The sequence below is a fragment of the Myxosarcina sp. GI1 genome (assembly GCF_000756305.1).
In the GTDB taxonomy this organism is placed as follows: Bacteria; Cyanobacteriota; Cyanobacteriia; order Cyanobacteriales; family Xenococcaceae; genus Myxosarcina.
Map to the genome: position 1 here is coordinate 115,343 of NZ_JRFE01000015.1, position 57,671 is coordinate 173,013.

Annotated in this window: 51 protein-coding genes and 2 pseudogenes (2 of these 53 running past the window's edge); 31 read left to right on the plus strand and 22 right to left on the minus strand. The window is 40.7% G+C overall.

Annotated features, from left to right (window positions below):
* Together KV40_RS11115 and murD are read left to right on the plus strand one after the other, a co-directional pair.
* Positions 1–111 carry the final stretch of a hypothetical protein gene (locus KV40_RS11115; protein ID WP_052055549.1) on the plus strand. 1,632 nt of this gene lie to the left of the window's left edge, so only the last 111 of its 1,743 coding nucleotides appear in the window; the start codon falls outside the window, past its left edge; its stop codon occupies positions 109–111.
* Between the two features lie 86 nt (positions 112–197).
* Positions 198–1,589 (plus strand): UDP-N-acetylmuramoyl-L-alanine--D-glutamate ligase, encoded by a 1,392-nt coding sequence (gene murD, locus KV40_RS11120; RefSeq protein WP_036481074.1) that lies wholly within the window; start codon positions 198–200, stop codon positions 1,587–1,589.
* 261 nt (positions 1,590–1,850) lie between these two features.
* On the opposite strand, the gene msrA is transcribed toward murD, so the two are convergent.
* Entirely contained in the window at positions 1,851–2,516 is a 666-nt protein-coding gene (gene msrA / locus KV40_RS11125; RefSeq protein ID WP_036481076.1) for a peptide-methionine (S)-S-oxide reductase MsrA, read from the minus strand.
* Between the two features lie 178 nt (positions 2,517–2,694).
* Between msrA and KV40_RS11130 the strand changes: the two genes are divergently transcribed.
* Complete coding sequence (locus KV40_RS11130; protein WP_036481078.1) at positions 2,695–3,375, plus strand: response regulator transcription factor; 681 nt, start codon at positions 2,695–2,697, stop codon at positions 3,373–3,375.
* Positions 3,376–3,400: 25 nt separating this feature from the next.
* Positions 3,401–4,750 (plus strand): cell wall metabolism sensor histidine kinase WalK, encoded by a 1,350-nt coding sequence (locus tag KV40_RS11135; RefSeq protein ID WP_036481082.1) that lies wholly within the window; start codon positions 3,401–3,403, stop codon positions 4,748–4,750.
* Between the two features lie 277 nt (positions 4,751–5,027).
* Here KV40_RS11135 and KV40_RS11140 read toward each other — a convergent pair whose 3' ends face one another.
* Together KV40_RS11140 and KV40_RS11145 are read right to left on the minus strand one after the other, a co-directional pair.
* Positions 5,028–5,747, minus strand: coding sequence for a hypothetical protein (locus KV40_RS11140; protein ID WP_036481084.1), 720 nt, complete (start codon positions 5,745–5,747; stop codon positions 5,028–5,030).
* Between the two features lie 117 nt (positions 5,748–5,864).
* Positions 5,865–6,641, minus strand: a complete 777-nt coding sequence (locus KV40_RS11145; protein WP_036481295.1) for an RNA polymerase sigma factor SigF — start codon at positions 6,639–6,641, stop codon at positions 5,865–5,867.
* A 243-nt stretch (positions 6,642–6,884) separates the two neighbouring features.
* Here KV40_RS11145 and folP point away from each other — a divergent pair, with 243 nt between their 5' ends.
* The 5 genes from folP to KV40_RS11170 all read left to right on the plus strand — a co-directional run bounded on the left by folP (position 6,885) and on the right by KV40_RS11170 (position 11,264).
* Positions 6,885–7,718, plus strand: a complete 834-nt coding sequence (gene folP / locus KV40_RS11150) for a dihydropteroate synthase (RefSeq protein ID WP_036481086.1) — start codon at positions 6,885–6,887, stop codon at positions 7,716–7,718.
* A 105-nt stretch (positions 7,719–7,823) separates the two neighbouring features.
* Positions 7,824–8,276, plus strand: a complete 453-nt coding sequence (locus KV40_RS11155; protein WP_072013812.1) for a cupin domain-containing protein — start codon at positions 7,824–7,826, stop codon at positions 8,274–8,276.
* Between the two features lie 235 nt (positions 8,277–8,511).
* Positions 8,512–10,110: a 2,3-bisphosphoglycerate-independent phosphoglycerate mutase gene (gene gpmI / locus KV40_RS11160; RefSeq protein WP_036481090.1), complete on the plus strand. Its 1,599-nt coding sequence runs from the start codon at positions 8,512–8,514 to the stop codon at positions 10,108–10,110.
* Positions 10,111–10,250: 140 nt separating this feature from the next.
* Positions 10,251–10,481, plus strand: a complete 231-nt coding sequence (secG, locus tag KV40_RS11165) for a preprotein translocase subunit SecG (protein ID WP_036481092.1) — start codon at positions 10,251–10,253, stop codon at positions 10,479–10,481.
* A 15-nt stretch (positions 10,482–10,496) separates the two neighbouring features.
* Positions 10,497–11,264: a peptidase gene (locus tag KV40_RS11170; protein ID WP_036481094.1), complete on the plus strand. Its 768-nt coding sequence runs from the start codon at positions 10,497–10,499 to the stop codon at positions 11,262–11,264.
* 104 nt (positions 11,265–11,368) lie between these two features.
* On the opposite strand, the gene mnmE is transcribed toward KV40_RS11170, so the two are convergent.
* Positions 11,369–12,745: a tRNA uridine-5-carboxymethylaminomethyl(34) synthesis GTPase MnmE gene (gene mnmE, locus KV40_RS11175; RefSeq protein ID WP_036481096.1), complete on the minus strand. Its 1,377-nt coding sequence runs from the start codon at positions 12,743–12,745 to the stop codon at positions 11,369–11,371.
* 106 nt (positions 12,746–12,851) lie between these two features.
* Here mnmE and KV40_RS11180 point away from each other — a divergent pair, with 106 nt between their 5' ends.
* A complete protein-coding gene (locus KV40_RS11180) occupies positions 12,852–13,430 on the plus strand; it encodes a DUF2062 domain-containing protein (RefSeq protein WP_036481098.1) in 579 nt (192 codons plus the stop codon).
* A gap of 64 nt (positions 13,431–13,494) precedes the next feature.
* Here KV40_RS11180 and KV40_RS11185 read toward each other — a convergent pair whose 3' ends face one another.
* The 6 genes and pseudogenes from KV40_RS11185 to KV40_RS11210 form a co-directional block, all read right to left on the minus strand.
* Positions 13,495–13,860, minus strand: coding sequence for a hypothetical protein (locus tag KV40_RS11185; protein WP_036481100.1), 366 nt, complete (start codon positions 13,858–13,860; stop codon positions 13,495–13,497).
* Between the two features lie 164 nt (positions 13,861–14,024).
* Positions 14,025–14,399 (minus strand): hypothetical protein, encoded by a 375-nt coding sequence (locus KV40_RS11190; protein WP_036481102.1) that lies wholly within the window; start codon positions 14,397–14,399, stop codon positions 14,025–14,027.
* Between the two features lie 193 nt (positions 14,400–14,592).
* A complete protein-coding gene (locus KV40_RS11195) occupies positions 14,593–16,284 on the minus strand; it encodes an AarF/ABC1/UbiB kinase family protein (protein ID WP_036481104.1) in 1,692 nt (563 codons plus the stop codon).
* Between the two features lie 263 nt (positions 16,285–16,547).
* Positions 16,548–17,639 carry a phosphotransferase enzyme family protein gene (locus KV40_RS11200; RefSeq protein ID WP_156114015.1) on the minus strand — a complete coding sequence of 364 codons (1,092 nt, stop codon included), beginning with the start codon at positions 17,637–17,639 and terminating at the stop codon, positions 16,548–16,550.
* 36 nt (positions 17,640–17,675) lie between these two features.
* Positions 17,676–17,984 (minus strand): annotated as a pseudogene (locus tag KV40_RS11205) (hypothetical protein); the annotation flags it as partial.
* Between the two features lie 176 nt (positions 17,985–18,160).
* The gene (locus tag KV40_RS11210) at positions 18,161–19,708 is read right to left on the minus strand and encodes a sensor histidine kinase KdpD (RefSeq protein WP_253274227.1); all 1,548 of its coding nucleotides are present in this window, start codon (positions 19,706–19,708) and stop codon (positions 18,161–18,163) included.
* A gap of 270 nt (positions 19,709–19,978) precedes the next feature.
* Here KV40_RS11210 and KV40_RS11215 point away from each other — a divergent pair, with 270 nt between their 5' ends.
* The 4 genes from KV40_RS11215 to KV40_RS11230 all read left to right on the plus strand — a co-directional run bounded on the left by KV40_RS11215 (position 19,979) and on the right by KV40_RS11230 (position 23,264).
* The gene (locus KV40_RS11215) at positions 19,979–21,256 is read left to right on the plus strand and encodes an ABC transporter substrate-binding protein (RefSeq protein WP_036481110.1); all 1,278 of its coding nucleotides are present in this window, start codon (positions 19,979–19,981) and stop codon (positions 21,254–21,256) included.
* Between the two features lie 130 nt (positions 21,257–21,386).
* Positions 21,387–22,295, plus strand: a complete 909-nt coding sequence (locus tag KV40_RS11220) for an LD-carboxypeptidase (RefSeq protein ID WP_036481112.1) — start codon at positions 21,387–21,389, stop codon at positions 22,293–22,295.
* 53 nt (positions 22,296–22,348) lie between these two features.
* Positions 22,349–22,576, plus strand: coding sequence for a ferredoxin family protein (locus KV40_RS11225; protein WP_036481114.1), 228 nt, complete (start codon positions 22,349–22,351; stop codon positions 22,574–22,576).
* A gap of 211 nt (positions 22,577–22,787) precedes the next feature.
* Positions 22,788–23,264, plus strand: coding sequence for a hypothetical protein (locus KV40_RS11230; protein WP_036481116.1), 477 nt, complete (start codon positions 22,788–22,790; stop codon positions 23,262–23,264).
* 176 nt (positions 23,265–23,440) lie between these two features.
* Here KV40_RS11230 and KV40_RS11235 read toward each other — a convergent pair.
* Positions 23,441–24,079, minus strand: a pseudogene (locus tag KV40_RS11235) (Uma2 family endonuclease).
* A gap of 224 nt (positions 24,080–24,303) precedes the next feature.
* Between KV40_RS11235 and KV40_RS11240 the strand changes: the two are divergent.
* Entirely contained in the window at positions 24,304–25,359 is a 1,056-nt protein-coding gene (locus KV40_RS11240) for a glycerate kinase (protein WP_052055550.1), read from the plus strand.
* 124 nt (positions 25,360–25,483) lie between these two features.
* On the opposite strand, the gene KV40_RS11245 is transcribed toward KV40_RS11240, so the two are convergent.
* A complete protein-coding gene (locus KV40_RS11245) occupies positions 25,484–26,065 on the minus strand; it encodes a DUF4178 domain-containing protein (RefSeq protein ID WP_036481118.1) in 582 nt (193 codons plus the stop codon).
* A 90-nt stretch (positions 26,066–26,155) separates the two neighbouring features.
* Positions 26,156–27,718, minus strand: a complete 1,563-nt coding sequence (locus tag KV40_RS11250) for a polyamine aminopropyltransferase (RefSeq protein WP_036481120.1) — start codon at positions 27,716–27,718, stop codon at positions 26,156–26,158.
* A 97-nt stretch (positions 27,719–27,815) separates the two neighbouring features.
* Here KV40_RS11250 and KV40_RS11255 point away from each other — a divergent pair, with 97 nt between their 5' ends.
* The 3 genes from KV40_RS11255 to KV40_RS11265 all read left to right on the plus strand — a co-directional run bounded on the left by KV40_RS11255 (position 27,816) and on the right by KV40_RS11265 (position 31,643).
* Positions 27,816–28,073 carry a hypothetical protein gene (locus KV40_RS11255; RefSeq protein WP_052055551.1) on the plus strand — a complete coding sequence of 86 codons (258 nt, stop codon included), beginning with the start codon at positions 27,816–27,818 and terminating at the stop codon, positions 28,071–28,073.
* Between the two features lie 528 nt (positions 28,074–28,601).
* Complete coding sequence (gene solA / locus KV40_RS11260; protein ID WP_036481122.1) at positions 28,602–29,756, plus strand: N-methyl-L-tryptophan oxidase; 1,155 nt, start codon at positions 28,602–28,604, stop codon at positions 29,754–29,756.
* Positions 29,757–29,813: 57 nt separating this feature from the next.
* The gene (locus KV40_RS11265) at positions 29,814–31,643 is read left to right on the plus strand and encodes an FAD-dependent oxidoreductase (RefSeq protein WP_036481124.1); all 1,830 of its coding nucleotides are present in this window, start codon (positions 29,814–29,816) and stop codon (positions 31,641–31,643) included.
* A 338-nt stretch (positions 31,644–31,981) separates the two neighbouring features.
* Here KV40_RS11265 and KV40_RS11270 read toward each other — a convergent pair whose 3' ends face one another.
* Positions 31,982–33,535 (minus strand): iron uptake porin, encoded by a 1,554-nt coding sequence (locus KV40_RS11270; RefSeq protein ID WP_253274229.1) that lies wholly within the window; start codon positions 33,533–33,535, stop codon positions 31,982–31,984.
* A gap of 49 nt (positions 33,536–33,584) precedes the next feature.
* Entirely contained in the window at positions 33,585–35,135 is a 1,551-nt protein-coding gene (locus tag KV40_RS11275; RefSeq protein WP_052055552.1) for an ABC transporter permease subunit, read from the minus strand.
* Between the two features lie 377 nt (positions 35,136–35,512).
* Here KV40_RS11275 and KV40_RS11280 point away from each other — a divergent pair, with 377 nt between their 5' ends.
* On the plus strand, positions 35,513–36,265 hold the full coding sequence (locus KV40_RS11280; RefSeq protein ID WP_036481305.1) for an amino acid ABC transporter ATP-binding protein: 753 nt from the start codon (positions 35,513–35,515) through the stop codon (positions 36,263–36,265).
* An 8-nt stretch (positions 36,266–36,273) separates the two neighbouring features.
* Here KV40_RS11280 and KV40_RS11285 read toward each other — a convergent pair whose 3' ends face one another.
* Both KV40_RS11285 and KV40_RS11290 read right to left on the minus strand, forming a co-directional pair.
* A complete protein-coding gene (locus KV40_RS11285) occupies positions 36,274–38,691 on the minus strand; it encodes an FAD-dependent oxidoreductase (RefSeq protein WP_036481129.1) in 2,418 nt (805 codons plus the stop codon).
* A 50-nt stretch (positions 38,692–38,741) separates the two neighbouring features.
* Positions 38,742–39,926, minus strand: coding sequence for an aromatic ring-hydroxylating dioxygenase subunit alpha (locus tag KV40_RS11290; RefSeq protein WP_052055553.1), 1,185 nt, complete (start codon positions 39,924–39,926; stop codon positions 38,742–38,744).
* A gap of 606 nt (positions 39,927–40,532) precedes the next feature.
* Here KV40_RS11290 and KV40_RS11295 point away from each other — a divergent pair.
* Positions 40,533–42,149: a BCCT family transporter gene (locus KV40_RS11295; protein ID WP_052055565.1), complete on the plus strand. Its 1,617-nt coding sequence runs from the start codon at positions 40,533–40,535 to the stop codon at positions 42,147–42,149.
* A gap of 182 nt (positions 42,150–42,331) precedes the next feature.
* Here the strand turns inward: KV40_RS11295 and KV40_RS11300 are convergent, their stop codons facing one another.
* The 4 genes from KV40_RS11300 to KV40_RS11310 are packed head-to-tail and all read right to left on the minus strand — an operon-like array spanning position 42,332 to position 44,593.
* Entirely contained in the window at positions 42,332–43,072 is a 741-nt protein-coding gene (locus KV40_RS11300; protein WP_072013813.1) for a GntR family transcriptional regulator, read from the minus strand.
* A gap of 28 nt (positions 43,073–43,100) precedes the next feature.
* A complete protein-coding gene (locus tag KV40_RS34880; protein WP_156114017.1) occupies positions 43,101–43,313 on the minus strand; it encodes a hypothetical protein in 213 nt (70 codons plus the stop codon).
* Positions 43,314–43,325: 12 nt separating this feature from the next.
* Positions 43,326–43,556 carry a hypothetical protein gene (locus KV40_RS11305; RefSeq protein WP_036481132.1) on the minus strand — a complete coding sequence of 77 codons (231 nt, stop codon included), beginning with the start codon at positions 43,554–43,556 and terminating at the stop codon, positions 43,326–43,328.
* 17 nt (positions 43,557–43,573) lie between these two features.
* Positions 43,574–44,593 (minus strand): hypothetical protein, encoded by a 1,020-nt coding sequence (locus tag KV40_RS11310; RefSeq protein WP_036481134.1) that lies wholly within the window; start codon positions 44,591–44,593, stop codon positions 43,574–43,576.
* A 102-nt stretch (positions 44,594–44,695) separates the two neighbouring features.
* Here KV40_RS11310 and proA point away from each other — a divergent pair, with 102 nt between their 5' ends.
* From proA to KV40_RS11345, 7 genes are all read left to right on the plus strand, one after another.
* Positions 44,696–45,997, plus strand: a complete 1,302-nt coding sequence (gene proA, locus KV40_RS11315; protein WP_036481137.1) for a glutamate-5-semialdehyde dehydrogenase — start codon at positions 44,696–44,698, stop codon at positions 45,995–45,997.
* 33 nt (positions 45,998–46,030) lie between these two features.
* A complete protein-coding gene (gene folB, locus KV40_RS11320; protein ID WP_036481139.1) occupies positions 46,031–46,390 on the plus strand; it encodes a dihydroneopterin aldolase in 360 nt (119 codons plus the stop codon).
* Positions 46,391–47,152: 762 nt separating this feature from the next.
* A complete protein-coding gene (locus tag KV40_RS11325; RefSeq protein WP_036481142.1) occupies positions 47,153–47,653 on the plus strand; it encodes an ureidoglycolate lyase in 501 nt (166 codons plus the stop codon).
* Between the two features lie 223 nt (positions 47,654–47,876).
* On the plus strand, positions 47,877–48,362 hold the full coding sequence (locus KV40_RS11330) for a phycocyanin (protein WP_036481144.1): 486 nt from the start codon (positions 47,877–47,879) through the stop codon (positions 48,360–48,362).
* Positions 48,362–48,820, plus strand: a complete 459-nt coding sequence (locus tag KV40_RS11335; RefSeq protein ID WP_036481146.1) for a hypothetical protein — start codon at positions 48,362–48,364, stop codon at positions 48,818–48,820. The genes KV40_RS11330 and KV40_RS11335 overlap by 1 nt, the downstream gene beginning before the upstream one ends.
* A gap of 112 nt (positions 48,821–48,932) precedes the next feature.
* On the plus strand, positions 48,933–49,883 hold the full coding sequence (locus tag KV40_RS11340) for an ABC transporter ATP-binding protein (RefSeq protein ID WP_036481147.1): 951 nt from the start codon (positions 48,933–48,935) through the stop codon (positions 49,881–49,883).
* Between the two features lie 86 nt (positions 49,884–49,969).
* Entirely contained in the window at positions 49,970–51,664 is a 1,695-nt protein-coding gene (locus KV40_RS11345; RefSeq protein ID WP_052055555.1) for a hypothetical protein, read from the plus strand.
* A 124-nt stretch (positions 51,665–51,788) separates the two neighbouring features.
* On the opposite strand, the gene KV40_RS11350 is transcribed toward KV40_RS11345, so the two are convergent.
* Complete coding sequence (locus KV40_RS11350) at positions 51,789–52,877, minus strand: metal ABC transporter solute-binding protein, Zn/Mn family (RefSeq protein ID WP_036481150.1); 1,089 nt, start codon at positions 52,875–52,877, stop codon at positions 51,789–51,791.
* A gap of 92 nt (positions 52,878–52,969) precedes the next feature.
* On the opposite strand from KV40_RS11350, the gene KV40_RS11355 reads away from it, so the two are divergent.
* From KV40_RS11355 to KV40_RS11370, 4 genes are all read left to right on the plus strand, one after another.
* Positions 52,970–53,704 carry a metal ABC transporter ATP-binding protein gene (locus KV40_RS11355; protein WP_036481315.1) on the plus strand — a complete coding sequence of 245 codons (735 nt, stop codon included), beginning with the start codon at positions 52,970–52,972 and terminating at the stop codon, positions 53,702–53,704.
* A 368-nt stretch (positions 53,705–54,072) separates the two neighbouring features.
* Positions 54,073–54,912, plus strand: coding sequence for a metal ABC transporter permease (locus KV40_RS11360; protein WP_052055567.1), 840 nt, complete (start codon positions 54,073–54,075; stop codon positions 54,910–54,912).
* Between the two features lie 104 nt (positions 54,913–55,016).
* Positions 55,017–56,495 (plus strand): glycosyl hydrolase family 57, encoded by a 1,479-nt coding sequence (locus KV40_RS11365; protein WP_036481157.1) that lies wholly within the window; start codon positions 55,017–55,019, stop codon positions 56,493–56,495.
* A gap of 120 nt (positions 56,496–56,615) precedes the next feature.
* Positions 56,616–57,671, plus strand: partial view of a WecB/TagA/CpsF family glycosyltransferase gene (locus KV40_RS11370; protein WP_036481161.1) — the 5' portion only. It continues 135 nt past the right edge of the window; the window shows 1,056 of its 1,191 coding nt (coding positions 1–1,056); the start codon lies at positions 56,616–56,618; its stop codon lies beyond the right edge, outside the window.

Here is a 57,671-nt window from a genome sequence, read left to right on the forward strand (position 1 = left end):
GTTAATTTCTCGGCAGCAGTCAAATTAGAATCGCAAAATTGTGCTGTGGATGAAAAATTCAATCGGCTTAAAGCCTCTGGGTATCGCTATCGACTGTATCATTGCTATTAATCCTTTTCCGAGCAAAACAAGTTAAAACATATTAAATTGTATAAGCAAGTTATTTGCTAAATACCGCTCGTAGATTACTTTGATTCATGCCCAAAGCTGAGATTATTGGATTAGGAAGATCGGGAATTGCTGCTGCCAATCTTTTAATTGGTGATGGTTGGCAGGTAGCTATAATCGATTCTGCTACCGAAACCCAGCTATCATCTCGTTTTAATGCCGATGAATTCCAGCTTTTAAAACAAAGGCTGGTTCGAGATGGAATTGAAGTCAAGTTTGGCTCGACTATAACTTTAGAGGCGATCGCTTTACCAGATTTAGTAGTAGTCAGCCCTGGCGTTCCCTGGGATATACCCGCACTAATCGAAGTTAGAAAATTAGGTGCTGAAACTATCGGCGAAATCGAACTGGCTTGGCGTTATTTAAAAGCAGTTCCCTGGGTCGGTATTACGGGAACCAATGGTAAAACCACGACTACCGCTATGGTTGCCGCGATCTTTCAAGCCGCCAATCTCCACGCTCCCGCCTGTGGTAATATCGGACATGCTGCCTGCGAACTGGCACTATCGAGACAAGACTCTAATAATTACAATTGGATAGTTGCCGAACTAAGTAGCTATCAAATAGAATCTTCTAGCCAACTTGCTCCCAAAATCGGTATTTGGACGACCCTAACTCCAGATCATCTCAATCGCCATAAAACTCTGGAAAATTATGCTCGCATCAAAGCTTCTTTGTTGCAACGCAGTCGTCAACAAATTCTTAACGGAGACGATCGCTATTTGTTAACAGAGGCAGCAGAACAGTTTCCCGATGCTTATTGGACGAGTATTGCAGGCAAAGACAAACTTCCCTGCGATCGCGCCAAAGCAGTATATATAGAAGACAGTTGGATAGTAGCTTTTGGCGAACTGATTTGTCCGATTTCTCTGTTTAAAATGTCTGGACAGCACAATCAGCAAAATCTCTTAATGGCGGTAGCAGCAGCTAAATTGGCAGGAATCGATAAAGCGGCGATCGCTAGAGCAATTACCAGCTTTCCTGGTGTAGCGCATCGCCTCGAATCTGTAGGTACTCATCGAGGAATTGAGTTTATTAACGACAGTAAGGCAACTAACTATGATGCGGCAGAAGTAGGTTTAGCTGCTGTAGATGCACCTGCAATTTTGATTGCTGGGGGAGAAGCGAAAGCAGGTGAAGATTGCGCTTGGTTAGAAACTATTAAAGCCAAGGCTTCATTTGTCTTATTGATTGGTGCTGCTGCACCGCTTTTTGCTCAAAGATTGAGCGATCGCGGCTACGATAATTATGAAATTGTAGAGACGATGGAAAATGCCGTAACCAAAAGTTTGGAACTGGCTCTAGCCTATAAAGCTAAAGTAGTTTTATTGTCTCCTGCCTGTGCAAGTTTTGACCGCTATCAAAGTTTCGAGCATCGAGGGGAACACTTCCGCCAGCTTTGCCAACAGCTATTTACCTAGATTGTAAATTTTCGTTTGCTGCTGCTCAAACAATTCGATTTCCATCTTTTGCTAAAACTTTATAAGATACTTTAAAAGTTTTAGAATTTTAAGCGATCGCAGCTTTTCAATATCCATCTGGCTATTAGATTCTTAAAATGAGTTGGATGAAATATTATTTAATGACTAATTATTCTATCAAAGCAAAAAATGGCGCGATCGCTCCTAGCATTACTTAAAGAGCGATCGCGCCACAAAATAAATTTAATCTAATAAATGTTACTAACTAACTGCCGTGTTTTCAGTTTGAGGATAGCAGACATTAGTACCGCCCAAACCGCAGTATCCGTTAGGATTTTTAGCTAAATACTGTTGATGATACTCTTCAGCATAATAAAATTCTGGAGCGTCGATAATTTCGGTGGTAATTTCACCGTAGCCAGATTTATTTAGTTCTTGCTGATAGGCTTGTTTTGAAGCTTGCGCTAACTGCTTCTGTTCTTCTGAATAAGTGTAGATACCAGAACGATATTGAGTGCCAGCATCATTACCCTGGCGCATTCCTTGAGTGGGATTGTGACTTTCCCAAAAGACTTTTAGCAACTCTTCATAACTAATTTTTTCGGGATCGTATACTACGAAAACAACCTCGTTATGTCCAGTCATGCCCGTACATACTTCGCGATAAGTAGGGTTGGGAGTATAGCCAGCAGCATAACCTACTGCGGTAGAATAAACACCTTCAAGCTGCCAGAATTTTCTCTCTGCACCCCAAAAGCAGCCCATACCAAACATAGCTTGCTGCATATTTTCGGGAAAAGGAGCCTGTAGGATATTACCATTAACATAATGTTGGTCGGGGACTGACATTTTAGCATCGCGCCCTGGTAAAGCATCTTCACGTGCGGGCATGGCACTTTTTTTGCCCAATAAATCGAATAATCCCATAAAAATTGGTTTCCAAATAAATATTAATTTTGTTTGCGCTTAATAATAATGATATAAACAATCTTCAAAACTGGTAATTCGGCTAACACTACAATTATTGTAGTAACGAATGGGTAGTAAGCTTGCTTGTTGGCAATGATTTGCTTACGATGTCTCTAAAAAGAATGGGAAATAGAAAATGAAAATTTTGGTAGTAGAAGATGACGAACGCATTAGCGATGCAGTAGTCGAATATCTTACGGATTTACATTATGCAGTAGAAGCCGTTTATGACGGAGTTGAAGCTTGGGATTTACTGGATGTATTCACCTACGATCTAATTTTGTTAGACGTAATGCTACCCAAAATGGACGGTGTTACTCTGTGCAAAAAATTACGCGCTAAGGGATGTGATATTCCAATTTTGATGTTGACCGCTAAAGATACTTTAGACAACAAAATAGAAGGTTTAGATGCTGGTGCAGATGACTATTTAATCAAACCCTTTGAGCTGCCAGAGCTTTCGGCTCGAATTCGTGCTTTGCTACGTCGGGGAACGAATAATTTACCGCCAGTACTTTCCTGGGGTGATTTGCGTTTAGATCCTAGTAGTTGTGAAGTCTTTTACAAAGACGAACTTTTTCTTTTAAGTCCCAAAGAATACAAGTTACTGGAATTTTTCTTGCGTAATGGCAGAAGGGTGTTTAGTCGCGCTCAAATTTTGGAACATCTCTGGTCTTTCGAGCAGGTTCCTGAAGAAGCAACGGTAAAAGCTCATATCAGAGGTTTGAGACAAAAATTAGAAGCTGCAGGTGCTCCCCACGATCTAATCGAAACTGTCTATGGTTTGGGTTATCGTTTGAAAGAAGAACCAAAATAAATTTGTAATTGTTGAGAACTGATTGATGTTTCAAGGACTGCGATCGCGCCTGCTGCTGTACTATCTGCTAGTTATGGCGGCTATTTTGAGTGTTTTTGGTACGGGAGTTTACGTTTTTTTTAGCCGTAATCTCTATCGTCAGCTAGATAAACGTATCGTTACCTTGGCTCAATCGGCAACTCTTTCTTTTTCGAGGGTAGAAGAAGGAGGACAGCAGTATCTCAATCGTGTAGAAGAAGTACCCTGGCGAGACATATTCAATCGCGATCGACAGAGTTTGGAATGGTTTGACGCTCGGGGCAATTTACTTGGAAGCAAAGGTTTTATTAAGCTAGATGACTCTCCCAAAACAGGTACGACTAATTTACGCCAAGAAGAAACTGGTGAAATGTTTCGCACTCATACAGTTTCGGTGTTTATCAGAGACAATAGCGAACTCGATCCACCGTCTTTAGTTGGTTTTATCCGAGCCAGTCAGTCATTAAGAGAAATTGAAACAATTCAAAATCAATTGCTGTGGGTATTAATTGTTGGTGGGATGATGACCTTGATTTTGATCGGACTGGGTGGATTTTGGCTGACTCAAAAGGCGATCGAACCTATTGAAGCTAGTTTTCAAAGACTAAAACAGTTTACTGCCGATGCCTCTCACGAACTCCGCAGTCCCCTTACAGCAATCAAAGCTTCGGTAGATTTAATGCGCAATCATCCCGAAAGGGTTCATCCTAAAGATGCTAAAAAACTTGCGGCGATTGCGGGAGCGACTCTACAAATGAGCGAGATGTTAGGGAATCTATTGTTTCTCGCTCGTAATGATGCTAAAGCGACTATGGCACCAGTCGATCGCCAGCTTACTAAGATTTTTCTCGATGGAATTCTACAAAACTGTACGATTTTATTAGAACCGCTAGCTAATGAAAAACAAATTGCCTTAAATTCTCATATAGCAACTAATATTGCCATAATGGGCGATTCAGCCCAGCTATCGCGTTTATTTTCTAATTTAATAGAAAATGCCTTACAGTATACCCCAGAAGGTGGCTCAGTTACTGTAGATTTGCAGGCGCACGGTCGTTATGCTCTGGTTAAGGTTAGAGATACTGGTATTGGTATTGCTCCCGAACAAATAGAACGTGTTTTCGACCGCTTTTGGCGAGCCGATAAAGCTCGCTCTCGTCGGCAGGGAGGAACGGGGTTAGGATTGGCTATTGCTGCGGCGATCGCCAAACATCACGGAGGCAAAATTACCGTTACCAGTGAACTTGATGTCGGTAGCTGTTTTTTAGTTCGTTTGCCCCTGGCTACAGTCGAAAAAACCAAATTAACCGATAAATATTCATCTCTAAAAAGCTTAAGTAAAAATAAAAACAAATAACATAGAGCTAGTAAGTTCTAAAAGGTTTAGTCATTCCAATTAATTTCCTTATGGTAAATATGTATTAATAACGGGTTTACTTGCTACTTGCTACTCTGATTCGAGCATTCCCTTGCGCCTTACGTCGAACAGGGCTTACGCCCAAGCGTCGCGTTTGCGAAGCAAGTCGGAGACTCAGCGACTTTGACGCGATAGCGTCTGTGGATCTCGAATCTACTCGCTACTCGCTACTTATTTTTTTTGGAAATCGTATGGTTTTTATTCGGAATGACTATATTTAGCTACCAAATAATTTATCAGAGAGCGATCGCGAAAGATAATCCTCTTCAGAAGTTACTGATTCGCCTACTTCTTTAGTAACTTCAGTGCCAAACTCTTCTAAAATAACTACGGGAGTAGGATTATTAAAATCGATATCTTTGACTAAAATTTGACCATTAGAAAGATACTGTCCGACTTCGACATAGCGGCTTGAAGTTTCTTCGGGAGCGTTCACAATTATTTTATCTTTGCCATCAACTTTAACAACTCCCGTAACTACAACCTCTCTAGCCAATGTGGGTTCGAGAAACTCTTCTTCTGGCGGCTCAAAAAAATCATCATCTGAAGAGTCAGCAAGCATATCTTCTGGAGGGTCGAACACGGGGACTTCTGAAGGCTGTCCTACATCTGAAGCAACTACCTCCTCTTCCTCAAATTCTACTTTTGGTTGTAAATTGAGAGCAGAAAACGGATCTTGTCTTCCTCTAACAACGCTTTTAACTCTGACGTTGGCATTAGTTGCTGGAATTAATCCTGCAATGTTATCGTTGGGTTCGGTGACTTCGTCTTCTTCAGCTACCATCAAATCTTCATCAGGAGCGATTGTAATACTAGCAGGATCGATTTCATTATCTTCAGTTTCTTTTCTCAGAGCGGCAAAATCCGATAAATACGAGCAACTTTCTGTAAATAGAGCTAAAGTACCTGCCAATATAAATAATGCAATTTTGTTCATATTAATTAATTTTAAAGTTAGAAAAGATTATTTTTAATTAATGATGCATTGAGAATTTATTCAAACTCCAAGTATAAAGAGTAGCAGCTAAATTAACTGTAATCTGAATGGTAAAACTCAAGATACTTCTGTGACCATATTCTTTTTCAAAATATTCAAACCTTTTTTGATCTGACGAGATACAGTTACCACACTGATACCCAATAATTTGGCGGTTTCTTTCTGAGTCAAATCGTGTAAAAAGACAAATTCGAGAACGTTTCTAGTACGTTCTTCTAGTTCGCCTAAAGCTTGCTGAAGACGTACTGTATCTTCATAAACTAACTGAAAACTACGATGTTTGGGATCGGCAACCAAATCGCCCAAACTGGTTTGACTATCGCGATCGTGGTTGACAGAGACATCTAAGCTGATCGGTCTTCTATTTTGATATGCCAGTCTAATATCCTGCCATTCTTTAAGAGATACTTCTAAATACTGTGCTATTTCTGAGTTTGTAGGTTGGCGATGATAAGTTTCGCGAAACTGATTGACAAAAGCAACTGACTGTCTTCTTAATTCTAACCAGCGGCGAGGAATACGGAGAGTGCAACTTTTATCTCTTAGATAGTGTTGAATTTCGCCTCTAATATAAGGAATTGCAAAAGAGCTAAAGGCATTGCCTCGTTCGATACTAAAGCGTTCGATCGCACGAATTAAACCGATTGAGCCTACCTGTAATAAGTCTTCGTAGCTTTCGTGGCACTGGTTCATCCAATGGTGTGCTTCTTTTTTTACCAAACCAAAGTTTAACTCTACAATTTGATTGCGGATATCAGTATCTTGAGTATTGTGGTATTTTTGAAGCAAATATAAACTATCTATTTTGATACTTTTATTTATGCAGGCTGTCATTTTAAAAAATTGAGTTTCCAGATAAACGTTAATGTTTGGTAAGTTGGTTTGATTTGACTCAGAAACAAGCAATGTCTTATCAATTCAAATTCAGCTTAATTCTTTCCTTTTTATCTGGACAACAGCATTTCTACTATTTATTATTAGTAAACTTGCAGTTTTTTCCCAAATTCTACTGAGATTTAAGTAAAATTACGTAAGATTTAAGCTGTTTTCAACGAGCGCGATTAGTTTTATACTGCGATGATAAAAGTTAGAGAGCATTTGTTTGAATGGGGTCGTAAAACCTATTTAATGGCAATTGTTAATGTAACTCCCGACAGCTTTAGTGATGGTGGTAAATTCGATAATCTCGAATCTGCGATGCGGCACGCTGTGAGTGCCATAGAAAACAGTGCTGACATTATCGATATTGGCGGCGAATCTACTCGTCCTTATGCTGCAAAAATATCTCTGGAAACAGAATTACACAGAGTTATTCCTGTAATTGAAAAGCTACGCCAAGTAAGCTCGATTCCTATTTCTATCGATACGACAAAAGCTAAGGTGGCTGAAGCGGCAATCGCTGCTGGTGCCGATATTATCAATGATATTTCTGGTGGAACCTTCGATAAACAAATGCTGCCTACCGCAGGTAAACTTAACGTACCAATTGTCTTAATGCACATTCGCGGTACTCCAGCAACAATGACAAAAATGACCGATTACCAAGATTTATTGGCGCAAATAAAGCAATTTTTAGCAACTCAAACCGAACTCGCTCTTAACTGTGGTGTCAAACAATCCAATTTGATTATCGATCCTGGTATTGGGTTTGCCAAAGATAGCCAGCAAAATATAGAGCTTTTGCGGCGTTTGTCAGAACTTAAAAGTTTAAAGCTACCGATATTAATTGGAGTATCTCGTAAAAGCTTTATCGGTCATCTCCTCAATCGAGACAATCCTCAAGATAGACTCTGGGGAACGGCAGCTGCTTGCTGTGGCGCGATCGCTGCTGGTGCCGATATTGTCAGAGTTCATGACGTAGCCGAAATGCGAGATGTTTGTTTGATGGCAGATGCAATTTGGCGTAAATAAACCGCATCTAGGTTGAAACCAGGAGTTTTAAGATATCTGTTCGTAAGTTCGAGATACTATAAAGATCGAAGTATTAAAATATGCGATTTTGAACGGGGGTTAATAATGAACCAACGCTGTATGATTCCAGTTATCAAAACCGCTAGAGATTATCAGGCTTATCGGATTAAACCTGAAGACACCAATCGTGTAGCAATCGTTTTCGATCCCGATAGTGCCGATGACTCTTTGACTGTCTGTGTCGAAATTTTCGATCCAGGCGGTGCCACGCCGCCACATCGGCATAATTTTGCCGTGGAAATATTTTTTATTCTTAAAGGAGAGGGAATGGCTATTTGCGACGGCAAAGAAGTTCCCCTTAATACTGGCGATAGCGTATTGATGCCCAAAACAGGAATTCATTATTTGAAAAATACTGGAACGCAGCGTTTATACGTGCTTAGTATTATGGTTCCTAACGAAGACTTTTCAGAATTAGTTCGTAGTGGCACACCTACAGAATTAGATAGCGAAGATCTGCAAGTTTTATCGCGAATGGACTCTTTGATTTCCTGTTAAAGTCATCATATTATGACATACTCAACAATACGACCATATAACGAGAATCAAGCGAGTTAAGCATAGAAACCCAATGTGTTTTGTTGACATCATACTTATTTTGTAAATAAAAATTAACAGTTGTTTGTGTTCCTCGATCTAAAAATTCAAAAATCAAAACAAATACAGTACATATAGATGCAAATGCAATGCTATTATCAATGTGCATAGCAGTCTTATTTTATGGGTAACAATTATGGTTGGAGCACCTGTATCTCCAGTGGTGCTAGCTATCTTAGATGGCTGGGGACATCGTCAGGCAACAGAAGCAAACGCGATCGCCACTGCAGAAACACCAGTATTTGATAGCCTACTAACAGCTTATCCCAATACTTTAATTAATACTTCTGGTAAAGATGTCGGTCTGCCAGAGGGACAAATGGGTAATTCAGAAGTAGGGCATTTGAATTTGGGTGCGGGAAGAATTGTTCCTCAAGAATTAGTCAGAATATCTGATGCAGTAGAGGAGGGGACGATTTTTCGCAATCCAGTTTTGGTAGATATATGCGACAAAGTTAATACTTCGGGTGGGAAGCTACATTTAGTTGGTTTGTGTTCCGAAGGAGGAGTACATTCCCACTTAAAACATCTATTAGGTTTGTTAGATCTAGCTAAAATCAATGGCATTGCGAATGTTTGCATTCATGCAGTTACTGATGGACGAGATACTAACACTACAGAAGGTGTCGAGGCATTAGGCAAAATTCAAGAATATATCGATAAAACAGGCGTAGGAAGTATTGTTACCATAAGCGGACGCTACTTTACTATGGATCGAGATCGCCGTTGGGATCGAGTACAAAAAGCCTATGAGATTATGACCAAAGATGGTCTGGGTGACGGACGCTCGGCTATAGAAACACTCAAAGATTTTTACGAGCGAGATATTACCGACGAATTTATTCCTCCTACTAGAATTGCTCCAGGTGCAGTTAAAGAAGGAGATGGCGTAATTTTCTTTAATTTTCGCCCAGACAGGGCAAGACAGCTAACTTATGCGTTCGTTCGGTCGGATTTTAATGGTTTTGAAAGAAAATATCTTCAGCCCTTGCATTTTGTTACTTTTACCCAGTATGATTCTTCGTTATCTGTAGAAGTAGCATTTAAACCACAAAATCTGACTAATATTTTGGGGGAAGTTATTGCCGATGCTGGTTTGCAGCAGTTTCGTACCGCAGAAACCGAAAAATATCCTCACGTGACCTACTTTTTTAATGGTGGTATGGAAGAGCCGTTAGAAGGGGAAAGTCGGGAATTAATTCAAAGTCCGATGGTAGCAACCTACGATCGCGCTCCTGCTATGTCGGCAAAAGAAGTAACCGATGTAGTATGCAAAGCAGTCAACGAAGGAGTCTATTCTTTGATTGTAGTCAACTATGCTAACCCAGACATGGTAGGGCATACGGGTAATATGGAGGCTGCCGTTGAAGCGATCGAAACGGTAGACCGCTGTATGGGTAGAGTGATTGAAACTGTAAATAAAGCCGGAGGAACACTGTTAATTACAGCCGACCACGGTAATGCTGAATGTATGCGCGACAATGAAGGGAATCCCTGGACAGCGCATACTACTAATCCCGTACCTTTTATTCTCATTGAAGGAGAAGGACGCAAAATTCCAGGACATGGCGGTCAAGTCTTTTTAAGAGAGCATGGGAAACTAGCAGATGTAGCACCAACTATTTTAGAAATATTAGAGTTACCCCAGCCAGAAGAAATGACTGGTAAATCGCTGATTCAACCAGCAGAATACGAGGTCAAGCAAAATCGTACTCCAGTTCGCATTTCCATGTAATATTCAGGAAAGAACGATTTTTAATAACGGTAATTTTGTTCTTTCTCAAATATTAAATTTCGATTTGGATAAGAGTAGATAAACGGCATACAATAATTAAGTGATTAAGCGGAATTTTTTAATAAGTTAAATTTTTAGCAATGAAAGTATATCAATTGGCTCAAATTATTTGGGCAGCATCGGCTTTTATCTTAATTATCTTTATTTTGTTACATAGCCCCAAAGGTGATGGTTTGGGTGGCATTGGCGGACAAGCACAGCTATTTACCAGTACCAAAAGTGCGGAAAAAACTTTAAATCGTATTACCTGGGGTTTGAGTATTGTTTTTATGGCTCTAACGGTAATTCTAAGTGCTGGTTGGCTGAGATAGTCGGTTAGTCGATTGATGTATTGGTGGCGGTTAAAAAGATGGAAAAGCTTGGCTTTGGCGATCGCCACTGGTTTAATTCTCATTTTGGGGAATAATTTCGCGCTTTCAAAACAGTTTTTAATTTCTCTCCCCGTACCTCAAGCTCATCCTCTACCACGTTTTTTAGCCACTTGGGAAGCTAGTGAAAACACTGGAGATTATTTCGACCAAATCGAGTCTACTGAGATGGGGTATTTAATTTGGTCTAATTTTCCCGTTGAAATATATATCGAACAGCCTTCTAAGACTGAGAATACTGCCAGCAACCGCCGTTTTTGGCAGTGGGTAGCTACAGTAAGAAAAGCGATCGCCGAGTGGAATGTTTATTTACCTTTAGCAGAAATCGATAATTTCCAACAAGCCGACATTGTGGTATTACGATCGCTACCAGAAAGAACCGCAAAAATAAATCCCGAAACTGGACTATATGATATTTCTAGAGCCATTACCGCTCAAACTAACTTTCGCTTCTATCTTCAAGAACAGACGCAAATTCTCGCTCATAAAATGACCGTAAGCATTAGTCCTAATTTTTTAGGGGAGTCCCTGCTCGCTACCATACGTCATGAATTGGGTCATGCTTTGGGTATTTGGGGACATAGTCCCGAACCAACCGACGCACTATATTATTCACAAGTTGCCAATCCCGCGCATATTTCTTCTAGAGATATCACTACTCTCAAAAAAATTTATCAGCAGCCTACTAGACTGGGATGGAACATAGAGCGATCGAAAACCAAATAAACTTTTACAAATAAATATTTGTAAACATTTGACCTAAGTTCGAGATAAGAAAAAGACAGGTAGTAATCCCTCTATCAATCGCCAATAAAATCTTTTAAACAACTCTACTTCCCAATACAAAAACGGCTAAAGATACGATCTAAAACTACTTCAGTGACTTCTTCTCCCGTAACTTCTCCTAGAGCTTTAATTGCGCCGCGCAGGTCTATAGTCCAAAAGTCTAAGGGAAGTTGTTCTTCAATGGTGACTATGACCTGTTTGAGAGCAGTCTCGGCTCTAGTCAGGGCAGCCGCCTGTCTTCGATTGATAGCTAATTCCGAGTTGGTAGCAACCAGCTTTTCGGAAGCAACCAGGTTGAAAATTGCCGTTTCTAAATCTTCGATGCCGCGATTTTCTAAGGCAACGGTATTAATTGCCAGCCGAATTTCTGAAGGATATTCAACCTTACTAGCTTCAACCAGATCGGTTTTATTGATCGCTAGTATTACGGGACGATGCTTAACCTGAAGATAAATTTGCTCGTCTTCACTCGTCCAACCGTCAGCAGCATCAATAGTCAATACAATTAGATCGGCAGCAGTAGCAACTTTACGCGATCGCTCGACTCCGATTTGTTCTACCGTATCGGCAGTATCTCTAATTCCTGCCGTATCTAATACCCTTACGGGAATGCCTTTAACTACCAAAGTCGATTCTACTACATCACGAGTCGTACCTGGTAAATTGGTAACGATGGCGCGATCGCTTTGACTCCAGGCGTTGAGTAAGCTGGACTTTCCCACGTTAGGACGACCGACAATAGCAATTTTCAAACCGCTTCTCAATAGCTCTCCTCTTTCTGCTGTAGCTAGAATTCCTGTTATTTTAGTTAACACCACGCGAATTTGCTGGCTTACCTGTGCTTCGTCTAGAGGGGGCAAATCGTCTTCAAAATCAATTCTGGCTTCTACCTCGGCAAGAATATCCAAACAGGTAGAGCGCAAGTTACGTATCGGAGTAGATAGTTTACCCTGTAAACCTGCCAAAGCTGCCTGAGAGGCTGCATTAGTCTGCGCTCCTACTATATCGGCTATACTTTCAGCTTGAGTAAGATCGATTCTACCGTTGAGAAAGGCTCTTAGGGTAAATTCTCCCGATCGCGCCAGTCTAGCACCCTGAGACAAACATAGTTGCAATACCTGCTGGACGACGACAATTCCCCCATGACAGTGAAATTCAACTACATCCTCTCGCGTAAAGGACCGGGGTTGGAGCATTATCAATAATAGTGCTTCATCTATTATCTGCTTGGTCTGAGGATGGCGTATATAACCATAAAGTATACAATGACTCTGCCAATGCTGTTTTCCTGGTGCGGAGAATAAAACACGAGCGATGTCTAAGGCGGTATTTCCCGACAACCGAACTATACCTACACTTCCTTGCTGTGGTACGACGGCAGTAGCGATCGCCGCGATGGTTTCTTGCTGAATTAAAGACATTTAAGTACAGTTACTCAAAGTTTTAAGTAGAGAACTTTCCTTTTCTCCTGTTTCTTGTGTAGCATTTATTTAGGAATTTAGATCGTAAATTTAGCAACTACTGTGGATGAATCGCTCTTACTCCGAAAGCAACTTGTCTTCTCCAAGTGCTGTGGTAGAGAAAAAAACAATTAATAGTAAGGTTGGGCGCAAACGCCGTAAGCCTTGGATAATTAGACGGATTCGCCTAATTGTCTCTCGTCTGATTCGCCTGCGTGCTACTCCTCAAGTAATTGCCAGAGGTTTATCGGTAGGAGTTTTTGCGGGATTTTTCCCTTTTTTTGGTCTGCAAACCGTAATCGGTATTTTCTTAGCTGCAATCGTTCGAGGCAGTAAGATAGCAGCAGCAGCAGGAACCTGGGTTAGCAATCCTTTGACTTACGTACCTATTTATGTGTTCAACTATCAAATAGGTAAATTGATTTTGGGTACTGAAGATACTGTAGATTTACCTTTAGAAATTGAGTCTTTTAGATCTTTTCGCACTTTGGGTTTTTCTTTTGGAGCGACTTTAATTACAGGCTGTCTGGTCGTAGGTGCGATCGCGGCACTGTTAACTTACGTTATTAGTTTGCCAATTTTCAAGCGTTTGCGTCAAAAACGAAAAACACAACGAAGATTTAGAAAGCAAAATAAACAATTTTAGTTGCTCGAACCAAAAAGCAGCAAATAGAAACGAATTACGCTACTTGCTGCTACAAATAACTGGTTTAGTCGAGATAGCCCATTAGGGTAGAAGTATCATCCATTTCATTAGGAGCAACGGGACGATTGCCCATAACTGAATAGTTTTCACTGATACGTAGTGTGCTAAGTGCAATGGGACGATTACCCGATATTGCTAGAGCATTGTTAAACTGGACCGTTCCTTTAGATATGGGACGATTAGAACCTACAGAAGAGTAAGTGTCTACTATTTCGAGGTGGCTGCGTTCGATTGGACGATTTTGAGGTAATAAACTGGTTTGCTGTTTTACCGACAAAGCCAAAGCCTGTTTTTTGTTACCGTTATCTGCTGGCTGTTGTTCGGCTTCTGGTGTTGGAGTACCATTGTTTTCGGTTTTTTCTTCGCTCATCGAATTATCTCCTAAATTTAATTTAAGCTGTCTTTAATTGAATATCGGCAAATAAGTAACTAAATTATCTATTTTTATTTTCTCTTAATAACTGCCTTTATTTTGCCATTTTATAGTTTTTGCAGCAAGATCGATCGCCTCCGAGCGACAGAAACACGATTTATTTATTGGTAGCGATCTAAATCGAGAGACTCTATGCCTTCTTTTTGAAACTTTAGCAGTACTTCATTAAGCTGAATCCAAACAAGAGAACCAGTAAACAAGGTTAAGAGTAAAGCTACGCCATAAGCAGAGATTAAGCCAAAATCGAAAATCAACAAGCCACCAGCTAGAAACACCCAGACTCCCAAACAAGTTCCCCAATAGGTAACTAACAAATTTGCACCTTCTAACTTGAAATAATTAGATGATTCGGAATCTTCTTGCGACCATTGGCGAATTTTTTGTTCTACTTGAGTTTCAAAAGTCACACCGCAAATTAGAGCGATCGCAAATCCGATAATTAATATCAAAAATGGTGGTTGAGAATAATAATACATAAACGAGAATATTTGAAGTTCTCAATTACTTTATCTTGAAATGCTGTCATTACACTTAGCATTTAGCATTTTCAACTGCTCAACTCGCGCGTTCTTTTGCAGATGCAGCGGGGTATGCGCTTACGCGCTGTTCTTCGAGCTTTGCTCGTGCATTCCGCAGGTTTGCTCGCAATGTTTAATGTTCGATGAGAGGTCAACTTATAGCGGTAGGCATTATTGTGGCTACTCTTTCGATAGAGAAGTCGCGAAAAGTGCTAAAAGCCAATTCAAAAATACTTTGTGGTTTAATTTCATCTTGAATTAAACTCCACAGACGCTTAACCTCGTCAGTATGAATGCGTTCGTCCTCTGTTATTGCTAGCAATAGCTGTTCGCGTAAATATTTTCCTTCTTCTGAAAGCAAATATTGCAAACCCAATCTAGCCGTAGGCAAAAGCTCGAAATTATTATCGGAACGAGCGATCGCAATCATATTTTCCAATCTTTCCCACTGAAACTTACCGTCTCTAATTAGTACATCGAGCAAACGTCTTCTTAGCTGGGGAGATTCTCCAGTTAATAAACGCTGAGATACGTAGGGATAAGAAACTTCAATAATTTTGAAGTTGGGATTGAGGCTGAGTGCCAAACCTTCTTGAGTAATTAAAGAACGAATGATCAAAGCAAATTTGGCAGGTACTCGAAAAGGATATTCATACATCAACTCGGAAAATTCGTCGGTGATAGTTTTAAAGTTGAAGCTGCTAACGCTTTCACCTATCGCTCGTCCTAGCACCTGTTCTAAAGCAGGAATAATTGGCTCGATGTCTACATTAGGGCTTAGAAAGCCTAATCGAACAAAATCTTTAGCTAAAGCCTGATAGTCGCGGTTGATTAGCTGCACTACCGCCGAAGCAATGGTTTCTTTCATCCATTCTTCAAGCTGATCCATCATGCCGAAGTCGATATATGCCATGCGACCATCGAGTGTAGCAAATAAATTTCCTGGATGGGGATCGGCATGAAAAAACCCGTATTCTAATAGTTGACGCAGACCAGAAGTTACGCCAATCTCAATTAGATTATCAAGATCCAAACCAGCAGCTTCGATGCGCTCGATATCGGTAAGCTTGATACCGTTAATCCACTCTAGAGTTAAAACTCGACTGCTACTATACTGTCTGTAAATAAAAGGAACTTTTACTTGAGGATCGCCATCAAAATTAAGAGCAAATTTTTCCGCATTTTTAGCTTCGTTTACATAGTCAATTTCTTCAAATAGTTTGGTTCCAAACTCATCTACTATTAAAGTCAAATCATGACCAAGATTTAGAGGCAGCCATGGTGCCAGCCAACTCGCTCCCCAACGCATTAAATATAGATCGAGGCTCAATAAAGGTCTTAAATTTGGACGCTGAACCTTGATCGCTACTTCCTCACCACTGTACAAAATACCCCGATATACCTGACCCAAACTAGCAGCAGCTATTGGATTTGCCGAAATTTCACGATAGATATCTCGAATTTTATGCCCAAGTTCGGATTCGATAATTTTAAATGCAGTTTGATTATCAAAAGGAGGCAATCGATCTTGAAGCTCGATTAACTCGTTAAGAAAGTCGCGGCGAATTAAATCTGGTCTGGTAGATAAAGCCTGCCCTACTTTAATAAATGTCGGACCGAGTTTGGTTAAAATTTTGCGTATTTCTGTGGCGCGCTTTGGTCTATTTATTTCCGTTTTACCAAACCATCTGTCTAGCAAAATACGAATTATAAAACCACCGAATAACCAGACGATCGAAAATGCTCGTCCAATAACTTGCCAAGGTCGATAGCGGTAATAAGACGAAATTGCTTTAGCATCGTAACGTAAAGACTGTGGTGCATCGATCGCTTTTTCGTCCATTATTCTCTTCGTTGCTATACCTATAAAATTAAATTATCGCTTAATATTAATTTTAGTATACAATTTTACATCTTACTTTACTTATAACTATTTTCAATCGATTGAATGAGTGCATATAAAATATATGACTTACGCAATCAATCCAAAAATCAGGGATTTTAGGCTTTAGGGAACGGGGAACGCTCGCCAAGACGAGAAATTACAGCTACGTTATAGCGGTAGGTGCGTAAATTCTGAAAATATCTGTAGTACAGCCGCTTATTTTAGCTATGAATTAAGTTTTTAATCGCGCCTTTTTGAACTTCAATGCTTTGCGCTAGCTTAAACTGAACTAAAGCTCGATTTAGATTTTGTTCTGGATATTTGACCTGAAAGTAAATATTACCTGCTAAATAGTCGGTGAAAAATCTCAGTCCCAATTCAAATGCTAGTAACCGAATTGCTTCGTAAAGATATCGATAATCATTGGATGTTAAAAATTTAGCTACCGATAAATATCCTTGTAAAATCGAGCGTGCGAGATCGAGATCGAAATATACATTTTGCCAGTTTGAAGTTTCTTCTCCCAATAGATTACAAGCCGATCGCAGACAGTCACCAATGTCATAATGTATCAAGCCAGGTTTGACCGTATCGAGATCGATAAGGGCGATTGCCTGTTGAGTTTGGCGATCGAGTAAAATATTATTGACTTTAGGATCGCCATGAATGGGACGTAGCTTCAATTCACCTCGTTCTCTGGCAGTTTCTAAAATATCGGCAGAGGCGGCGCGATCGCTGATAAATTTGAGGCAATAATCAACTTTGGAAGAATTGTTGACTTTAGCTCGTTTTAGAACTATTTGATAGTTTTGTAAGTAGTTTGGCGTGATATGAAAACCAGGTAAAGTATCGGCCAGTTGGGTTACATCGAGATTGCCAATTAAATTGTGGAACATTCCCAAGCCATAGCCTACTTCCCATCCGTGTTTGGTATCTCGAACCGTGTCGAAAGATTGGGAATTACTAATATAGCTAATGCCGCGCCAGAATGAGCTTTGAGAATCTATATAATAGGTGCGATCGCTATTTTTTACCCTTAACACGCGAGGAACTTCCCAGCGGCGATCTTTTAATGGTGTCTGCTGTAGTTCTTGTCTCAGGCGATTGCAACAGGTGCTAATGTTATTCATAACCAGTTCTGGCTGATGAAAAACTTTAGTATTGAGGCGTTGCAGTACGAAATGCGGTTCGGTAGTAGAATTGGTGGTTACCAAAAAAGTATGATTGATGTTGCCACTACCAAACTTTTTTACCTCTAAAACTTTGTTTTCCTGTAGTTTGAACAGATCGGCGATCGCAATAAGATTATCCACAACTATAATCCAATCGAAGATTTAAAAAATAATAGTTTAAATTGGTTCTTCTTCGCCGTCAAAGGTACAAGTAACAATAGTGCCACCATTGCTCACATTTTCGATGCTCAATTCGCCATCGATAATTTCGGCTCGATAGCGCATAGAGTTAAGTCCTATACGCTTGATACTAACAGAATACAGGCTGTGAGAAATAGCCCGAACTCTTTGACTAGCTTGTTTTGAAGTCTTGAATAGTCGCTGAAAAAGCTGCTCTAGTTGGGGAGAAGTTGATTCGTTTAAAAATTGATGCTGGATAAAACTTGCCAGCATTCCAATTACGTTTAAATCCTGCTGTACACTGTAGTGTAAATCTCTTTATGCTCAATTTAAAATTATATTGAGTAATTCTACTTAACGTCAAACTAATATTTAAACTTATTGCTAAATCTCGTATACAGAAAAAGCTGGAGTTTTATAAATTAGACAAACTATGTATGAGCAAATCAAAAAACAGACGATAATTGATATTTGCTCTATAGTCAAGCATTTTTAGCTGCACGATGCCAATTTTGAGTAATGCCAGAATTTCCTAAAGGCAGAAAAATAGTTAATTCTTTGCCTTGTTCGTGTCTCTGTCTAACGGTGAGTTTGCCGCCTAAAGCTTGAAATATATTTTTGGTTATATCCAAATTGAGGCTCAAACAACCCGTTTCTGGTTGAAATGTTAGTAATTGACCCAGAGACTTAAGAGGGTTATCCTCGCTATTGTGTTCTGATAGTACCTGAAGTTTGAGGCGATCGCCAGCAGTAGTAACTTTGACATGAATATGTCCGCCAGTCGGTAAACTGCGGGTGCAGCTTTCCATCAAGCCCGTCAGAACCTTATCTAACATAGCAGGATCGCTAACAATTTTAGGAAGCTTTTGGGGAAGGCTAAAATCTAGTTCCACGTTGCGCCGCTGTGCTTTTTTCTGCCAGCGCGGTATGCTTTGTTGAAATACCTGTTCTAAAGGAAAAGGAACTAAATGAACTGGTTGAGCAGCAGGAGATGTAGATTTAAATTCTGCTGCTTTAAAAATTAGCTCCATACGTTCGATTTGTTCGGTACACTCGCGGTCTATCTCTTGTAAACGCTTGACGACGTTGGGTTTAAAATCCTGTTGGCGTTTTAATAGCAGTTTGGTCAGAGTCCGAATCGTGGTTAGAGGAGTCCGAACTTCATGAGTTAATGCCTGTAACAGTTCCATTTCCAGCTCTTCCGACTGTGTCGGTGCAAAAGCAGTTGTATACTCCGCTGTAGTGTCAGGCGATCGCAGATGAGAAACAGTTTTTAGTCGCTCGGCTTTTTCCGCTTCAAAACTAGTTTCGTCTGGTAAATTATGCAGCAGTTGGCGGGTAAAGCTAGATACCAAACGATAGTCAGGAACTGTCGGTTTAAAAGTTTCTACGAAACCATCTAAGGTTTCTCGCTGATGGTAATCGAAAGGCAACAGGCGCGATCGCAAAGCTAGCCATACTTGTGTAATAAGTTGTGGCTCGAACGTAAAATGAAATTGCGCTATTCCTGCTGTGTCGGTTCCCAAGACCATCAGTAAGCTAAATTCCTCAGTCAAAATCAAGCAAAACTGTTCCTTGGCGATTGGATCTTGAGGAATTAAAGGTAGTTCGAGGGTAGAGGCAAAATTCCGTTGGGAATTATCTTCAGCCAGGGATGACTTTTTGCAGGGCATTAACGCTGCTTTATTAAATGCGCGAGGAGTAAATATTGCTGTTTGATAGTAAGTTGAGATTAGTGAATTACTAAATAGCGGTACTGGCGCAGCTAAAATCAGTCCCTGCTTGTTCTGTGACGATTTAAACTCGATTCGGTCTAACAGTAATTGCTCGACTGTAGCGATCGCACCGCACCATTCTCTTTGGGCTTTTAATAAGGCAATACGGTTCTTACTGCTATGCTGTTCTCGATCTCGTTCGTTCGTTTTACTATTATTCTCAGGCGATAAAAAATTAAATTTTGCCTCATCGCGGTTGAGAATATCGCTCAGATTTTGCAGCAACCAATTTTGCACTTTTGTTACGACCTCCACCAGCAAATTAATTTGCTTACGTTATGTATTACGTACGTTGAAATCTCTCTCAAGAGAGAAAATTTATTTGTATTGTTTAAATCGTAGCTGTTTTAAGAGCTACTTCAAAGCAGTAAAACCGAACTAAATATTCGCAAACCCCGATATTTGTTAAAAGAAATAAACCCAAAATCGCTCTTTTTACTGTGTGGGTTAATAGAGATCGCTATTCGCTCTCTTAATTAAATGCTATATACTGCTCGCAATAAATTTAAATACATCTTTTAGTTTATGAAACGAGGCAGCAAAACCATACTAACCTTATTATTAGTTGGCATATTATTATTAAGTAGCTGTGGCGATCGCAATACGATCGAATCAGAAAGACCCCTGAAAATAACTTTTTGGCACGGCATCAACCCTCCAGAAAATCGCGATATTTTTCAAGAGTTAGTTACTAGTTTTAATCAGCAACATAGCGATATTGAAGTAAAAGCTTTATATGTCGGACAGCCAGATGCCCAACTACCTAAAATTTTTGCTGCTACCGTTAGTGGACAGCCACCAGATATGTTGTGGTTTGTTCCTCAAATCACTGGTAAGTTGGTACAGTTAGGTGCTTTGCTTCCTTTAGAAACTTGGCTGAATGATGCCCCAGTTAAAAACGATATCGACCCAGTAATGTTTGCTTCGATGAAGCTGAAAGAACATATTTATTCAATTCCTTTTGCTACCAACAATGCTGCTGTTTTCTATCGTCCTGGTTTATTTGCCGAAGCGGGAATTACCGAGCTACCTACAAATTGGTCGGAGTTTAAAGCTGCTGCCAAAAAACTCACTAAAGATACTAACGGCGACGGTCGCCTAGATCGCTATGGCGTTCTATTATCTTTAGGTAAGGGAGAATGGACGGTATTTGCCTGGCTGCCGTTTATTTACAGTGCGGGGGGAAATTTACTAGCTAACGGTCAGCCAGACCTAACAAATAGCGGTACGGTGGCAGCTTTGCAGTTAGGAGCAGATTTAGTAGAAGCTAAAGCAGCTGTTTTGTCTTCTCCAGAAAGAGGTTACGAACTGGATGATTTCTTGTCGGGAAGAGCGGCGATGCAGGTAACTGGTCCTTGGACTCTGTCACAGCTACAGCCAACTGAAATTGATTATGATGTTTTTCCCATACCCGTTGCTGAAACTCCAGCCGCAGTTATTGGCGGCGAAAATGTCTTTGTATTTAAAACTACTTCCGAACGAGAGCGGGCTTCTCTAAAATTTTTAGAATATATTTTAAGCGAAGAATTTCAAACCGCTTGGGCTTTAAAAACAGGTTATTTACCAATTAATTTAAAATCGCAACAGAGCGCAGAGTATCAAAATTTTGTAGCAGAAAATCCCGTGTTAGAAGTGTTTTTAAACCAAATGAAAGTAGCCAAATCGCGTCCAATTATTACGCAGTATACTCGCCTGTCAGAAAATTTGGGTAGAGCGATTGAAGCGACGCTTTTGCAACGACAAACACCAAAAACAGCTTTACAAGAATCGCAGCAGCGTTTGGAACTTATATTTGATAATTAAAAAAAGCTATAAGCCATTAGCTATAAGCTATAAGCTTATTAATTAAATTAGTAAATATAGAGCGATCGCTATGTAAAATAAAACTTTGTTTTAGACCAATTCGGCAACGCAAGACTTGAGTAAGTTATTAATGTCCCATCCTATTAATTCTTGTCAACTACCACCATTTTTACAGTCAGGAGACTTAGTTACGGTTATTGCACCTAGTGGTGCTTTAAAAGAAACTCAGGTAGCAGCATCGGGTTTGGCAATATGGCGATCGCAAGGCTATCGAATAAGATTGGGAAGCAATTATCGCTCTGGCTATGGATATCTAGCAGGAACCGATCGCGAAAGAAGACAAGTATTAGCCGCAGCCTGGAACGATCCTGAGTGCAAAGCAATTGTTTGTCTGAGGGGTGGTTATGGTAGTGCGCGGTTATTAGAAGCTTGGGACTGGCAGCAAGAAAATTCTGCTGCCAAATGGCTAATCGGTTTTTCCGACATTACCTGTTTGCTGTGGAGTCTTGCCAGGGTAGGTATTGCCAGTCTTCACGCTCCCGTACTGACTACTTTAGCGGCAGAGCCAAAATGGTCGCTCGAACGCCTTTTCGGCTGTTTGCGCGGCGAAACTCTCACTCCCTTACAAGGTCAAGGTTGGGGTGGTGGAAAAGCTAACGGAATTTTACTACCTGCAAATCTTACTGTAGCTACTCATCTGCTGCAAACGCCACTTCAGCCCTCTCTAACAGGAGCTATTTTAGCCTTTGAAGACGTTACCGAATATCCCTATCGTATCGATCGCCAACTGACTCAATGGCGGTTGATGGGAGCTTTTAAAACCGTAAAAGGAATTGCTCTGGGTAGGTTTAGCCGCTGCGATGCACCCAAAGGCAGCAAAAGTTGGAAAATAGAAGCCGTGTTGCGCGATCGCCTGGGAGATCTAGATATTCCGATCGTTTCGGACTTACCCTTCGGACACGACGGAGTCAATGCTGCTTTACTCGTCGGGCGATCGGTAGAATTAGATGGCGAAGCAGGTATTTTAAGTTGGAACTAAGATTAAATATAGGCTAGCCAGTAGAAAATATAAATTTATAAGGAGAACACATTTTGCCTCATACTATTGTCACCGAAACTTGCGAAGGAGTAGCAGATTGTGTCGATGCTTGTCCCGTAGCCTGTATTCATGAAGGACCGGGAAAAAACGCTAAAGGACATGACTGGTACTGGATTGATTTTGCCACCTGTATTGACTGCGGTATATGTTTGCAAGTATGCCCTGTAGAAGGCGCGATCGTGGGAGAAGAAAGACCAGAACTGCAACAAACTCCTGGTTAATACCTTCATTTGCGCTCGACCCAGGTAAAACTTTTTTAGACAAACACCAAGCATAAAACTTGTTGTGAGTTTCTTTAAAAGACAATGCCTGGGTTTTTTATTTTGTTGAAATTGGTATTAACCTTAAGTTCACATCTATGTCACTTAATTGTCATATTTAATTGTCAAAATAGTATGTAAAAACAAACTGGTTTCAGAAAACATACACCAAATGTCTGCTTTTAAAACAATTTTGACAACAATAGTTAGCACTGGTATTGCAGGTGCTTTAATGGCATTGCCAGTTCGAGCTAATGAAGATAATTTAATTTATAAATCTAAAGATGCAGAACTAACTTTAAGCCAAAATTATTATGACTATAGCGATCGCCCAAACAATAATGAACCAGCCAATGATTTTAATAAAACTATTGGTCTAATTGGTTTGGCAGTAGGTACTGGCTTTGTTGGTTGGCGTGTCGCACGTTCCTATAAGCCTTCTGTAGAAAACTCTATACCTGCATTAAATAACCACAACGCCTCCCTACTCGATCGCGTTAGTCCCAAACTGCGCCAGCAGCTATTAAGGTTGGTACACAATCGTCAGACGGCAGATCGTCTTTTATCTGGTACTTTACTTAGTCATCCCAACCGCTCTCCCAACTGGCTAGCCGAAAAAGTTATTTACGATCTACAGCGCGATCGCTGACAAAAATTTGATTAGACAATTTAATAGTACTATGAAGCGATCTCCTTCCTACTTTAAATGCGATTGAATTAGAGTTAACGGTAAAGCGTGTTTTTGGTTGGCTCAAAATGGGAAAATAGTTAACTTTAAAAAAGATAATCTATGGCGCGATTGTGAGCTATAAACTAGAAATAGCTTTATACTTGCTCTCTAACCCAACTGCGAAAGGCTTTCATTCTCTTGTTTCTTCCTTCGGTTCTACACTATGATAAATATTGAGGAACGACTTCAATTAGAGAGAAATTGGGAAAATTGGCACTAGATTTAGACTCAACATATTTACCATCTATTAAAAGCAAAATTTGCAGCTTATTTTTTTCATGTCTCCATAGTTCTGGTACGCCTAAAGCTTGATATATTTCTGGATGGGTACGATTGGTAACGTCTATTTCTATAGCTAAATCTGGTGGTGGATCGACAGACAAGTCTAATCTATTTTTGCCTCTAACTACAGCTTCATTTTGAATGTAAAAACAGCTATCTGGCTCAATTCCTACAGACATCAATTGATTTTTAAAAGTAGTAGAACCCAAAGGACAAAATTCAATATCTAGTTCTTCTAGCAGAATTTCTACAAAATTACTCAGATAAACTTTGTTGACTTCGTGTTCTGGTAATGGTGTCATGATTTCCATTTGTCCTCTGTCATAGGCAATTCTAGAACCGCGACTTTCCCCCAGATCTTCTAAAATAGCCTCAAATTCATCCCAGCTAATATCGTTAAGCACTACTGTTTGTCCTGGCGGAACTATAATTCTGTTAACTTCTAGTAGCATAGTTTTTCTACAAGTAATGCTCTCTGAAGATGAGGCGTAACACCAATCGGATTGTCGCTCGAAATTGCTTTTAAAGAAGAACTTTATTTACTTTATCGATCGCGATCGCGCAGTAATCACCTATATCTCATTTATAGCAAAAGGTTTGTGTTTAACGATATTGGGTAAATGGTAGACAGTAAAGTGTACATAGTAGATTTCGATCGCTAATAATTAACTTAGTAATGGCACAACTTAGTACTTTAAGCAGCATTCTCTCTCACTGGTATCGACAGCAGCTAACAGCAGCAGAGATAGAGCAATTAATTAAAACTGAATTAGCCGATAAACACAGATGTAAGGCTTTCAGAATCGATCGCGCTAACTGTCAGGAGAAACTTGAGGCGCGATCGCAATTATTTAAATTAGTTGCAACTCCAGTAGTTCAATGGTGTAAAAGCCAGGGATTTGAGCGGCAAGAAGATATTTTACTCATGCTCTGGAGATTATGGTTGCCATTAGCCATGCAGCTAGACGCAACTAGAAACAAATTAGGCAGAACCTCGATCGAAGGCATACTAGGAGGACAGGGAACGGGGAAAAGCACATTAGCCAGTATTTTAAAGCTAATTTTGAACCAATTAGGACATTCAGTAGCCATCCTGTCCATCGACGATCTTTATTTGACTTATGCCGAAAGACAACAACTACAGCAACAAGATCCTCGTTTAATCTGGCGCGGTCCTCCAGGTACTCATGATGTAAACTTGGGCTTACAGGTTATCGAGAGATGTTTATCAGCAAATACTAGCGAACCTATTTTGTTACCTCGCTTTGATAAATCGGCTTTTGAAGGGGCGGGCGATCGCACTACCCCAGAAGCCATAGAGAAGATAGATATTTTGCTGTTTGAAGGCTGGTTTGTAGGGGTACAGCCTATAGATGATAGAGTATTCGAGAATCCTCTAGAACCAATTACTACCTCTGAAGATTGTCAATTTGCTAGAGATAACAATCGAAGACTCAAAGCTTATTTACCACTGTGGGAAAAACTAGATAGCCTTATCGTACTCAATCCTGTCGATTATCGTCTCAGCCAACAGTGGCGTAAAGAAGCCGAACAAAAAATGAAACAACAGGGCAAAACAGGTATGAGTGATGCCGAAATCGATCGCTTTGTTGAATATTTTTGGCAAGCTCTGCATCCAGAACTATTTATTGCACCGCTAATTAATAACCGCAATTTAGTTAACCTGGTTATCGAGATCGAGCGCGATCGTAGCATTGGCAAGATTTATTAAAAAAGACTTTAGGCTTTAGTAAAAGTAGACAGTCTTTTAAGCAAGGGGGCGGAGAGATTTTTTTGTCCGACTGATTTTTCCCCTGTTCCTCAGCACCCTGCCCCCAAGCGAAGCGGTGCTTCTTTTAACTGCCATAAACTCTCTGTCCATCTCCTGGTAATAAAGTTAGCATTCTGGGATTAATTTTTTCTCCCGTAGTTACTTCCACATCTTCGTCCCAGACTTCAATCGATAGAACTTTGTTATTAGCGCGGTAATCGTAGTAAGTACATTTGCTAGCGGTGCGGTTTAAAGTCGTACCCGTACGAGTCATAGTAGCTTTACCAGAGCCAACTAAACTATAGATTTCATCGGCATAAGTCAACTGTTTGGGAGGTGTACCGCTAATGTCAATTTGGTTATTGGGTTCGAGCAATGCTACCTCTACGCGATCGTCTTCATCTACCGACAGCCATGCAAGCCGATCGTCTGTTTGGAGTAAATATTCCAGCCAGATATAGCCATTGTCATCATAAGTCAGCTTACCCTCTACCACCCAATCTGTGTCTAAATACTGAACGATATCGCCAATTTCTAAGTTAAAAATATTGCGTTCTAAAGCTGGTAGCTGCGGGCTAGTTTTACCTTGGGGAAGAACACCCTTTTGTTGCAGTACAAGTAATACTATAGCTCCAATAACTGCTGCGATCGCCACTAACCAAACCATAAATTTATTTCTCCTGCCGCTCAACTATTAATTATTGGATTTAAAAGTAGAAAAAATTTCTCTTTAATTTTTTAGTGCCTAGTGCCTTTTCTAATATGCAAACCAACGACGATCTGACTGATAGCGAGTAATAACTGGATCGGAAAGTCGATTGATATCTACTCGATCTAAAGTTATGTCTCCAGGTAAGTCAAATAAATGATGTAAATTTGTTGCGGTGAGAAAACGAGTAGTAACGGGCAACTGCAACCTGGTATCATCGATATTTTGTCTCGACGCTAACACAAATCCCCAAAGACCAAAGCTAGGAACGTTAGTTACGTAAGGATGGGAAATTAAACCTACTTCTGCTATGGTTGCTGCAATACAGCTAATTACTTTGGGTGCAAAAAATGGACTGGAAGCTTGTGTAACTAGTATCCCTGTATCGCTGAGGCGACTTAATAAACGACGATAAAAACCTACTGCATATAGCTTGGCGATAATTTCGCGATCGGGGTCGGGAAAATCGGCAATAATTACATCAAATTGAGTTGGTAACTTGGGTGCAATTTGAAAAGCATCGCCATAAATCACCTTAACGCGTGGATCGGCAAATGAATTTTGATTGACTTTGACTAACTGCGGATAACTGCTAGCTAACTTAACTACTTCTGGATCTAGTTCGATTAAAGTTACTTGCTCTACTTCCTGCCATTTTAAAACTTCTCGCAGTGCCATTCCATCTCCCGCACCCATAATTAATACCTTTTGGCGATCGCCGCTAGCACTCATTGCGGGATGTACTAAGGCTTCATGGTAGCGATATTCATCAAAGGTTGATAGCTGCAAGTCACCATCGAGGAATAGCCGTAAATCTTCTCCCTGACGGGTTAAAACGATACGCTGTACGGCTGACTGAATGCGACGCACTACAGGAGCTTGATAGAGATCGTTTTCTAACCTGTTGCTCAAAGAAGTAGCCAGAGGAGACAAAATTATTAGAGCGATCGCAACTATCAAACCTACATAGCCCCAGCGTCGCAATTGGCTAAATTTTTGTCCGATAAAAAACGCCATCAGTGCGGGAAAAGCACCGAGAATAAAAGCAGTGGGAAACATTCCCAACCAGGGCAACAACAATACGGGAAAAGCTAACGAGCCGAGCAAAGCACCTAAGTAATCTAAAGCTAATACGCCTGCTAGAGCTTCTCTAACTCCTGCTTCTAGTTCTAATACTCTAGTAAGTAAGGGAACTTCTAAACCTGCCAAAATTCCCAATAAAACCGTAGCTAAAAACAACCCCAACCAAAGATAGCCATCGGCAATAAAAAGAGCAAACAAACTTAGAGGTAATAATGCCGTCAGAGGTGCAATTAACAGTTCGACTTTAATAAAAGCTGCAAGTAACTGCTGCTGAGAAGCTTTTTTACTGGCAGTATCGGCAGCAATATACTGACTGAGGTAAGAACCAATACCCATCGCCGCTAAAAAACCACCAACAGCCACACCATAAGCCAAAGCCTGGTTGCCTACCAAATAGCTTGCCAGAGTACCTAAAAGCAACTCTACTGCTAACCCACAACCAGAAGAAACCGCCGCCGTTACTAACAATAATCGTCGCTGAGTTTTATTTAACTGGCGATCGCTTGCGATAGGTAATTTATTTGGCATTAGTTGTGAATTATACTGACTAGATACTTACACTAGTTTTATTGCATTTTAATAAAATTAGTGAAAACTCAAAGAATAGAGTATGCGGTAAAAAACAATGGAAGAACTCGTACAGTTAAGGCAGATGGTGCTGATGTGCAAAACGACCGAAGCGATCGCCTTAATTGACGAACTCGAAGAAATGAGCAAAAGAGCAATTATCAGAAATATTGAATCTTATTTGGTATTGTTGCTTTCTTATTTAATTAAACATCAAGCCGAGCAAAGAATGACTAACGTTCTGGCTACGACAACGTTAGCCCTGATCGCAGTCGAAGAGCTAATTCATAGATGGCATCAATTGTTAATGCAGTAGTAAAAATAAAAAAACTAAATACCAGAAATAAAAACTCTTTCGATCTTAAAGAAAATGATTGAGATGATTATTTGGAAGAAGCGATCTAATTAGCAAGTGCTGAAAATTATATTTGAGATAAAAAAAGTTTTACCGATTGTATTTAATTGCATACAGCTAAGTTTTATGTTTAAAATTTGTTTGCGCTTAATTTTATACAAAGTAGATCTGGCTTGAAATAATTAACTACGTTTAGTTTTATAAACTAAGTCAAAGTAATTGTTCTAGATAGGGTTTGGCTGTATTTACATTCTGAAACCTACGTAAGCTTTTCTACCCTTACCTACTAATTACCGATTTAACAGTTTTTTATTGTCTAATTGAAGATAGTGATTTTACAAAAACATCTCAATAAATAACTTGTAATTACAAGTGTATAAGCTTTAACATTTTTATTTTTGTATATAGATTAAATTGTTGTATAAGTAAAAATTGTTTATATAGATATTCTGACTGAGTTACGAGTAAACAAACTTATAAAGAAAACACATGAGCGAAAACTTTGACGTTATTGTCTTAGGTGCAGGAGGTATGGGAAGTGCTGCTGCTTACTATCTCTCCAAAGCCAACCAAAAAGTTCTGTTGCTAGAGCAATTTGAACTCAATCATCAGCAAGGTAGTTCTTATGGCTACTCCCGTGTTATTCGATATTCATATGACAATCCCGTATATGTCGAGCTAATGCGAGCGGCTTATCCATTATGGTTCGCTTTGCAGGAAGAGGCTAAAGAAACTCTATACGTGCGAACGGGAGGACTGGATTTTGGTCTGCCCAGTCAACCGACTTTTGCTAAATTACGCCACAGCATGGATCGAGCTAAACTCCAATACGAACATTTGACTGCTGCTGAGGCAGGCGATCGCTTTCCGCAATTTCAGTTCGAGTCTGGTATGGAGGCACTATATCAGCATGAAACTGGTTTGTTAGCAGCTTCTAAATGCGTCCTGGCGCATACTCGGTGTGCGATCGAGCGAGGAGCTATTTTCAAAGATCGTACTCCCGTAACCGAAATAAAAGTTGGCAGCGACTCGGTAGAAGTTACTACCCCTACCGAGACATACAGTGCTGGTGCGATCGTAATTACCGCAGGCAGTTGGGCAAAACAACTTCTGGAAAGACAGGGAATCGAACTACCTTTAAAAGTTATGCCCTGTCAGCTAGGCTTTTTTGAACCAGACCAGCCAGCCGAGTATGAACCAGGACGCTTTCCCGTCTTCTTTGCTCACATGAATGGAGACTATGGAGAAATGCCCTACGGTATTCCCAGTCATGATGGTTCTGGACTAAAAGTAACGACTTTCTACGGCTGGAACACAGTAAATTCTCCTGCTGAAGTAGACTATACTCCCGACCCCGATTGGATCGAGCGAATGCGGGGCTTTATCGCTAGATATATTCCTAAAGCAAACGGTTCTTTAGTGTCAACCCGTCGCTGTCTGTATACCATGACCCCCGATAAAGACTTTGTTATCGATCGCCATCGAGAATATCCCCACGTAGTCTTTGGAGCGGGTTTTTCGGGACACGGATTTAAGTTTACTACTCTAATCGGCAGTATTTTAGCAGACTTGGCACTTAAAGGCGAAACCGAACACGACATCAGCTTGTTTGAGCTAGAACGTTTTCAAACAGTAGCGGTATAGCTTAACTAAGCGCGACTGCATTTTAGTTAGTAAAAAATCATCCATATCCCCAAAACTATGAATCAGCTACAGTCTTCTGTCGGTCAGGGCAAAACTTATATTGTCGGTGCGGGAGTGGCAGGGCTTTTAGTTGCCGATGCTTTAATTGAGTTGAGTAGCTCTAGATCTCAAACCCTACCAAATATTGAAATTATCGACCAGGCATTTAGCGTTGGTGAAAAATTAACTAAAGGTAACGGGCGTAGCATGACCGTAAGTGAAGGATTGGTAGCAGCAGGAGCAACGCCAGCACAATTACGGGCTGCTTTTACTACCTCGGTTTTTGAAGGCGGAATGTTGTATCCAGGCTTTGCACCCACCGAAGCAGATCGTCAAGCGATTATTGCTTATATCAAAAGTATGGAAGCAGATGTAGAAGAACAGGCACAAATTCTTGCCCAACAGGGCATGGAAACAGATGTTAATGCTGCTGCCTTACTAGCTCGTGACGACGCACTGCTAAGATTTGGATTTGCCAACGTCGAGCTATGGCAAGTGTTTGCTCGGAAAAATCCGATAATTGCTGCCAAGTCTGGTCTGCAAATGAACGAGAAATTTAGAATTTACGAAGGCGCGACAGCAAAAAAACGAGCGATAAAGGAAGTAGAAAGCATCAATCGTATTGGCGCGGAATTTGGAGCGAGTAGTAGTGCCAGGCTAATTAGTTATCGAGAAGCGATCGCTATCGATCCCGCTCTCAAGCCATATTTTTTGTCGCGGTTGGACGAGGCTGGCAATTATCAAGGAGCGATTACCATGCAGCCTGGGGGAGTGATTCACGGCGGGCTTTTAGTAAGAGAACTAGAACAAAAGCTGCGGCAATTGGGGGTAACTTTTAGTTTAGGGCTAAAAGTCTGCGGTATTGAATTAGACTCTGACGGGCGAATTGTGGGATTGAAAGTGCTTAAAAATGGAGTAGAGACAGCAATAGGTTCGCCGAAAGATCGCTTTATATGTACTACTGGCTGCGATCGCCTGCTTTCTCAGTCGGGTATTTTCTCTGAGGAGTTGTTTCCCATTGCTGGAACTAGCATTACTATCCCCGTAGATGAAGAAGCCGTTCGTCGTGGCATTCCTTTTTCTAGAAAGTCTTGGAAACAAGATGGCGTAGGACCGTTAGTTATCAGTCCTACCTTCTCGGCAAACGATGAATTTATCGCCTTTATAGATGCTCTCGACCCTGCTACTTTCGATCCTCTAGCCCCAGAAATTAGAGAATTGGAGTTTTTTAGTGCGGAATTTAGCGAATCGTTTGTGGCTCAAACTTTTAATCCCCAGACTATCGATCCCCGTCAGCCAGACTTCGATCCCTTTTGTGTTGGTGCTAGAGCAGGTAGCTGGGAACTAAGGATTGGAGGCTTGAAGTTCTATCCAGGTCGGGAAGAAGCACTAGATCTCGACCATTCGGGAGTGCGCTGGGCGTTGCACGAACAGATTAAAAAGGCGATCGAGTTTATGCCAGAACTAATGTCTCATGTCTTGCAGCGATCGCTTCCTACAGTCGATACCGATGGCTACCAAGGCGATCGAGTTACTGCAGAAGATTTACTCAAACTTCAGCCCTGGACGGGAGCTAGACCGATGTACGACAAAGGTATGGCAGCAGTGGGAGCTTTTTGTAGTAATGGCTATGCTATAGTCGGTACGGGGTCTTGGGGAATGGCTTGCGGTCTTGGTAATGCAGCAATTATCGCTCAATTAGTTAACGAAATTCCTCAAACCGAGCTAAAAGTGGGCAATATGAAATCTCATGGGATTATTGACTATCTCCAGAGAGTTTTACCATCTCGACTTAAAAGAGCGAATGGATCTTGTCAGAGTCAGATTTTTGAAAGTGAATTGGTCTAAAATTATCCTCTGATTGGGCTGGACTAATACTAATTCACTAAAATTTTCCGAGCATAAGAGCAGGGGAGCGTAGTGCAGCTTACAAAGGTATGTTTTTAATAATTGAATGATTTACTGGTAAAACTGAAACGGAAAATCAAGGATATGTCTTCCCCTACCTCCCTAATTTTTCTACTTCCCCACCTAACTTTACAGTTAAATCTAAAAATCATACATTTGAAAGGCAGGGTGCAGGAAGATTTTTGGGCTACTAGATCCTCTTGTTCTCTGCACCCAAGCGATGCTCTCTTGCCTCGAAGCCGCTCCCAAGCAAAGCGATGCCCTACTTCCTTTATGCTTTAAAACCTAAAAATAGTTCGCAAGGTTCCGACATAAATAGTGCTATTATCTGAGTCACCGTTAGGATTAAATAAAGCATAACCGCCAGGCGTAAGCAGAATAAAGTCGTTCAAAGCGTATTGATATTCTACGTTCAAAAGATAGGGTGTATCTGGATCGTCATTTAGGGCATCTCCTCCAGAATCAACTAGACTAGGTGGCTGTCCAAAACTGACAATAAAAGTCGAGCCTTCTTTTAGTAAATCGGTGTAAGTTACGTAGGCATTCCAGTTTAAAATGTCGGCATCAGCATTGCCTTCAGTTACCGAAGCAGTAGTATAACCAAAGTAACCGCCAACTGACAGTCGTTCTATAACTCGGAAGCTGGTAGCAAAACCATAGTTATTAGAGGTGTTGGCGCGATCGTCAAAAGGATCGGTTGCCGCATCAGTTCCGACAAAGCCAGCAAGATCGTAGCCACTACCCGCACCCTGATAGGCTCTAAGATAAGCAAAAGCCATGTTTAAACGTTCATCTAATAAAGAAATATTTAGGTTGGCACCAGCCGTATAGTTACCGTTAAAAAAACCATTGCCAGACTCAGGAGAGGCGGGATTAGCTGCCCAATAACCTACTTGAAAATTCACCGAGTCGATAAATTCAAAACCCAAACCAACAGCTGCAGCACCACCGTTGGCATTATCATAAATTAAGTTATTGTAGGCACTGTAAAGACTCAGAGCATCATAAGCTATTCCCATCGTGGGAGCAACATCAAAAAAATCATCGACATCAACGCCACTAGTACCGACGAAACCCGTGATTTTATCATTAATGGGAAAATTGTAGTATAAAGCATTTATTTCAAAACTATTACCATTATCGCCTTCATAATTTAAAGCTAGAGCATTATTACCGCCAGATACGGCTGGACTGGTAACGTTCCTTGCCTGTAGGCGAACTCTCAAGAAATCTTTTCCTGTAAAGCTACTGTCAAAGTTGAGACGAACTTGACTGCTAAAAATAACTTGGTCGTCAATATCGTCACCGTTGGGCTTTTCGTCGCCAAAAGTTCCCAGAATATAGTTAACAATCTCTACATTGAGTTTAGTGGTAGTCGAAAACTGGTTATCTTCTAAAAAAGCAGTCCGACTCTCGATATTGTCGATTCTACCTCCAAGACTCGCAAGTTCTGCTTCAAACTCGGTAGTCAATCGCTGCATCGTATCTAAATCTTCTCTGGAAATAGCCTCAGAAGAAGCAATCAAACGTTCGATTTGGGTTAGACAAGAATTTAATCCTGCGGCAAATTCATAACGAGTTAGAGCTTGACTACCTTTATAGGTCTGGTCGGGAAATCCAGCAATACAGCCATAGCGATCGACTAAGCTTCTCAGAGCTTCATAAGCCCAGTCGGTAGGGTAAACATCTCTTAGCTGATTGACATTGGTGACTTGCCCCATTTTGTCTTCTGATTCTTGCAGGGGCATGGCATTGAGGCGATCGCCCGTAGATAACAAGACAGCCAAAGTTACTGCACCCATAGGGAGCAATTTAAATAAATTATTCATCATGACTCTCACACCTTAAATTTGTTTGTAGTTGTCTTTCGTTAATCGAAAGCTAAGTTAACGACTCGCCAATTCCTGTTTTGGCAGAACCTTTTGGCGATGCTTGTTTGCTGGCGCGTTTGACTGGGTCGAGGCGTTTTTCCAGCCAGCTAAATACTCTAGAAGCAATAAAGGTTAGTAGCAAATAAACCAAAGCCACAGCAGTATAAATTGCAAAGGAACGATAGGTAGTTGCAACCATCAGTTGTCCCTGACGAAATAGTTCTTCAAAACCAATAATCGCGACTAGGCTAGTGTCTTTAATTAATGTGATAAATTCATTACCTAACGGTGGTAACATACGGCGAAAAGCTTGAGGAAAAATAACATAGCGCATGGTTTGCCGCCAACTCATCCCCATTGATTGGGAAGCTTCCCACTGTCCGATATCGATAGATTGAATTCCACCCCGAATAATTTCGGCTAAATATGCCGCAGAATTGAGACTGAGAGCCGTAACCGCTGCAAGAAGCCGATTGAAGCTAAAGTCCAAACCCATACTCTGTATTAAAGACGGGATGCCAAAGTAAATCATAAAGATCTGTACTAGCAGCGGCGTACCGCGAAAGAAATCTATATAGATACGGCTCAACCAGGTCAGAGGTTTAAAGTCAGAAATTGAGGCGACTGCTAGTAAAGTTCCGCCAATGGTGCCAAAAAACACCGACAATGCCGTCAGCATTATAGTTACCAACGCTCCCCAGAATAGGTTGCGGAACAGTTGGCTCCAGCTGAATGCCGCACCTTCTCCTTTTAAAGCAGGGGCAACTAAAGGTAACTTAGCTGGCTCTCCTGCAAACCATTTTTGATATAGTTCGCGATACCTACCGCTTTGGAGGAGTTCATCTATAGCATCATCAACTTTTTCGACATTAGGAGAGTTTTTAGGCAAAGCAATTCCGTAATACTCTTCGGTCAACAGTTCTCCAACTACCTCAACATTATTTAGGTTGCCAACTTTGATGGCATAGAGAGTTACAGGAGCATCGTTAACAACAGCATCTACTCTACCGTTACTTAATTCTTGAAGAGCCAGGGCTGAGTTGTCAAAGGTCGAAATTTCTGCTCCCGATATTTTTTGAGCTTCCTGCGCTCCCGTGGTACCAATAGCTACGGCAATTTTTTTATTTTCTAAATCGTCAAAACTCTTAATCTCATCCTTACTATCTTTCCTTACCGCGATCGCCAAACCCGACTGAAAGTAAGGACGGGAAAAATCAACAGTCTGAGCGCGTTCGGCGGTAATAGTCATACCGCTAATCGCCGCGTTAATTGTCTGAGACTGCAAAGCTGGAATTAGCCCATCAAAAGGCATACTTTGAAATTGAATTTCTAAATTAGCTTCTTCCCCAATCGCTCTAAACAGATCGATATCAAATCCAGTCAAACCCTTTCCGTCTGGTGCCTGCATTTCAAAGGGAGGAAAAGCGGGTTCGGTTCCTACCTTTAAAACTTCCTGTGCCGCTAGAGGCGATAAATAAGAGTGAATGCCGATCGCTAACAATAGTGCGATCGCACTTAGCCCTATTCTCCGCAACCAAAATTGTAAGCTGTTTTTATTCATAATTTTGGGTTTTTACTTTTTACTAAATCTTTAAAAGCAAAAAAACTTCTCTTTATATTTGTTTGTCAACAATTATTAATTAAATTGGGTTTTCATAATAAAAAGTTTTTCAAAAATTTAAAATTGGTCTTTTATTAATTTTTAATACAATAAGCGAGCGAGCTAAATAGTTTTGTTGAAGATAGGCTCGATCTTGAAGCATATTGAATGTTTTATGGCAGCTATAGTTAAATATTGCTCTATTTTTATGTTGAGCAGATTATGCCTTTGAAGTAATATAAATAATGTAATCTATCGAACAATTGCGCAAAAAATATTTAGCTAATTTATTGTCATAATGTCATTATTAATAGAGTTTTGTATATAAAATAATGTCAATATCAACTGCTACTCCCGTTATTTCCTTCAACAATTTAAGAAAAAGCTATGGTTCGTTAGAAGTGCTGCGGGGTATAACTGCTTCTTTGCATAAAGGGGATGTTGTTTCCATAATTGGGACTTCTGGCTGTGGTAAAAGTACACTGCTGCGCTGTTGTAACCGTTTGGAGACAATTAATGGAGGAGAGTTAAAGGTAATGGATATCGACCTTTCTCAACCAAAAATCAGTTCTTCAAAGTTGCGGCAGTTAAGAACTAAAGTCGGTATGGTGTTTCAACAATTCAACTTATTTCCCCATCTCAGCGTTTTGCAAAACTTAATGCTCGCTCCCTCGCAGGTATTAAAAGAATCAAAATCGGAATGTCGCGATCGCGCCTTACACTACCTAGAAAAAGTTGGTTTGAGTAGTAAAGCTACAGCCTATCCCGAACAGCTATCGGGGGGTCAAAAACAGCGAGTAGCGATCGCTCGCAGTTTGTGTATGAAACCCGAAATACTGTTATTTGACGAACCCACCAGCGCGCTCGATCCCGAATTAGTGGGAGAGGTACTGAGGGTAATGAAGCAGCTAGCCGAAGAAGGGATGACTATGGTAGTAGTTACCCACGAAATGAACTTTGCCCGCGATGTTGCCAATCGAGTTATTTTTCTCAACAAAGGAGTGGTAGAAGAACAAGGCGATGCTAGAGAAGTATTGACCAATCCTCAGTGCGATCGCCTAAAAACCTTTCTTAGTAGGATGAATAACTAAAATATTAGTTAATTCGATTCTGTTACCGTTGCCGAATAGCGATCGCCAAAGTATTCTACTTCTACAGTAGTACCAGGCTGTTCGTAACCGATAGGCAAATAGACATAGAGTACGCACCTACCCAAACTGTAACCATAGCCCGCGCTGGCAACGTAACCCAAGATTTTTTCACCAGCTAAGATCGGCTCTTTCCCCATAACTACCGCTTTAGGATCGTTTAAGGTTAAATAACAGAGTTTGCGGCTGGGATACTGTTGACGCTGGAGTAGCATTTCTCTTCCGATAAATTCTCCTTTATTAGGTTTGACGGCAAAACCCAAGCCAGCCTCGTAGGGATCGTATTCGGTATGAATATCCGCACCCCAAAGTAAATAGCCTTTTTCCAAGCGTAAAGTCTCAAATGCTCCTCCGCCAGCAGCAATGATGCCGTGTTGTCGACCTACCTGCCAGAGTAAGTCCCATAGCTTTAACCCAGATTCGGTAGGAGCATAAATTTCCCAGCCTGGCTCGCCCACATAGGAAACGCGCACTGCTAAGGCAGGAATGGCATCAATATAGATTTGTTGTGCTGTGAAAAAAGGAAAGCTTTCATCGTCACAAGCAGCATCGGTAACTGCTCCTAATACTTTTGGTGCTAGAGGTCCCCACAGTCCCAGACAGCAATAGCTAGCAGAGACATCAGCAATACACACCGAATTATCTTTAGGTAAATGAGACTTCATCCAGGCAAGATCGTGTTCGCCCACACTACCGCCAGTTACTACCCAGAATCTTTCTCGACCCAAACAGGTAATGGTTAGGTCGCACATGATGCCACCATTGGCATCGAGCATCGAAGTGTAAGTCACTTTACCTGCGGTAGAACTAATACGATTGGCACACAGGTATTGCAGATATGCTAAAGCTCCCTCTCCCGTAACTTCCAGCTTAGTAAACGGTGTCAGATCGTAAAGTGCCACTCCTTCGCGAGTTGCTAAATGCTCTGCACCCTGTATTGGCGACCAGTTTTGAGCCGACCAGCCTTGACGTTGGGGAATAGAGTATTTTTCTAATAGGTTGGTATTAGCTTCAAACCACTGAGGGCGTTCCCAGTTAGCACTAGTAAAAAACACGGCTCCCAACTCTTGCAAGCGAGGATGAAAAGGACTCAAACGCAGTTGACGAGAATGATTCTGCTGTGCCAGAGGATGAATGATATCGTAAACTTCTCGGTACTGCTGTGCCGCACTCGCCCAGATATATTCGCGACTTTTAGCAACTTGGGTAAAGCGATTGATATCGCATTCATGGATGTCGAGGCTGGGAATTCCCGTAGTCAATAATTCTGCAACCATCTTACCCACACCACCCCCGTGAGTTACCCAAACTGCTTCGGCTACCCAAAAACCTCTAGCAAAAGCAGATTCACCAATTACGGGAAATCCATCAGGGGTAAAAGACATCATGCCGTTGATTTTGTAAGGTAGCTCCGTCCCAGCCAAACTAGGCAGCAGTTCCACTGTCGATCGCCATGCCTGCTGAAAATGTTCTTCGGTAAATTCTTTCACCGAAGGCATCACTGGTGCTTTTTTATTAGAGAGAATATCTTTGGGATCTACTAATAAAGGTTCGTGTTGGTAGGAACCAATACCGTAGCAGTCACCATGCTGGCGAAAATACATCGACTTATCTTGATGGCGCAGGATGGGATGCACCACCTCGCGAGTTTCCCCTGCTAACTCTGAGACGGGAGAGGTTTTAACATACTGATGCTGTACGGGAACTAAAGGAATGGTTTCCCCTACCATTTCGCCAATCAAAGGACCCCAAATACCCGCACAGACTACGACTCTATCGGTGGTAATTTTTCCTCTATCGGTTACTACCGCTTTAACTTGCCCTGCTTCTACTTCTATATCTAATACCCGCGTATCGCCATAGAATTTAGCAGCATTAGCCTCGATCGCCAAGTTTGCTAGAGCTTCAGCCGCTCTTACTGCTTTAGCAATGCCATCGCTGGGAACGTAGTAGGCACCTAAAATTTTGGTTTCGTCGATGAGGGGGATTTTTTCTTTTGCTTGGGCGGGAGTAAGTATCGCTGCTTCAATACCCCAGGACTTTGCCCATCCTAGTTTGCGTTTTAGTTCTTGCCAACGGTCTGCGGTGTATGCCACCTCAATGCTACCCACGTCATAAAAAGCTGTCCCTTCATCGGTGTGTAGCTGACTGTATAGTTCTACGGTGTATTTTGCCAGTTTGGTCATGGTTTTAGAAGAGTTGGTTTGAAAAACCAGACCTGGTGCGTGAGAGGTAGAACCACCAGTAGCAAATAAAGGACCGCGATCGACAACTACGATATCGCGCCAGCCTAGTTTTGCTAGATGATATGCCGTACTACAGCCAACTATTCCCGCTCCAATAATTACCAGTTTTGCTTTATTTTCCATGTCTACAAGATCGAAAGTTTAAAAGAGATCGAAGCGTTCTAAAGAAAGTTCTACTGAGAGATCGCCTCAGCGACTAAACGTTGAAATTGATGAACGGTAATTTCTAAAGCAGGAGAAAAACAACCACCACTGAAAGCAGGAGAATGTCTGCCTTTCTGAAGTCGTTCTATAGTTTCCAAGTCCTCATCGTTGGTAATTTTCCACAGATCGATAGGAATCTGGCGTAAAGCTTCATATCGGTTATCGGTTGCTCCATCGCCTACAAAATAAAATGCCATTCTCTCAACCGAACGGCTCGGACTGAGGGGATCGACTGTTAAAGCTAAAAAGTAGTCGGGATGAATGCCCAACATGAGATTGGGAAAGATGGAAATATATTCGGCTACGGTTTCTCGTTCGGTTGCTTGCAAATTGGGAAATACAGGCAGAGTGCGATTGCCCATCGCTCCAATGCGATAGAGTTTGCTTCCTTGACCGACGTGATTTTCTCCCACTTCAAAATTGAAATGATCCTCCATGCGAGAACAGTTATTTAGCTGGGGATGCACCCAGGGTAAATGGTAACTTTCGGAAAAGTTTTCTACTGCCAGTTTCCAGTTAGCCTCAAACTCAAACTTTAGCTCTCTTCCGAAACGCAGCAGGCTTAAGTCGTAAACCGACCAGCGATCGATAACTGGTTGTAAGTAATCCTTTAGTGGTGGTGCATTGTTACCCAAATTGACAAAAATCAGGTCGAGCCACTGACTGCACCTAATTGACTGTAAGTTTTTGCTAGCGCGATCGAATCCTTCATAGGTGTCCTGCCAGTAACCACCAAAGTGAGGTGTAGTTTTGAGTTGACCTTCTAAATCGTATGCCCAGGAATGGTAAGGGCAACGAATCCGTTTTTGCTGCTCGCAGGGTTTGGTAACTAACTGCAAACCTCGGTGCGAACATATATTGTGAAAAGCCCGAATTTCTCCTTGAGGAGCGCGTACTAAGACGATGGGCATTCCAGCTACTTCTACGGGAAATAAATCGCCCACATTGGGTAAATCTGCACCCAAGCCTACACAAATCCAGCGATTGGTAAATATACTTTGCCGTTCGCGTTGTAAAAATTCTTCACTGGTATATGCCTCGGCAGTTAAGCCGACAGCATCTGACGTAGAGTTATTTAAAGATGCGATCGCATCTCCAAACTGGCTACTGTTGGCAATGCTGCTATCGCTGCGACGCGCTAATACTTTCTCCATTATGGTAACTAGCAAAAAAACTTAGAAATATTTAGACAGTGGCTGTTCCACCTACGAAAACGTTCGCGTATGCTGACTCTCAAGTTTTGTTAGGCGTTATCAAAATTAAACTTATAAAATCGACACGCACAACGTAAAATTAGCTTAACTAATTCGACTTGTAATTACAAGTTTAAAATCTAAATTTTATTAAAGTCGATTTTTTGTTTTTTTTGTCAAAATGTCTCCTTTTTTACAGTTTAAAATTTTTATAAGGCGTAAAAAGAATTAAAACAACTCAAGCTCTATCCATCAATGAGAAAGGCTTAGTTTTGGGTCGTGCAATTAAGTTTTAGAAAACTTATCTTATTTGTCAGAGAATCGTGAGTTTTGCCAAATAATAATGCGGAGATTATTTAACCTGTTTGCTTTGGTATTCATGTTTAAACTTATGTTCGATGATTGAATATTTTGGCAATAATTATAACTACTGAATTAAAAACGAAGAGAAAAAAAAGTTTATTAGACGCGATTGCTTTAAAAATCAATAATACTTCATTAGTTTATAATTATTTTGTTTATATCTTTTTTAAAGTTTACACTTCCTATATTTATGGAGAGAAAACTGTGAAAACGAAAAAGCCTCGTTCTAGCATTAATTCTTCAAGGCGAATTCCTGGAGATACAAATATACAAGGATGGGGGTTTGATATTCACCCCGAAGTATTTTTTGTTTCAGCAGGACTAATTTTATTATTTGTACTAGTAACACTTATCTTTCAAGAACCAGCCGAAGCAGCCTTTAGCGATTTACAGACATTTATCGCCAACGCTATGGGTTGGTTTATGATTTTAGTCGTCAGTATTTATCTAACCGTAGTAGTAATTCTGGCTCTGAGTAAGTTTGGCAAAATTCGGCTGGGAGGACAAACTGCTCGCCCAGACTTCCCCCTATTCGCTTGGCTGGCAATGCTGATTAGCGCGGGCATGGGGATTGGGCTAATGTTTTGGAGCGTTGCCGAACCAGTCTATCACTTTCAATCACCACCAACTGCTAGCTTCCAGCCCGAAACAGGTGCGGCGGCACAAGAAGCTTTAGGTGTTACTTTTTTTCACTGGGGATTTCATGCCTGGGGTGTGTATGCTTTAGTTGGCTTGTCTTTAGGATTTTTTGCCTACAATCGCGGCTTGCCCCTAACCATTCGTTCGGTATTTTATCCGCTAATAGGCGATCGCATTTATGGCTGGATGGGTAATGTAGTCGATATTTTAGCAGTGGCATCGACTCTTTTTGGTTTGGCTACTTCTTTGGGCTTGGGAGTACAACAAGTCAATGCGGGACTCAACTTTTTATTCGGGCTAGCGGAAAATACTTCAATTCAAGTCTGTCTGATTGCCATTATTACTGGTTTTGCCACTGCCTCAGTGGTATCTGGTTTGGATAGTGGCGTACGTCGTTTGAGCGAACTGAATATGATTCTGGCTGGTTTGTTTCTGCTCTTTGTCTTACTAGCAGGACCGACGTTGTTTATTCTTGGTTCCTTTGTGCAAACTCTGGGTTTTTATTTTGCCATGCTGCCGACATTTAGTTTTTGGACGGAAACCTTCGAGCAAACTGATTGGCAAAATAGCTGGACGGTTTTCTACTGGGGCTGGTGGGTATCCTGGTCGCCTTTTGTCGGGATCTTTATCGCTCGTATTTCTAAAGGCAGAACCGTTAGGGAATTTGTCTTAGGTGTACTGCTGCTACCTTCATTGCTCACTTTTTTATGGATGTCCACCTTTGGCGGTACGGCACTATTTATGGAACTGAGTCAGGAGGGATCGCCTATTGCCCAGGCAGTAGAGGAAAATGTAGCAACTGCCCTATTTGTGATGTTGGAGCAACTTCCCATAACTGCCATCACCTCTTTTATCGGCATTATTTTAGTGACCGTATTTTTTGTCACTTCGTCTGACTCAGGGTCATTAGTAGTAGATAATTTGACTTCGGGAGGAAAAATTGATTCTCCCGTCCCTCAAAGAGTTTTTTGGGCAGTAACTGAAGGAGTTGTAGCAGCAGCCTTACTTCTTGGCGGAGGTTTACAGGCTTTACAAACTGCTTCTATTACTACGGGCTTGCCTTTTGCTATCGTGCTATTGATAATGTGTTTTAGCCTCTATCGCGGTTTAAACGAAGAACTTGCCATGCTGGAAGCTGAGAAACTCAGAGAAACCGAGCCAGAAAAAACCCTCGTTTCCTAGCGTGTCGAACATAATCTAAGTGTTTGGACTTACTAAACTCAACCAAACACTGACTTATAGCAATCAAGCTGAAGTTAGGACATTTTGTAAAATTATTTACTCGCTACTCTGTTTCGAGCATTCCCTTGCGCCTTACGTCGACGCGGGGTCTCGAATCTACTTTCTACTTCCGCGTAGCGGCATTAGTCGCGATCGAGAACGACAGAATAACACATGCGATCGGCACTGGAGAGAGTCTCACCACAAGCTACTATTCCCTCGCCTACAGTACGAACGGCGTATTCATAGACCAAAAGCGGCGCACCAATAGCAACATTTAGATATTTACTTAGTTGGGGATTAGCGCGGGTACACTCTAAAGTTATCTCTGCTCTTTTGAGAGTAAATCCATAGCGATCGAGAGTGGCATAGGTGAAGCCAGACTGTAGTTGCTCTGCCAAAACCTCACCAACCTCTAGAGGAAAATAGGCAGTATCTAAAGCTATAGGAGATTCGCCTACAGAAATGATTTGACGTTGGCGATACACTTGAGATTCTTTTGGCGATAAATTCAAACGTAACCTTATCTCAGGAGATGCTTGAATCTTTCCTAATTCAATGGTGCTAGCATTACTAACTATTCCCTGACGAGCCAAATCTGCCTCGAATGAAGTCAGTGGGTTAGATAGAGCAAGAGTTATTTTGCTGCTTTCTCTAACAAAAACTCCTTTGCCGCGCCGAGAAGTTACCAATCCCTGATTGACCAAGTTGGCGATCGCTTTTCTTACTGTGGTACGACTGACCTTAAAAATTTCACCCAGATCGTATTCGCTTGGTAGTTGCTCTCCTGGAGCATATTCTCCACCTATAATCTTTTCTCGTAATTCCTCAGAAATGACAAGATATAGGGGCATTTTTTTTTGACTCAAATCTTGTCGAACCATTGGGTGGAGCAACTCTATTGCAACGAGGCTATGCGTACACCCGAACGATGCCGATTAGCCAAGAAAAGACTGATGATGATACTAAAATCGTAACACAACCCAGCCTTTCTAAATAATCATTCTTTAGAGCCGTCAATCGGTCAAAGGTAAAAGGGGAAGGGTAAAGAGAACTATATTTTCTTTGACCGTTTACCTTTAACCTTTTTCCCTTAGCCAAAGTAGTCAATAATGATTCGTGCAAGAAGCCCTTTACTTACTTGCCAGAACCAGAACCGCCACCCCGAAAACTACCGTAACTAGAGCGAGTGGGATTAGGTCGCCAAATACCGCCTACATAAAACCCTGAGATTCTAGTTCCATGACGGGGATTATATTGAGGTTGATTTTCCTGGCGCAGTACTAGAGCCGAACGATTGCTATAGGCAGAGTGTAAGACATAAATAGCGATCGCCAGAGCGATAATCGTATAGATTTTACTTAACATTAAGCAATACTCCAATTTCAATTTGTAGAAGTGGCAAAAGAGCCTACTTCAGTCACTTCAACTTCACCCAAAGTACGATTACCCTCACGAACAGTTAATGATGTCCGTTCTACGGGTTCATCAGGGGTAACTCGTACCTGAAAACCATAAGAACTGCGAGTTTCTAGAACTAAATATTCTTCCAACTTGACAGTAGCAGTTTTAAATTCTTCATCACTCGCGGCAAATCCTACTACTTTTGAATAACTACGATGAAAAATACGTTCGCCATAAAGGTTATTTACTGAAAGAGTAATATCTGTATTGAGCAATGAGTTTGCACGTCGTGTGTTTACTTCCAAATTTACTTTGATATCGATCTTAAGCAGACGCTCTTTTCCCCCCGTTACCACTCTGCCACCAGGATCGCTATCGTTTTTACGAACGTCTAAAATTTTCTTACCCGATATAGGAGTAGCGATGAGTGAAACTATACCCAAACCGCAAAGAGCGATAAAACCAGGGAAAAAATAGCGAGTATCGATAACTCCTGTTTGTACTTTAATTCTAAACGGCACTGCTAGATCTACTTCCGTTCCCGATGTGTCTCCCATTTCCAAAATTTCCACGCCAATAACAATTTCTTCTGGTTGTTTTGCATTAACATCCAAACCACCAAGCAAATCCGATTCCGACCAAGTTCTAGTTTGTCCGTCTTCGTACCAAGTTCCCGATTCTCGCCAGGCTTCTTTAACCGCAGAAGCAATTAAGTTACCCTGGGTATCCAAAATCTGTATTTCGTAAACCAGCCAGTGATTGGTAGGAATAGCGGCTCTAACATCTACTCGTAAGGCACCGATGAATCTGGCTTCAAGTTCGATCGGATCGGTAGTAATAGATTCTTCAGAATTAATAGTTAGAGTTTCAGAGATTATGGTTTTACTCAACAAGCTACCGAATACCATTAGCAAACTCATTAACAATAAGATGCCAAAAGGAAAATACGTCCATCGGTCTTGAAAACGAGATGTTTTTTGACGGGAAATTGAAACTGACATAAATTTTATTTGGCGCGATCGCTATGTATGTCTGCCTAACTTAATTTTATTGTTAGGCGCAAATAACTTAAAATAAAGGATGCAGCTTATAAGTATCTAAGTATGGTTGCTTCTAAAATAACATCTTCTCTAACAGACATTGCCCGACAAACACGCGCCTCGGCGAGTAAACTTGCCGTGTTATCAACCGCAGACCGCAATCGAGCTTTAGAAGAAATAGCCGCTGCGCTAGAAGCCGCTACTTCAGAAATCGTAGAAGCCAATCAAGCCGATTTACAAGCTGCCAAAGCCAATCATCTCGCTCCCGCTTTGTATGCCAGACTCAAGCTAGGTGAAAGTAAACTACAAGCTGCGATCGCAGGTGTACGTGATGTCGCTAAATTAGAAGATCCTGTAGGCGCGAGTCAAATTAAGCGCGAGTTGGATGAAGGCTTAATTCTCAAAAGAGTTACTTGCCCTTTGGGAGTGTTGGGAATCATTTTTGAGGCACGTCCCGAAGCTTTAATTCAAATTACCAGTTTGGCAATTAAGTCTGGTAACGGCGTAATTCTTAAAGGCGGCAAAGAAGCTCTTAATTCTTGTCAGACTTTAGTTGAAGTCATTCACAAAGCATTAGTCAAAACTAAAGTCGAACCCGATGCCGTACAATTACTGACCACCAGAGAAGAAATCGCTCAATTGCTGTCATTAGATAAGTATATAGACTTAATTATTCCCAGAGGGTCTAACTCGTTTGTCCGTTACGTACAAGATAATACGCAAATTCCCGTTCTAGGACACGCTGACGGTATTTGTCATTTATATGTAGATTCGGCAGCAGACATCGATAAGGCAGTTAAAATTACTGTCGATGCTAAAACTCACTATCCCGCTGCCTGCAATGCGATCGAAACTCTGCTAGTACATCGAGATATTGCACCTAAGTTCTTACCCACAGTCGCTACAGTCTTGAAGGAACATCACGTAGAGTTAAGAGGTGACACAGCAACTCGTAAAATTATCGACTGTACGGAAGCGACAGAAACAGACTGGAGTTTGGAGTATAGCGATTTAATTTTGGCGATTAAAATTGTTGACGATTTAGAAGCAGCGATCGCACATATCGATCGGTACGGCTCAAAACACACCGATGCCATCGTTACTGAAGACAGTCAAGCAGCAGATATTTTTCAAAATCGAGTAGATGCAGCAGGAGTATACCATAACTGTTCGACTCGCTTTGCCGATGGGTTTCGCTACGGTTTTGGGGCAGAGGTAGGTATTAGTACCCAACAAATGCCCCCTCGCGGACCAGTTGGTTTAGAAGGTTTAGTAACTTATAAATACAAGCTGACTGGTAATGGACATATTGCTGCAACTTACACGGGTGAAAATGCTAAATCTTTTACCCATAGAGATTTATAATCTGTAACCCTTGCGCGATAAGACAAAATAGAAATGGATTCAATTCAAGTTACTGGCATACGTTGTTACGGATACGTTGGTTACTTACCAGAAGAACGAATATTGGGACAGTGGTTTGAAGTAGATCTTACCTTATGGGTAGATTTAACACCTGCCGCCAAAAGCGATGCTATAGAAGACACTTTAGACTATCGAGAAGCAATTGCTATAGTCAAACAGGAAATAAAAACTGCTAAATACTCTCTAGTAGAGACTTTGATTGATGCGATCGCCGATAAGCTATTGACCCTGGACAAACTAGAACGAGTTAGAGTCAAATTGTCAAAGCCAGCCGCTCCTATTCCCGACTTTAGCGGTAAAATAACTCTCGATATTACTAGAGAAAAGCCGTAACAAAGCTAAATAGACTGCAAAACGTCTTTGAAAGAGATGGAGTTTTTCTAAACTGCGTAAAAACACCGAAATGAAAATAATTTGGTTACCAATTTTACGCAATTCCGACCAAGAAGATCGAACGGATTGTCTGCCACATTGGAAGCATCACACTATCCTCATTCAAACTATCAAATACGGAAATCTCGCAGATGATCAGAAAAATTAAGTTAAACGTTGTTTTTTTGTGGCTATATCTAAACCAGCATATTGGCAGTCCTCGTTCTGTATGGCATATAAAACGCTTTTGGTATTTGTATCAAATTAATCTATTCAAAAAGTGTTGGCAACAAGAATGTTCCAAACAAAGCAATCCTAGTTGCTAGTGCGATTGGCTTGCGCCAGAGGTTTTCAAGCGATCGCGATTTGAACTAGTTATAGTCGTAGAAGGTTAGGTTAGATTATGTTATTAACTAGCCTCCCTGGAGTGGAAGAAGTGGTAGCTACGACTCTAATTTCATCTTAATTTTGGCTCTAGTTTGCTGAGTGAAACATCAAAGTCTAAACTCTGATGTCGGTTTATTCTGAGTTGAAATTGTCTCTAGCGATCGCCGCCAAAAAAAATTAGACTTAACATTCAAGACAATCGCTTTAACCTTTCCCCTTTTTCCTCTTGAAGAGGTAATCAATTATAATTCGTGCAAGAAGTCTAGTGGAGTGAATGTACTTCGGTAATTTGGAACCACTAGAAAATATAAACTCGTACAGTCTTACCGTATAAATATGAACCAGTCAGCAGTCCTCAAACAGCTATCAGCAGAATGGATTAGTGCAGATGAATTTCAAGCTTACGGTCAATTGATTACTCCCTCTGCTGATGGTAAACTTTTTGATGAAACCGATGCCCTATTAAAGCTCGATCGCGGTACGCCACGTTTTTATATTATGCACCTCACTCATAGAGGTAGAAAGTTTCATAAAATTACTCGCCACCAACTCTGCACTCAATGTTTGGGTTCCCTTGAAGGTAAAGACTGGTTTATTGCCGTCTGTCCCCCATCGCCAAAACCGCAGCCAGAAATAGACAAAATGAGCGTATTTCGTATTCCTGGTAACTGCTTTATCAAACTAGAAGTAGGGACTTGGCACGCAGGACCATATTTCGACCACGAAACGGTTAATTTTTATAACTTGGAACTCAGCGACACTAATATAGTTGACCACGATACTTACGATTTTTTAAGCGAACAAAATCTGGAGTTCGAAATTTGCGATCGCCTGTAAGACGCTGTCAAAACTCTCTAAGTTCTCTACTTTTTGAAAAGGTAATGTCGCAAAAATTTTTTCTAACAATATCAGCAGTATTGTGTATCTTCTGTAAGCTCACTGCACTTAGCAGTTGACTATTTATTTCTTTGCAAAACTTTCTATTTTGAGTATTTGCTTTTGCAATCGCGTTTAGAAGATAATTAGATTAGGAGCGTTTTACTGCAACCAACAAAAAGTTATGTTTTCTGGGATAGTCGGGAGAAATCAAAACAATAGCGAAAACAAATTTGTAACAAAGAATGAGCTAGAAGCGTCATATCGTAATGCTCGTGAGGCTAATGCTTCTTTACAAGCTGCACAGTCTTTAACTAATAATTTCGATCTGCTTGTTAAAGAAGCTGCAAATGTAGTCTATGCTAAATATCCTCACACTACTCAAAGACCAGAACCCCAGTACGCATCTACACCTGTAGGAAAAGCTAAATGCGAAAGGGATATTGGCTATTACTTAAGAATGGTAACGTACAGCTTAATTGCTGGCAGTACTAGACCTATGGACGAGTTTTTCCTTCAGGGTTTGAACGAAATGAATCGCGCTCTCGAACTATCTTCAAGCTGGTACATTGAAGCTTTAAAGTATATAAAAGAAAATCATGGATTGACCAATTTAGCCGCTCAAAAAACTAACGAATACATTGATTATATTATTAGTGCTTTGAGCTAATGTTGTTTCGCCGACAAGATCCAGATTATCAAAAATTTCAATCTTCAATATGTATTAGGTGTGATGAATTTATTCAAGACACAGAAAACGGAATAAAAGATAATAAAAAACTAGCAAATATATGGGGCATAATTCATATATTATTGGGATTGGCAACAGTTGTTCTTTCAAGTATTACTACTGCAATTACATTTTACGACCAAAGCGATTCTATTGTTTTAATTCCACTTTTGGCAACAGTTTCAGCAGCTTGTTTGACTTTTTTAAATCCGTCGCGTCGTGAATTTAAAAGGCGTACGGCATATATTAAATTTAAAAATTTAAACAATCGATTTAAAGATTTAAAACTTGGTGTTGAAAATTCAAAATTATCTAAAGAAGATATGCTAGATCGTCTCGCCAACTTGTCAGAGCGATATGAAATAATAACTGAGGATTTGAAACCTTCTGTAGATTAAATTTAACAGACTCAAATCCTTGACATCACAGTTCATTTTAATTTAGTTCCCTTAACTTACTAGAAGCTATAGTTTATTTTATAGTGCAGAGCGGTTTAAAAGATAAAGATAAATGAGTCAAGAATTTGCGATCGCTACTTACGGATTGACCAAAAGATTCGAGCGTCATCTGGCAGTAAATGAAATCGATCTGAGGATAAAAAGCGGTGAAGTATATGGCTTAATTGGTCCTAACGGTGCGGGAAAAACTACTTTAATTCGGATGTTAGCCGCTGCCGAAGAACCGACTAAAGGCGAAATTTATCTCAACGGCGATCGCCTCCTGCGCGACGATACCAATCCCCATCTCAAAAAACGTTTGGGTTATCTTCCCGATGACTTTCCCCTCTACGACGATCTTACTGTCTGGGATTATCTCGACTATTTTGCACGGCTGTATCGCTTACCCCAACCCCATCGCCGCCGCCGACTCTACGAGGTGCTAGAACTAGTCCAGCTAGAAAATAAACGTCAAAGCATTATTTCTACCCTATCGCGAGGTATGAAGCAACGCCTCTCGCTGGCGCGAACGATTATTCACGAACCAATTGTCTTGTTATTAGATGAACCCGTATCGGGTTTAGATCCGCTGGCGCGAAAGCAATTTCGACAGATTATTAAAATTCTGCAAGAAGCAGGGATGACTATAGTAATTTCTTCCCACGTATTGAGCGATTTAGCCGAATTATGTACCTCTGTGGGAATTATGGAGTTGGGTTTTCTGGTAGAAAGTGCTTCTTTAAAAGAATTGTATCGGCGTTTATCTCGCCAACAAATTATCATTGCTACATTGGGTAAGATGGAAACACTGCAACGGGAACTATCCCAAAATTCTTTAGTACAACAGTGGGAGGTAATACCAGGAACTAATCGTTTAAAAGTTTACTTTACGGGAGAAGAAGCTAAAAGTGCCGAACTTTTGCGATCGCTAGTTAGAGCAGATATTCCCCTTACAGAATTTCACTGTAGTCGAGAAGATTTGGAAAGCATCTTTCTCAAACTCGGTCACAAACAAGCTTCCTAAAGCATTACCACAATATTATGAATAGTATTTTTGCTATGTAAACTATTGCCATCGAGCAATATTATCAATTAGCCAAATCTAATACCATGAAACAAAGTATCAAACCTCGGCAACTGCGAACGCCAAAGCTAAATTTTTTAGAGTGGAATCCCCAACTATTCCGCGAAGTAAAAGGTAAATTTAAACCGAGAAATATTATAGTTACGGTTAGTGTGTCTTTAGTTACCCAAATCGCCTTTCTAATTTATTTTTTGGGTAAGTTACCAGAACCACTTTCAACAGGTTCGCAATACAGTCGCTATTGCTTTGGAACTGATTCCTATCTCTCTGAAAGTTTGTGCCAGACCGACTTATTAGATAATTGGTTAATCAATTGGCAACTACTATGGTTCGATCTGTTTGTGCTTTTAAGTCTGGTTGCTATTTTTGCTCTGCTGATTATCGGTACTTATATGCTGGTTGCCGATATAGTCAAAGAAGAAAGTAGCGGCACCTTAAATTTTATTCGCCTCACTCCTCAATCTGCTACCAGTATATTAACGGGCAAACTTGTAGGGGTACCTAGCTTGCTTTATTTGGGAATCTTACTAGCATTTCCCCTACATTTATATGCAGGTTTGGGAGCGCGTTTATCTTTAAATTTAGTTCTGGGTTTTGATGCGGCAATAGTTGCTGCTTGCGCGTTCTTTTACAGTGCGGCTCTACTTTGGAGTTTAGTTAATACTGGCTTATCTGGTTTTAAACCTTGGTTGTTTGGCGGTGTAGTTACTTTCTTTGTCTGTACGGCTAACCAAGCTGCAATGAGTAACTATTCAACTGTATTCAACAATTCCTTAGATTGGTTCAATCTGTTTTATCCAGGCAGAATTTTAACTTACTTATCTGACGCCACCTATCTACCAAGCATTTATCTGTCTTACAGCAACGCCGAAGATTTTAGAGAATTATTGTTTTACGGACATTCTCTCTGGACGACACCCAGTCTCGGTATTGGTTTGACTATTTTAAACCTTGGTTTATGGACGTATTGGATTTGGGAGGCTCTAAAACGCCGTTTTCACAATCCTGAGTATACTTTGTTAAGTAAAACGCAAAGCTATTGGATTACAGGATGGTTTGTAGCGATTTGTTTGGGTTTTACCCTGCAATCTACCGAGACTCATCAAATCATGAGTAATTTGTCGCTGTTGCAGTTTTTCTTATTAGTCTTCTTTTTGGGTTTGATTGCTGCTTTAAGTCCTCACCGTCAGACATTACAAGATTGGGCAAGATACCGCCATCAGCTAGAACGAAAAGGAATCTGGCAAGAATTGATATTTGGCGATCGCTCTCCTGCAACTGTGGCGATCGCGATAAATTTATTAATGGTTACGGCTTATATTTTGCCTTCGGTATTGCTCTTTCCTGTTGAAGAAAATACTGCTACTACCGTCTGGGGACTAATCATCGGAGCCAACATAATTCTGTTCTATAGCTTAGTTGCTCAATTAGTGTTAACAATCGCCAGTCAGAAAAGAGCGATTTGGGCAGCAGCAACTGTTTTAGCTTTGATAGTAGTGCCAGTCGTTAGTTTCGGTCTAATTGGTTTCCATCCCGAACTGTTTCCTCAAGGTTGGCTGTTTAGCTTTTTGCCCTTGCTGGGTACTAAAACGGCTACTCTATCAATGGTATTGTCCTCAATTTTGGTTCAGTGGCTGGCGATCGCTCTAGCTGGTTTCCAGATGACTAAAGTTATTCGTCAGGCTGGTGCTTCAGAAACCAAGCTGTTGTTGGGTAAATGATCGCAGCAGTTTTCGATTGGAATACGGACACTTTGGATTAGACAGGCTCTAGGCTTTAGGCATAAGGAAGAAGAAAGAAGTTTTTTTATCCCTTCCTCTTTCTTCCTTCTTTCCTCTTTCTTCATTAATTTTCAAAAGGGGTGCAGTTACCGCCCAAGCCATCAACAATAGTACAAGTATTATCAACCATCATCTCGATGTAGGTATCGGCTTCTCCCAAACCATCGGCTGATAACTTCGTCTGTGCTAACTCAACTCCTGCTTCACGAGCAACGCTATTAATAACGCGATCGCTGGCTGTAGATTCGGCAAAAATAGTTGGTATTTCTTGCTGTCGAACTTGAGTTGCTAACTCTCTTAGCTGGGAGGCGGTAGGCGATTCCTCATCGCTCAAACCTTGCAAACTTAAATAATCGGTAAATTCATAAGCCTTAACATAATAGTTAAACGAATCATGAACGGTAACTAATATTTTTTGAGCTTCAGGAATAGTGGCAACTTGGTTTTTAATCCAGGCATCTAGTAACCACAGACGATCTTCTAAAGCCACGCTGTTTTGTAAGTAAAGTGCGGCATTAGCTGGATTTAACTGAGTCAAAGCTGTTTGCAGCGATTCTACTGTCGCCACCGCATTTTCGACATTTTGCCAAACGTGGGGATCTGCTCCTTCTAAATTTTGAGTTTCTGGTGCAGCTTGAGTATCTGGCAACTGGTTGGCTTCTGGCACTAGACGATCGGTTATCGATGATTCTGTGGTTTGTGTTTCAGAAGTATTTTCGTTTTCAGCTTCTGCTTCGTCGTGTTCTGCTTCATGATGGTGATCGCCAACAATTGGTTCGGTTACTGCCGCTTCGTAGACGGCTATTTTCGGAGTTGGTGTTTGTGTGGCTGCTAATAACTCGCTAATTCGTGGTTCTAGTTCGTAACCCCCATAGAGAATTAACTGCGCTGCTTCGAGCAATTGGCGATCTCTGGGGGTAGGACGATAGGTATGGGGGTCTTGAGTACCTTTTAGTAAACAAGTTAAATCTAAAGTATCCTCGGCAATAGCTTCAACAAAATCGCAAATAATACTGTGAGTTGCCACCACGGTAGGTTTTGTCTGTGCTAAAACAGAGCTTCGATCGCGAACGAAATTACAGCCAGTCAAACTAGTCATTGCTAACACAGCAACACCTAAAAGGCTTTGTTTCCCTCGCACTCGTTCTAACATTAGCCAAACTCCTTTATTAGTTGATGAAAATGATAATGATTCTTATTATTATAAAATGATAATGATTCTAAATTTATTTGCAACCGATGTCGATCTTAGAAGTTTGCGATCTAACGGTTAATTATCGCCGTACTCAAGCCATAAGCGGGATAACGTTTGAACTCCAGCCAGGACAAATTACGGGTTTATTAGGTCCAAATGGTGCGGGTAAAAGCACTTTGGTTAAAGCCATCCTGGGACTGGTGCCAACTACTCAGGGATTTGTAAAATTTGGTTCTCGTCCTCTAAAAAAACAGTTAAAGCGAGTTGCCTATGTACCGCAGCGATCGCAAATTGATTGGGACTATCCCGTTACCGTGCAAAAAGTGGTAATGATGGGACGTATCGCTCATACAGGTTGGTTTAGAAAGCCTTCGGTTGCTTCTAAGTCGATCGTGCGAGAAGCTTTAGAAAGAGTGGGGATGTGGCAATACCGCCAGCATCAAATAAGCGAACTGTCGGGAGGACAACAACAGCGAATATTTTTAGCAAGGGCGATCGCTCAAGAAGCCGATTTATTTTTCTTTGACGAACCGTTTAATAATATCGATCGCCAAACCGAGGCAGTTATGTTCGATCTTTTTAGCGAACTTAAGGTACGACAAAAAACTTTGTTAGTTATCAGTCACGATTTAGGCGAAACTCTAAGTAATTACGACCGACTGTTACTATTAGACCGTCAACTAATTGCATCGGGTAAAAGAGAAGAGGTTTTAACTAGAGAAAATCTTAAAAAAGCTTATGGATTTTCAATGAATAAGCAGCAGTTAGCGATCGAGGCATATTAAGCTTAAAAATTGTAGTTTTTTTAATGATTATTAGAATTGATTGTAGTGTAATTAACGTAGCCAAGACACTTCATCATGAGTATCTATTTATTCATTATTTACTATTTCTTATTGCTCTACAGACAAACCCATCGCTTCTTCTAAAAATTTATCTAACAAAACATTATTTAGTGACATAGTATTTTTGTTGTTAGTCGATTGGTTGACTTTATATCTTATATTATTCCAAACTTCTCAATTGAAATAAATATTAGCGATAAACTAAATTAAACACTAATATTTATTAAATTGTTTAGCTAAATTATATTTTTGTAAGATTTAATATCGTGTTATTTACTTGGCTAATAGAACCTTTGAGTTTTGAATTTATGCGTCAGGCGATCGCCATAGGAATTTTGTTAGGAATTCTCAGTGCGGTAGTAGGTAGCTATTTGATTTTGCAGCAGATGGGTATGATGAGCGGCGTAATTTCTCATGCTGTTTTACCAGGTATGGCAATCGCTTTTTTTTTAGAGATTAATCTAGCAATTGGCGCATTTATCGCAGGAGTTTTAAGCGCCTTACTGGTAATAGTAATTAAAACGAGATCGCCTATAAAAGTAGATGCGGCAATGGGACTTAGTTTAACTACATTTCTGGCTTTGGGAGTAATTTTAATTACTGCTTTAGAAACTAATGCGATCGATCTTGATGCTCTTTTATTTGGTGATATTTTAGGAGTTACTATTGACGACGTTTGGCAAACGGGTATTATTACGGCAGTTATTTTAATTTTGACAAGGCTTTTTTATAAAGAATTAGAATTTTATACTTTCGATCCTCTGGGGGCAAAAGCTTGTGGATTACCTACTAATTTGCTGTATTTAGGCTTGGTTTGCGCTATAACCTTGACTATAGTTGCCAGTATGCAAACCGTAGGGGTTTTGCTGGTTATGTCTTTATTAGTAGGTCCTGCAATTACTGCCTATTTGCTGGTTAGAGAACTGAAGCAAATGATGTTTTTAGGAGCGATAATTGGTGCAGTTTCCAGTATTGGCGGTATGTATTTAAGCTATTATTTCGATTTACCTTCTGGTGCGTCTATAGTTTTAGTCGTGTTTGGATGCTTTTTGCTGGCACTATTATTTAGTCCCCGTCAGGGAATTTTAACCACGCCGAATGTTAGAGCTAAAGTTGGTAGTTGGTTATGGAAAAACAGTAGCAAGTAGAAAGTTCAAAAGTAGCAATTGGAAAATGACACAGAAATAATCTTCCTCACTCGGCATTTAGATCTAGAATGATATCCATCAGACAGTAATCAAAGAAAATACTTATGGCGATCGCGACAACAAACTCCAAACCGCTAGACATAACTCGTCATGGATTACCTAATATCTGTGGTTGGGAGTCGGAAATTGCTTCACTAGTAAATCAAGAGCGATCGATTTTTTTACCCAACAGCAATATAAATATAGACAAAATTAAAGCTGGTTTTGCTTGCGCCTTACACATGCACCAACCAACTATTCCTGCAGGAGCGAACGGCGAGTTAATTTCCAACTTACAGTATATGCTCGAACATCAAGGAGAAGGAGACAACCACAACGCGAATGTTTTTGCCTGGTGTTATAGCCGTATGGGTGATTGGATACCCGAACTGGTACATAATGGCTGCAATCCTCGCATCATGTTGGATTACTCTGGTAACTTACTGTGGGGAATTCAGCAAATGGGACGCAATGATATTATCGACAATTTGAAAAAGCTAGCTTGCGACCTTCAATATCAGCCTCATGTCGAATTCTTGGGAACCATGTGGAGTCATGCAGTTATTCCTTCTACCCCCATTCCCGACATCAAACTGCATATTCGGGCGTGGCAGCAGTATTTTGCCGCGATTTTTGGTTACGATGCCCTGCAACGAGTAAAAGGTTTCTCACCACCAGAGATGCACTTACCCAATCATCCCGATACCCTGTACGAATACATTAAAGCTTTAAAAGAATGTGGCTATCGCTGGCTATTGGTACAGGAACATTCTGTAGAAAGGTTAGATGGTTCGGGACTGCACCACGATGATAAATATATTCCCAATCGTCTTGTCGCTCGTAATTCCAACGGCGAAACTATTAGTATTACTGCATTGATTAAAACTCAAGGTTCGGATACCAAATTAGTCGCTCAAATGCAGCCCTATCACGAAGCTAAAGGCAGAAACAGACAGCAAATTGGTAATGTCTCCGTACCTGGTTGCGTTTCTCAAATAGCCGATGGCGAAAATGGCGGCGTAATGATGAACGAGTATGCCCGTGATTTTCAACCTGTTTGGTATGAAATTAAAGATAACAGCGACGTAGTCGGGCTAAACGGTACGGAATATATCGAACTAATTGAAGCTGCTGGAGCCGCTCCCAATAATTATCCCATCTGTCAGGCAGCAGGACAACACAAAATCTGGCAAAAAGTAGATCCCGATACAGCCACACCAGAAGCAGTAGCTAAGGCTATCGAAGAATTGACCGCTACCGACGACCGATTTCATACCGATGGTGCGTCCTGGACGGATGACTTAAGCTGGGTCAAAGGTTATGAAAATGTTCTCGAACCGATGAATCAACTCAGTGCCATGTTTCATACCAAATACGATTCTCTGGTAGCTGAAGATCCAGAAATTACTAAAAGTGCCGAGTATCAAGAAGCACTGCTATATGTCTTGCTACTTGAAACTAGCTGTTTTCGCTATTGGGGACAGGGTACCTGGACTGATTATGCACGGAAATTGTATCAAAGTGGTAAAGCTTTATTGAAATAGTTAATTAGTTGGGCAAATATAGAAAACAATCTGACATAACTTATTTATACTGGTAACAACTCTAGGTAATATACTTGGAGCAAAATCAAAATATTGTAAGTATCAAACATTTTAACTTTTATGTACACAATTTTAGATACAGTTAATTTACTCAATGTATCTATTCATAATATTACTGCTAATGAACTACTAGAAGACTTAAGTGTTAATGGCGGGGTAGTGGTAACTCCTAACGTCGATCATTTAGTTAAATTGCAAAGCGATCTGGAATTACTTAAAGCATATTATCATTCTGACTATCGAGTTTGTGATAGTAAAATAATTCAGTATATTTCCTATTTTCTTGGCAGTCCAATTAAAGAAAAAATTTCAGGCTCGGACTTTTTTCCTGCTTTTTGTAAATATAACCAACACAACGAAAAAATCAAAATATTTTTGTTAGGTGGTAAGCCAGGAGTCGCCCAACAAGCCCAAGTAAAAATCAATCAAAAAATTGGTAGAAATATTATTGTTGACTCTCTATCACCTTCTTTTGGATTTGAAAAAAACGAACTAGAATGTCAAGAAATCATCGATCGCATCAATGCTTCTCAAGCTAACGTGTTAGCAATTGGGGTGGGCGCACCAAAACAGGAAAAATGGATTGCTAAATACAAACATAAGTTAAATAAAATCGATATCTTTTTGGCTATTGGCGCGACTATTGATTTTGAGGCAGGTCACAAATCCAGAGCACCCAAATGGATGAGCCAATGTGGTTTAGAGTGGCTTTATCGCCTCTATAGCGAACCCCAGCGGCTGTGGAAGAGATATTTAGTTGACAGTTTGCCTTTTTTCTGGTCGGTGGGCAAACAAAAGTTTGCTTGCTATCGATTTCCTTACGAACTCAAAATTCAATGTTTGCCTTTAGGAGAATTATTACAGCAGGCAGGCTTGCTATCATCTAGCCAAATCAGACAAACTTTGCGTCTGCAAGCCAATAGCAATTGTTATCGCTTTGGTGAATTAGTAGTTCGACAGGGGTATCTCAACTCAAAAACAGTCGATTTTTTTGCCGCTGAATTACCACAGCTAATTGAATTCGACTGTCAACTGCGTTTGGGAGAATACTTAAATAAAGCGGGATTGCTCGATCGCGACCAAGTTGCCGAGGCTTTAGAATATCAAAGATTAACT

What these genes read in the sequence shown, in the direction of transcription:
- KV40_RS11325 (WP_036481142.1), top strand. Translation starts at nt 47,153, where the DNA reads ATGAACCAGTCAGCAGTCCTCAAACAGCTATCAGCAGAATGGATTAGT.
- KV40_RS11365 (WP_036481157.1), top strand. Translation starts at nt 55,017, where the DNA reads ATGGCGATCGCGACAACAAACTCCAAACCGCTAGACATAACTCGTCAT.
- KV40_RS11230 (WP_036481116.1), top strand. Translation starts at nt 22,788, where the DNA reads ATGTCTGCTTTTAAAACAATTTTGACAACAATAGTTAGCACTGGTATT.
- KV40_RS11245 (WP_036481118.1), bottom strand. Translation starts at nt 26,065, where the DNA reads ATGGTTTGGTTAGTGGCGATCGCAGCAGTTATTGGAGCTATAGTATTA.
- KV40_RS11350 (WP_036481150.1), bottom strand. Translation starts at nt 52,877, where the DNA reads ATGTTAGAACGAGTGCGAGGGAAACAAAGCCTTTTAGGTGTTGCTGTG.
- KV40_RS11220 (WP_036481112.1), top strand. Translation starts at nt 21,387, where the DNA reads ATGTCCCATCCTATTAATTCTTGTCAACTACCACCATTTTTACAGTCA.
- solA (WP_036481122.1), top strand. Translation starts at nt 28,602, where the DNA reads ATGAGCGAAAACTTTGACGTTATTGTCTTAGGTGCAGGAGGTATGGGA.
- KV40_RS11285 (WP_036481129.1), bottom strand. Translation starts at nt 38,691, where the DNA reads ATGGAAAATAAAGCAAAACTGGTAATTATTGGAGCGGGAATAGTTGGC.
- KV40_RS11135 (WP_036481082.1), top strand. Translation starts at nt 3,401, where the DNA reads ATGTTTCAAGGACTGCGATCGCGCCTGCTGCTGTACTATCTGCTAGTT.
- proA (WP_036481137.1), top strand. Translation starts at nt 44,696, where the DNA reads ATGGTTGCTTCTAAAATAACATCTTCTCTAACAGACATTGCCCGACAA.
- KV40_RS11170 (WP_036481094.1), top strand. Translation starts at nt 10,497, where the DNA reads ATGTATTGGTGGCGGTTAAAAAGATGGAAAAGCTTGGCTTTGGCGATC.
- KV40_RS11190 (WP_036481102.1), bottom strand. Translation starts at nt 14,399, where the DNA reads ATGTATTATTATTCTCAACCACCATTTTTGATATTAATTATCGGATTT.
- gpmI (WP_036481090.1), top strand. Translation starts at nt 8,512, where the DNA reads ATGGTTGGAGCACCTGTATCTCCAGTGGTGCTAGCTATCTTAGATGGC.
- KV40_RS11255 (WP_052055551.1), top strand. Translation starts at nt 27,816, where the DNA reads ATGGAAGAACTCGTACAGTTAAGGCAGATGGTGCTGATGTGCAAAACG.
- KV40_RS11270 (WP_253274229.1), bottom strand. Translation starts at nt 33,535, where the DNA reads ATGATGAATAATTTATTTAAATTGCTCCCTATGGGTGCAGTAACTTTG.
- KV40_RS11215 (WP_036481110.1), top strand. Translation starts at nt 19,979, where the DNA reads ATGAAACGAGGCAGCAAAACCATACTAACCTTATTATTAGTTGGCATA.
- secG (WP_036481092.1), top strand. Translation starts at nt 10,251, where the DNA reads ATGAAAGTATATCAATTGGCTCAAATTATTTGGGCAGCATCGGCTTTT.
- KV40_RS11345 (WP_052055555.1), top strand. Translation starts at nt 49,970, where the DNA reads ATGAAACAAAGTATCAAACCTCGGCAACTGCGAACGCCAAAGCTAAAT.
- KV40_RS11275 (WP_052055552.1), bottom strand. Translation starts at nt 35,135, where the DNA reads ATGAATAAAAACAGCTTACAATTTTGGTTGCGGAGAATAGGGCTAAGT.
- KV40_RS11155 (WP_072013812.1), top strand. Translation starts at nt 7,824, where the DNA reads ATGAACCAACGCTGTATGATTCCAGTTATCAAAACCGCTAGAGATTAT.
- KV40_RS11265 (WP_036481124.1), top strand. Translation starts at nt 29,814, where the DNA reads ATGAATCAGCTACAGTCTTCTGTCGGTCAGGGCAAAACTTATATTGTC.
- KV40_RS11140 (WP_036481084.1), bottom strand. Translation starts at nt 5,747, where the DNA reads ATGAACAAAATTGCATTATTTATATTGGCAGGTACTTTAGCTCTATTT.
- mnmE (WP_036481096.1), bottom strand. Translation starts at nt 12,745, where the DNA reads ATGTCTTTAATTCAGCAAGAAACCATCGCGGCGATCGCTACTGCCGTC.
- KV40_RS11185 (WP_036481100.1), bottom strand. Translation starts at nt 13,860, where the DNA reads ATGAGCGAAGAAAAAACCGAAAACAATGGTACTCCAACACCAGAAGCC.
- KV40_RS11290 (WP_052055553.1), bottom strand. Translation starts at nt 39,926, where the DNA reads ATGGAGAAAGTATTAGCGCGTCGCAGCGATAGCAGCATTGCCAACAGT.
- KV40_RS11310 (WP_036481134.1), bottom strand. Translation starts at nt 44,593, where the DNA reads ATGTCAGTTTCAATTTCCCGTCAAAAAACATCTCGTTTTCAAGACCGA.
- folB (WP_036481139.1), top strand. Translation starts at nt 46,031, where the DNA reads ATGGATTCAATTCAAGTTACTGGCATACGTTGTTACGGATACGTTGGT.
- folP (WP_036481086.1), top strand. Translation starts at nt 6,885, where the DNA reads ATGATAAAAGTTAGAGAGCATTTGTTTGAATGGGGTCGTAAAACCTAT.
- KV40_RS11180 (WP_036481098.1), top strand. Translation starts at nt 12,852, where the DNA reads ATGAATCGCTCTTACTCCGAAAGCAACTTGTCTTCTCCAAGTGCTGTG.
- KV40_RS11145 (WP_036481295.1), bottom strand. Translation starts at nt 6,641, where the DNA reads ATGACAGCCTGCATAAATAAAAGTATCAAAATAGATAGTTTATATTTG.
- KV40_RS11360 (WP_052055567.1), top strand. Translation starts at nt 54,073, where the DNA reads ATGCGTCAGGCGATCGCCATAGGAATTTTGTTAGGAATTCTCAGTGCG.
- KV40_RS11305 (WP_036481132.1), bottom strand. Translation starts at nt 43,556, where the DNA reads ATGTTAAGTAAAATCTATACGATTATCGCTCTGGCGATCGCTATTTAT.
- KV40_RS11335 (WP_036481146.1), top strand. Translation starts at nt 48,362, where the DNA reads ATGTTGTTTCGCCGACAAGATCCAGATTATCAAAAATTTCAATCTTCA.
- msrA (WP_036481076.1), bottom strand. Translation starts at nt 2,516, where the DNA reads ATGGGATTATTCGATTTATTGGGCAAAAAAAGTGCCATGCCCGCACGT.
- murD (WP_036481074.1), top strand. Translation starts at nt 198, where the DNA reads ATGCCCAAAGCTGAGATTATTGGATTAGGAAGATCGGGAATTGCTGCT.
- KV40_RS11195 (WP_036481104.1), bottom strand. Translation starts at nt 16,284, where the DNA reads ATGGACGAAAAAGCGATCGATGCACCACAGTCTTTACGTTACGATGCT.
- KV40_RS11130 (WP_036481078.1), top strand. Translation starts at nt 2,695, where the DNA reads ATGAAAATTTTGGTAGTAGAAGATGACGAACGCATTAGCGATGCAGTA.
- KV40_RS11250 (WP_036481120.1), bottom strand. Translation starts at nt 27,718, where the DNA reads ATGCCAAATAAATTACCTATCGCAAGCGATCGCCAGTTAAATAAAACT.
- KV40_RS11240 (WP_052055550.1), top strand. Translation starts at nt 24,304, where the DNA reads ATGGCACAACTTAGTACTTTAAGCAGCATTCTCTCTCACTGGTATCGA.
- KV40_RS11330 (WP_036481144.1), top strand. Translation starts at nt 47,877, where the DNA reads ATGTTTTCTGGGATAGTCGGGAGAAATCAAAACAATAGCGAAAACAAA.
- KV40_RS11340 (WP_036481147.1), top strand. Translation starts at nt 48,933, where the DNA reads ATGAGTCAAGAATTTGCGATCGCTACTTACGGATTGACCAAAAGATTC.
- KV40_RS11300 (WP_072013813.1), bottom strand. Translation starts at nt 43,072, where the DNA reads ATGGTTCGACAAGATTTGAGTCAAAAAAAAATGCCCCTATATCTTGTC.